Source organism: Aerococcus sp. NPDC058936 (assembly GCF_042741995.1).
In the GTDB taxonomy this organism is placed as follows: domain Bacteria; phylum Bacillota; class Bacilli; order Lactobacillales; family Aerococcaceae; genus Aerococcus.
Genome location: NZ_JBHYKZ010000003.1, coordinates 147,115 through 204,785, shown reverse-complemented (window position 1 = coordinate 204,785; position 57,671 = coordinate 147,115). Strand labels below are relative to the sequence as shown.

General features: G+C 39.3%; 50 protein-coding genes, 1 tRNA gene and 1 riboswitch (1 of these 52 running past the window's edge). Of the genes, 32 read left to right on the top strand and 19 right to left on the bottom strand.

Translation table 11 applies throughout. The annotated features are described in order from the left end of the window. Window positions 1-99 carry the beginning of an ATP-binding cassette domain-containing protein gene (locus tag ACFW0C_RS03840; protein WP_111856431.1) on the bottom strand. Its footprint begins 858 nt before the window's first position, so 99 of the gene's 957 nt are visible here — the first part of the coding sequence; it begins with the start codon at window positions 97-99; its stop codon lies off the left edge, out of view. Beyond that, entirely contained in the window at window positions 99-1,130 is a 1,032-nt protein-coding gene (locus ACFW0C_RS03835; protein ID WP_378105516.1) for an ABC transporter ATP-binding protein, read from the bottom strand. The genes ACFW0C_RS03840 and ACFW0C_RS03835 overlap by 1 nt, the downstream gene beginning before the upstream one ends. 3,193 nt (window positions 1,131-4,323) lie before the next feature. On the opposite strand from ACFW0C_RS03835, the gene ACFW0C_RS03830 reads away from it, so the two are divergent. The 12 genes from ACFW0C_RS03830 to thiW all read left to right on the top strand — a co-directional run bounded on the left by ACFW0C_RS03830 (window position 4,324) and on the right by thiW (window position 17,397). Further along, the gene (locus ACFW0C_RS03830; RefSeq protein ID WP_378105513.1) at window positions 4,324-6,351 is read left to right on the top strand and encodes a DHH family phosphoesterase; all 2,028 of its coding nucleotides are present in this window, start codon (window positions 4,324-4,326) and stop codon (window positions 6,349-6,351) included. A 2-nt stretch (window positions 6,352-6,353) separates the two neighbouring features. Then, on the top strand, window positions 6,354-6,806 hold the full coding sequence (gene rplI, locus ACFW0C_RS03825) for a 50S ribosomal protein L9 (protein WP_003142892.1): 453 nt from the start codon (window positions 6,354-6,356) through the stop codon (window positions 6,804-6,806). Between the two features lie 118 nt (window positions 6,807-6,924). Further along, window positions 6,925-8,316 (top strand): replicative DNA helicase, encoded by a 1,392-nt coding sequence (gene dnaB, locus ACFW0C_RS03820; protein WP_003142890.1) that lies wholly within the window; start codon window positions 6,925-6,927, stop codon window positions 8,314-8,316. 18 nt (window positions 8,317-8,334) lie between these two features. Beyond that, window positions 8,335-9,627 carry an adenylosuccinate synthase gene (locus ACFW0C_RS03815; RefSeq protein ID WP_378105509.1) on the top strand — a complete coding sequence of 431 codons (1,293 nt, stop codon included), beginning with the start codon at window positions 8,335-8,337 and terminating at the stop codon, window positions 9,625-9,627. A gap of 329 nt (window positions 9,628-9,956) precedes the next feature. Further along, window positions 9,957-10,169, top strand: coding sequence for a heavy-metal-associated domain-containing protein (locus ACFW0C_RS03810; RefSeq protein ID WP_378105507.1), 213 nt, complete (start codon window positions 9,957-9,959; stop codon window positions 10,167-10,169). A gap of 21 nt (window positions 10,170-10,190) precedes the next feature. Beyond that, a complete protein-coding gene (locus tag ACFW0C_RS03805; protein WP_378105591.1) occupies window positions 10,191-12,662 on the top strand; it encodes a heavy metal translocating P-type ATPase in 2,472 nt (823 codons plus the stop codon). 179 nt (window positions 12,663-12,841) lie between these two features. Beyond that, window positions 12,842-12,914: transfer RNA gene (locus tag ACFW0C_RS03800), tRNA-Lys, on the top strand. A 492-nt stretch (window positions 12,915-13,406) separates the two neighbouring features. Next, a riboswitch (TPP riboswitch) is annotated at window positions 13,407-13,495 on the top strand. A 126-nt stretch (window positions 13,496-13,621) separates the two neighbouring features. After that, entirely contained in the window at window positions 13,622-14,188 is a 567-nt protein-coding gene (locus tag ACFW0C_RS03795; RefSeq protein WP_378105504.1) for an ECF transporter S component, read from the top strand. After that, window positions 14,185-15,540 (top strand): ABC transporter ATP-binding protein, encoded by a 1,356-nt coding sequence (locus tag ACFW0C_RS03790; protein ID WP_378105502.1) that lies wholly within the window; start codon window positions 14,185-14,187, stop codon window positions 15,538-15,540. The genes ACFW0C_RS03795 and ACFW0C_RS03790 overlap by 4 nt, the downstream gene beginning before the upstream one ends. 6 nt (window positions 15,541-15,546) lie before the next feature. Further along, window positions 15,547-16,209 (top strand): energy-coupling factor transporter transmembrane component T family protein, encoded by a 663-nt coding sequence (locus ACFW0C_RS03785; protein WP_378105499.1) that lies wholly within the window; start codon window positions 15,547-15,549, stop codon window positions 16,207-16,209. Beyond that, the gene (gene tenA, locus ACFW0C_RS03780; protein ID WP_378105497.1) at window positions 16,209-16,904 is read left to right on the top strand and encodes a thiaminase II; all 696 of its coding nucleotides are present in this window, start codon (window positions 16,209-16,211) and stop codon (window positions 16,902-16,904) included. Before ACFW0C_RS03785 ends, tenA begins: the two co-directional genes overlap by 1 nt. Further along, window positions 16,894-17,397: an energy coupling factor transporter S component ThiW gene (gene thiW, locus ACFW0C_RS03775; RefSeq protein WP_378105590.1), complete on the top strand. Its 504-nt coding sequence runs from the start codon at window positions 16,894-16,896 to the stop codon at window positions 17,395-17,397. The genes tenA and thiW overlap by 11 nt, the downstream gene beginning before the upstream one ends. Before the next feature lie 117 nt (window positions 17,398-17,514). Here thiW and ACFW0C_RS03770 read toward each other — a convergent pair whose 3' ends face one another. Together ACFW0C_RS03770 and ACFW0C_RS03765 are read right to left on the bottom strand one after the other, a co-directional pair. Next, on the bottom strand, window positions 17,515-18,030 hold the full coding sequence (locus tag ACFW0C_RS03770) for a type 1 glutamine amidotransferase domain-containing protein (protein WP_026465560.1): 516 nt from the start codon (window positions 18,028-18,030) through the stop codon (window positions 17,515-17,517). Between the two features lie 123 nt (window positions 18,031-18,153). Then, window positions 18,154-18,816, bottom strand: a complete 663-nt coding sequence (locus ACFW0C_RS03765; RefSeq protein ID WP_378105493.1) for a deoxynucleoside kinase — start codon at window positions 18,814-18,816, stop codon at window positions 18,154-18,156. A 151-nt stretch (window positions 18,817-18,967) separates the two neighbouring features. Here ACFW0C_RS03765 and ACFW0C_RS03760 point away from each other — a divergent pair, with 151 nt between their 5' ends. From ACFW0C_RS03760 to ACFW0C_RS03730, 7 genes are all read left to right on the top strand, one after another. Beyond that, entirely contained in the window at window positions 18,968-19,744 is a 777-nt protein-coding gene (locus tag ACFW0C_RS03760) for a threonine/serine exporter ThrE family protein (protein WP_378105491.1), read from the top strand. After that, the gene (locus ACFW0C_RS03755; protein ID WP_378105489.1) at window positions 19,744-20,265 is read left to right on the top strand and encodes a threonine/serine exporter family protein; all 522 of its coding nucleotides are present in this window, start codon (window positions 19,744-19,746) and stop codon (window positions 20,263-20,265) included. Before ACFW0C_RS03760 ends, ACFW0C_RS03755 begins: the two co-directional genes overlap by 1 nt. Window positions 20,266-20,396: 131 nt before the next feature. Next, on the top strand, window positions 20,397-21,578 hold the full coding sequence (locus ACFW0C_RS03750) for an alpha/beta fold hydrolase (protein ID WP_378105487.1): 1,182 nt from the start codon (window positions 20,397-20,399) through the stop codon (window positions 21,576-21,578). Between the two features lie 90 nt (window positions 21,579-21,668). Next, window positions 21,669-22,493 (top strand): DUF2185 domain-containing protein, encoded by an 825-nt coding sequence (locus tag ACFW0C_RS03745; protein WP_378105484.1) that lies wholly within the window; start codon window positions 21,669-21,671, stop codon window positions 22,491-22,493. Between the two features lie 39 nt (window positions 22,494-22,532). After that, window positions 22,533-22,907, top strand: a complete 375-nt coding sequence (locus ACFW0C_RS03740) for a CidA/LrgA family protein (RefSeq protein ID WP_290491274.1) — start codon at window positions 22,533-22,535, stop codon at window positions 22,905-22,907. Further along, complete coding sequence (locus ACFW0C_RS03735) at window positions 22,900-23,592, top strand: LrgB family protein (RefSeq protein WP_378105481.1); 693 nt, start codon at window positions 22,900-22,902, stop codon at window positions 23,590-23,592. The genes ACFW0C_RS03740 and ACFW0C_RS03735 overlap by 8 nt, the downstream gene beginning before the upstream one ends. Before the next feature lie 264 nt (window positions 23,593-23,856). Continuing rightward, the gene (locus ACFW0C_RS03730; RefSeq protein WP_378105478.1) at window positions 23,857-24,876 is read left to right on the top strand and encodes a branched-chain amino acid aminotransferase; all 1,020 of its coding nucleotides are present in this window, start codon (window positions 23,857-23,859) and stop codon (window positions 24,874-24,876) included. A gap of 162 nt (window positions 24,877-25,038) precedes the next feature. Here ACFW0C_RS03730 and ACFW0C_RS03725 read toward each other — a convergent pair whose 3' ends face one another. The 7 genes from ACFW0C_RS03725 to ACFW0C_RS03695 form a co-directional block, all read right to left on the bottom strand. Then, window positions 25,039-25,542: a nucleoside 2-deoxyribosyltransferase gene (locus ACFW0C_RS03725; protein WP_003142845.1), complete on the bottom strand. Its 504-nt coding sequence runs from the start codon at window positions 25,540-25,542 to the stop codon at window positions 25,039-25,041. A gap of 69 nt (window positions 25,543-25,611) precedes the next feature. Next, on the bottom strand, window positions 25,612-26,277 hold the full coding sequence (locus ACFW0C_RS03720) for an HD domain-containing protein (protein ID WP_378105475.1): 666 nt from the start codon (window positions 26,275-26,277) through the stop codon (window positions 25,612-25,614). A gap of 28 nt (window positions 26,278-26,305) precedes the next feature. Beyond that, entirely contained in the window at window positions 26,306-26,980 is a 675-nt protein-coding gene (locus tag ACFW0C_RS03715) for a deoxynucleoside kinase (RefSeq protein ID WP_378105473.1), read from the bottom strand. Between the two features lie 119 nt (window positions 26,981-27,099). Next, a complete protein-coding gene (nrdG, locus tag ACFW0C_RS03710) occupies window positions 27,100-27,789 on the bottom strand; it encodes an anaerobic ribonucleoside-triphosphate reductase activating protein (RefSeq protein WP_378105588.1) in 690 nt (229 codons plus the stop codon). Between the two features lie 67 nt (window positions 27,790-27,856). Then, entirely contained in the window at window positions 27,857-30,121 is a 2,265-nt protein-coding gene (gene nrdD, locus ACFW0C_RS03705) for an anaerobic ribonucleoside-triphosphate reductase (RefSeq protein WP_378105471.1), read from the bottom strand. Between the two features lie 279 nt (window positions 30,122-30,400). Beyond that, complete coding sequence (locus ACFW0C_RS03700) at window positions 30,401-32,410, bottom strand: DUF438 domain-containing protein (RefSeq protein ID WP_378105469.1); 2,010 nt, start codon at window positions 32,408-32,410, stop codon at window positions 30,401-30,403. Beyond that, complete coding sequence (locus ACFW0C_RS03695; protein ID WP_378105467.1) at window positions 32,391-32,660, bottom strand: DUF1858 domain-containing protein; 270 nt, start codon at window positions 32,658-32,660, stop codon at window positions 32,391-32,393. The genes ACFW0C_RS03700 and ACFW0C_RS03695 overlap by 20 nt, the downstream gene beginning before the upstream one ends. Before the next feature lie 221 nt (window positions 32,661-32,881). On the opposite strand from ACFW0C_RS03695, the gene ACFW0C_RS03690 reads away from it, so the two are divergent. Together ACFW0C_RS03690 and ACFW0C_RS03685 are read left to right on the top strand one after the other, a co-directional pair. Further along, window positions 32,882-33,241, top strand: coding sequence for a metal-sulfur cluster assembly factor (locus tag ACFW0C_RS03690; protein ID WP_378105465.1), 360 nt, complete (start codon window positions 32,882-32,884; stop codon window positions 33,239-33,241). 250 nt (window positions 33,242-33,491) lie between these two features. Next, window positions 33,492-35,606, top strand: a complete 2,115-nt coding sequence (locus ACFW0C_RS03685; RefSeq protein ID WP_378105462.1) for a copper-translocating P-type ATPase — start codon at window positions 33,492-33,494, stop codon at window positions 35,604-35,606. 136 nt (window positions 35,607-35,742) lie between these two features. Here the strand turns inward: ACFW0C_RS03685 and dhaL are convergent, their stop codons facing one another. The 3 genes from dhaL to dhaM form a co-directional block, all read right to left on the bottom strand. Next, window positions 35,743-36,318, bottom strand: coding sequence for a dihydroxyacetone kinase subunit DhaL (dhaL, locus tag ACFW0C_RS03680; protein WP_378105459.1), 576 nt, complete (start codon window positions 36,316-36,318; stop codon window positions 35,743-35,745). Between the two features lie 27 nt (window positions 36,319-36,345). Further along, a complete protein-coding gene (dhaK, locus tag ACFW0C_RS03675) occupies window positions 36,346-37,335 on the bottom strand; it encodes a dihydroxyacetone kinase subunit DhaK (RefSeq protein ID WP_378105457.1) in 990 nt (329 codons plus the stop codon). Between the two features lie 75 nt (window positions 37,336-37,410). Then, window positions 37,411-37,797 carry a dihydroxyacetone kinase phosphoryl donor subunit DhaM gene (dhaM, locus tag ACFW0C_RS03670; protein ID WP_378105456.1) on the bottom strand — a complete coding sequence of 129 codons (387 nt, stop codon included), beginning with the start codon at window positions 37,795-37,797 and terminating at the stop codon, window positions 37,411-37,413. A 312-nt stretch (window positions 37,798-38,109) separates the two neighbouring features. Here dhaM and ACFW0C_RS03665 point away from each other — a divergent pair, with 312 nt between their 5' ends. Next, window positions 38,110-39,294 carry a MalY/PatB family protein gene (locus tag ACFW0C_RS03665; RefSeq protein WP_378105455.1) on the top strand — a complete coding sequence of 395 codons (1,185 nt, stop codon included), beginning with the start codon at window positions 38,110-38,112 and terminating at the stop codon, window positions 39,292-39,294. 103 nt (window positions 39,295-39,397) lie between these two features. On the opposite strand, the gene ACFW0C_RS03660 is transcribed toward ACFW0C_RS03665, so the two are convergent. Continuing rightward, window positions 39,398-40,291, bottom strand: coding sequence for a cation diffusion facilitator family transporter (locus ACFW0C_RS03660; RefSeq protein ID WP_378105452.1), 894 nt, complete (start codon window positions 40,289-40,291; stop codon window positions 39,398-39,400). Between the two features lie 235 nt (window positions 40,292-40,526). Here ACFW0C_RS03660 and ACFW0C_RS03655 point away from each other — a divergent pair, with 235 nt between their 5' ends. From ACFW0C_RS03655 to manA, 7 genes are all read left to right on the top strand, one after another. Then, window positions 40,527-40,901, top strand: coding sequence for a MerR family transcriptional regulator (locus ACFW0C_RS03655; protein ID WP_378105451.1), 375 nt, complete (start codon window positions 40,527-40,529; stop codon window positions 40,899-40,901). A gap of 232 nt (window positions 40,902-41,133) precedes the next feature. Beyond that, complete coding sequence (locus ACFW0C_RS03650; protein ID WP_378105448.1) at window positions 41,134-42,354, top strand: LL-diaminopimelate aminotransferase; 1,221 nt, start codon at window positions 41,134-41,136, stop codon at window positions 42,352-42,354. A gap of 621 nt (window positions 42,355-42,975) precedes the next feature. Beyond that, window positions 42,976-43,968 (top strand): mannose/fructose/sorbose PTS transporter subunit IIA, encoded by a 993-nt coding sequence (locus tag ACFW0C_RS03645; RefSeq protein WP_378105447.1) that lies wholly within the window; start codon window positions 42,976-42,978, stop codon window positions 43,966-43,968. 19 nt (window positions 43,969-43,987) lie between these two features. After that, window positions 43,988-44,797, top strand: coding sequence for a mannose/fructose/sorbose family PTS transporter subunit IIC (locus ACFW0C_RS03640; RefSeq protein WP_378105444.1), 810 nt, complete (start codon window positions 43,988-43,990; stop codon window positions 44,795-44,797). Window positions 44,798-44,809: 12 nt separating this feature from the next. Beyond that, entirely contained in the window at window positions 44,810-45,757 is a 948-nt protein-coding gene (locus tag ACFW0C_RS03635; RefSeq protein ID WP_378105442.1) for a PTS system mannose/fructose/sorbose family transporter subunit IID, read from the top strand. Window position 45,758: 1 nt separating this feature from the next. After that, on the top strand, window positions 45,759-46,142 hold the full coding sequence (locus tag ACFW0C_RS03630; RefSeq protein ID WP_378105441.1) for a DUF956 family protein: 384 nt from the start codon (window positions 45,759-45,761) through the stop codon (window positions 46,140-46,142). A 5-nt stretch (window positions 46,143-46,147) separates the two neighbouring features. Beyond that, window positions 46,148-47,098: a mannose-6-phosphate isomerase, class I gene (gene manA, locus ACFW0C_RS03625; RefSeq protein WP_378105439.1), complete on the top strand. Its 951-nt coding sequence runs from the start codon at window positions 46,148-46,150 to the stop codon at window positions 47,096-47,098. Between the two features lie 162 nt (window positions 47,099-47,260). Here manA and ACFW0C_RS03620 read toward each other — a convergent pair whose 3' ends face one another. Continuing rightward, window positions 47,261-48,052 carry a formate/nitrite transporter family protein gene (locus tag ACFW0C_RS03620; RefSeq protein WP_378105436.1) on the bottom strand — a complete coding sequence of 264 codons (792 nt, stop codon included), beginning with the start codon at window positions 48,050-48,052 and terminating at the stop codon, window positions 47,261-47,263. 286 nt (window positions 48,053-48,338) lie between these two features. On the opposite strand from ACFW0C_RS03620, the gene ACFW0C_RS03615 reads away from it, so the two are divergent. After that, a complete protein-coding gene (locus ACFW0C_RS03615) occupies window positions 48,339-48,830 on the top strand; it encodes a cupin domain-containing protein (RefSeq protein WP_378105435.1) in 492 nt (163 codons plus the stop codon). 1,801 nt (window positions 48,831-50,631) lie between these two features. On the opposite strand, the gene pgeF is transcribed toward ACFW0C_RS03615, so the two are convergent. Beyond that, window positions 50,632-51,396 (bottom strand): peptidoglycan editing factor PgeF, encoded by a 765-nt coding sequence (gene pgeF, locus ACFW0C_RS03610; protein WP_378105433.1) that lies wholly within the window; start codon window positions 51,394-51,396, stop codon window positions 50,632-50,634. A 124-nt stretch (window positions 51,397-51,520) separates the two neighbouring features. Here pgeF and ACFW0C_RS03605 point away from each other — a divergent pair, with 124 nt between their 5' ends. Beyond that, on the top strand, window positions 51,521-54,445 hold the full coding sequence (locus ACFW0C_RS03605) for an insulinase family protein (protein WP_378105432.1): 2,925 nt from the start codon (window positions 51,521-51,523) through the stop codon (window positions 54,443-54,445). A 271-nt stretch (window positions 54,446-54,716) separates the two neighbouring features. On the opposite strand, the gene ACFW0C_RS03600 is transcribed toward ACFW0C_RS03605, so the two are convergent. Together ACFW0C_RS03600 and ACFW0C_RS03595 are read right to left on the bottom strand one after the other, a co-directional pair. After that, window positions 54,717-54,908: a hypothetical protein gene (locus ACFW0C_RS03600; protein WP_059349321.1), complete on the bottom strand. Its 192-nt coding sequence runs from the start codon at window positions 54,906-54,908 to the stop codon at window positions 54,717-54,719. A 14-nt stretch (window positions 54,909-54,922) separates the two neighbouring features. Beyond that, window positions 54,923-55,594 carry a hypothetical protein gene (locus tag ACFW0C_RS03595; RefSeq protein WP_378105429.1) on the bottom strand — a complete coding sequence of 224 codons (672 nt, stop codon included), beginning with the start codon at window positions 55,592-55,594 and terminating at the stop codon, window positions 54,923-54,925. A 426-nt stretch (window positions 55,595-56,020) separates the two neighbouring features. Here ACFW0C_RS03595 and ACFW0C_RS03590 point away from each other — a divergent pair, with 426 nt between their 5' ends. Then, window positions 56,021-57,616 carry an alpha-amylase gene (locus ACFW0C_RS03590; RefSeq protein ID WP_378105587.1) on the top strand — a complete coding sequence of 532 codons (1,596 nt, stop codon included), beginning with the start codon at window positions 56,021-56,023 and terminating at the stop codon, window positions 57,614-57,616. The last annotated feature ends 55 nt before the right edge of the window (window positions 57,617-57,671 follow it).

The window sequence follows — 57,671 nt, the reverse complement described above, 5'->3', positions numbered from 1 at the left end:
AACACCATCCACGGCAAGTACATTGTCCTGTACCGTATTGAAGAATCCGCCGCGAATAGGATAATGTACTTTCAAATCTTTTACTTCAATAAATCCCATTACTCGACCCCTTCCTTCAAGTCCGCAACATCCTCTTCCTCAGGAAAATGGAAATGCTGCCAACAAGTACATTTCACGAAATGATTCGGGGCCAGCTCATGCATGGTCGGATTTTCTTCATGCTCACTATCATCAATCCATGGAATACGACTAGCAAAACGGCAACCACTTCTTGGTAGGTTTTGCAGTGAAGGCACAGTTCCTTGAATAACATGAAGTTCATCTTCCTCATTCTCAAGCTCGTGTGGCACTGAATTTAGTAGTGATCGCGTATAAGGATGTTTTGGATTATTAAATAGTTCAAATACATCAGCAATCTCAACTACCTCACCTGCATACATCACGGCGACCTTATCAGCCGTTTGTGCAACTACCCCTAAATCATGGGTAATTAATAGGATGCCAGATCCCGTCTCATCTTGAATATCATTCATTAGATCTAGAATTTGCGCCTGCACAGTCACATCTAAGGCAGTAGTCGGCTCATCCGCAATAATAATGGCTGGCTTGTTTGCTAAAGCAATTGCAATCACTACACGTTGGCGCATACCACCAGATAATTCATGCGGATATTGTTTCATCACACGTTTTGGATGAGGGATTTGAACCTGTGTTAATAGCTCCTCCACCCTTGCAAAGCGTTGAGATTTGGATAAATCAGAATGATACAATAATGTTTCTTCGATTTGATCTTGTACTGTCATTAAGGGGTTTAAAGAACCTAAAGGATCCTGGAAAATCATCCCAATATCATTTCCCCTAATTTTGTTAAACTGCGCTTCAGTATTTTCTAAAAGATTATTCCCTCTATAGAGAATTTCTCCCTGGATTTGCGTATTTGCTCGATTATGTAAGCCAACAATCGAGGTAGCTAAAGTACTTTTACCAGATCCTGACTCCCCTACAATGGCAAGGATTTCATTCTCATTCAAAGTCAAAGTAACATCATCGACAGCATTAAAGTACTCATCGCCAAAACGAAATCCCGTATGTAAATGATTAATTTCTAATAATACCTGGTTAGAGGACATGGTTTTAGCTCCTTTAAAAATGATAGTTCAATAAAATCTATCATTTAATTCTAATTGTTTTGATTTTTAGATGCTTTACATGAACTAGAATAAAATTTCAAGGAAAAATAGCTCTTTGTTCATAATTTCTTAACATTTATCTTAATTGTTTTTAATACTACTTCTTATTGTTTTAATAATAATAGGAAGAGAAGTGAGTTAAGCAGCTTGAAAATAAAATTCAAAATAGGAAACATGTGTTTGTGGAAAAGTCTGTGTCTAAGTCAAAAAAATGTTCGAATTCCATTGTTTTAGTAAGCAATTGTATTGTGGATAAAAACCAGAATATTGAGTGAATACCTGTTTGTAAATGACTTATTCACATGTGGAATATGTAGGTTCTAACCGATTTTTTACTGAAGTGGATGTTTCACATAAAACCTGTTGTTAAAAATAGCAGTATGTCGACGGGGATAAATTGATGATCTATAAGTATTTAAAAATGAGATAAGAAGCAAAAATAGCCTATATGATGTAAGGATATATTACATATACGATCGCTAATTGTTGTAGTACAGAGAAGGAATTCTAGGGGAAAAGATTGCATTTTTTAAAAACTGATATAGATTGCTAGTGGCTTTATGTGGAAAAATTAGGGTAAGAGAGGTAAAAAGTAGATTAAAGATAAGTGATCCAAAAGATGGTAATTAGTCGTATAAAAGTAAAGAGATATATTCAAAGCAGCAAAAGTAGAAAAGAATGATGGCGTATCTCTTTTCAAGTGAATATAGATGTGAAATTTCACAAGCAAATGGGCTACAAAAACAAGAAGAAAGCATTCAGATAGTATAAATATAGATATAACAAGCCAATAGGAGAAGTTAAGGAGAATTTGGATGGGTAATGTGTTAGTTACACTTGAAATAAGTGAGTAACGGAGAAAAGTAAAGATATAACTAAGAAAAGTAGAAGAGGTTAGTAAATTATCAGATGGTTAGTTTTGATGAGCTTTCACTTGGAATTGAATGAACAAGCACCCTCCTTACATACTTATCTTGTTCCTACCTTTACTTAATTGGTAATTTTCAGCAGCAGATAAGGACAAGGTAGGATCTATTTATTGAATTTTCCCATATATATTATGATTGACTAAGGTCTTTTTCAATAAAAAGATAATGTATGAGGTTTTCACTGTATTTTTTGACGAATATCCTATTAATAAGGCTTGTTTTAGACAGTTTTTAGAGTATCGGTTACTAAAATAACAATTTCATTTACCTGTTAAAAGTAAAACCGATGCTCTACTACAACAGTTTCTGTGATTAAAGAATGATTTATGTTTTTTATAGTTGCCGATACATTTAATTAGGCTTTTTTATAAAACTAGAGGAATGTTTCACATGAAACATTCCTCTTCAGTATTGACTATCCCTCTATGTGTGGTAAATGTAAATGTTAAATGTCTCAGGCTTATAGCCCTTAAACAAACAGATCAACCCTAGGTATTTCCTCCTAATTAATGTTTAAAAAGGAGAAAATAACAGACACCAACCCTACCGCACTGGGCCAACATTAGATAGATTTGAAATAATTATTATCTGCTCATGACCCTATAATTATTTTGTTGTTAAATTACCTTGATTAAGAGTCATTTACTCTATTTCTTTTACCTAAAAAAGAATATTTATAATAAACACTAGAAAATTGCCTGTTTTAGAATGTTTCACGTGAAACAATCCTCCATAATCGACTTTATTAGTATTATTCTGATGTAAATAGAAGGTTCTTTAAGATTAATAGGATTTATTATAAGTATGCAAAGGCAAAGGTAAAGGTAATGATATATTAATACTCGTGGTAAAAGATTAATAACGTATATTAAGTTTTCTGTGAGATAAATTCTTATCTTTTAGGTGCACGGCGGCTATTTTAAAAAATTTATAGTAGCAAACTAAAGAGTTTCAATAAATTCTAGGTTTAATAGATAATGTGATGTATTGATGTGTCGAGTAATATTAGCTATCCAATAGCTTGTAAGTTGGATTTCTAATAAATATAGATAAAACCAACCATATGGGTTTTGTTGATTTAAGATTATATAGCAGCTACTTCAGTAAACTTGAAGTCAATTTGACCTAGAAGATGTTTCACGTGAAACATCATTCATCGTTGGATTATTTCAATATCCATTCATAGTAAGAAAGGGAGACTTTATGATACCTTGCATTCATTTTATTGTACAATGTCTGTTAGTTAATCGTAGATAGATAATTTATTCTATTAGCGGGTTCCACATAAAAATATGTAATTAATGAGTAATAAACTATTAGGGACTAATTGATCTATCAGCAAAATTTCTAGGATCACATACAGATTTACAAAGTTGCATCCATCCTTATCCTTATATTGTCAATGAAAGTTGGTATAGCTAATAATGAACGTTGGTAATGATGAAAAAGAAAGATTGGACAGAGCAGATTCTAATTACAGCTAGCTATTGGATAATTACTTTCGTTCATCAAATTGATGTACGATGTACGGTGAATAAATGAAATGGCTTCTAGTGAGTGTGGATAGGGTGGTATGATAACCAATTCCCTTATAAACAAACTTGCTATGCGGATAAGTTGAAACTAAGATGGATTAATAGAATGACAACTGTTGTCATTAGAATCATTTGTTAGTGGAGTATGGGAAGATTTCAGTATTGGAGCGAATAAACATAATAAAATAGGCAATTTTGAGAACTCGCGATAATTAATATGAATGTTTCACATGAAATATCCATATGGGGAGTATTTCTTAAAGAAGTTTTTGACTTTTATATTATTAATAAGACATGAATGATATCGATTTAAAGCGATCTGTATATCTCTTCTACTTACTTAAAACGATAAAACATTTATATTTCGCTCCCAGAAACAACACCAAATAAACTGTAGGAGCTTGTCTATTTTTATAATACATATACAATAGAGTTTTAGATTACTTTTATAAGACATAGAATTTTTATAAAATATGAAGATATTACAATTTTAATTTAAAAATCAATAGTTCCATTATGGTTAGATACTATTTGATTGTTTCACGTGAAACAATTTAACAGAACGTATGTTTGTTAAAAAACTTAAAATATATAAAAATGATTGTTTTTTAAGATTGTGTTAAAATGGTATATGTTAAAGTGTCAAATTTTGACCTAAAGGAGATTATTATGAAAAGAGAGAATTGGCAGTCTAAAATTCCTTCTTTCTTATTGAAGTCGGCAATTATATGGCCACTTATTATTGCGCTATTATTATTGATTATCGTGATCGGTCTTAGTGCAACAGTTAGTTTACAAATGGGTTTTGTCATTGTTAGTTTGATTGTTGTTGTGATAGGTTTGCTTGGTTTTGCTTTGGTCCAAATGTTAACCGCCTTGAGTGAATATATCTTAGGATTAGGTAACCAGATTAAATCTGTGCAAAGTGAAATTCTATTGAAGATGCCTATTGGTATTATTGTCTTCGATGAAAATGACCCAACAATTGAATGGGTAAACCCCTTTTTACAAAAGTACTTCTACCAGAAGGAAATCATTGGATTAAATATAAATGATTTAGATGAAGAAATTTTCGAATTATACAAGGAATTTCAGGAAGATCCGTCATTGAAATCTAAACGATTCCAGTGGAAGAATGCGCATTTCGAGGTCACTTATTTAAGAGATGAGCATGCTATGTACTTTATTGATGCAACCAAGTATGGGGTAATTGCTGAGAATGCTGACCTGGCCCGTATTGTTATTGGTCATATTGTGATTGATAATTATGATGAAACGGTATCTTCAATGAATGATAGAAGAAAATCTACGATTGATAACTTGGTAACGAGTGACTTGTCTAAGTGGGCTAAAAACTATGATTCTTACATTAAACGTTTGGATGATGACCATTTCTTACTGGTATCAACTTATGGTCAGTTGTCTCGAATGGAAGAGAACAAGTTTGTGGTCGTTGATAATCTTCGTGAGAAAACATCAAAGGCGAATACGCCATTAACAATCTCTATGGGGATCTCATACCAAGAGAAGGATGATGTTATTGATGTGGATGATATTTCTGAACAAGCACAGTCAAACTTAGACCTTGCGCAAAGTCGTGGGGGTGACCAAGTCGTTGTCCGTACTAAAAATCAAAAAGCGCGTTATTATGGTGGTAAGACGAACCCGATGGAGAAACGTACACGTGTACGATCACGTCAAATCGCCAATACTATTTCAACAATGATTCAAAATACGTCTTCCGTATTCGTTATGGGGCATGATTACCCAGATATGGATGCTGTTGGTGCATGCTTGGGAATTCGTCGAATTACTCAAATGAATAATCAAATTTGTTATGTGATTATTGATGAAAGTCGTATTAATGATGATATTGAACGTTTATTGGTAGAACTTCGTAAGGATGAATCAATTGCGGAGTCAATCATCTCGCCTGAACAGGCAGAAGAGTTGATGGCAGAGGATTCATTATTGTTCTTGGTGGATGTGCATCGTCCGTCAATTACCATTGCACCAGACTTGATTACACCGAATAGACCTGTTATTATTATTGACCACCACCGTAAGGGTGAAGAAGTGCCGGATAATGTATTGTTAGAATATATTGAGCCTTATGCTTCTTCTGCGAGTGAGTTAATTACAGAGTTCTTCGAGTATCAAAATCAAGAAAGTGAACCAATCAAACGAATTGAAGCAACTGCTATGTTAGCGGGTATGATTGTGGATACACGAAATTTCTCTCTGCGTACAGGGTCAAGAACTTTTGATGCGGCTAGTTACTTAAAATCTGTAGGTGCTGATTCATTTATGATTCAAAACCTATTGAAAGAGGACTTAAAGGACTATATTAAACGTAATCAATTAATTGAAAATGTTGAATTGATTTCTGGTAATCTTGGTATTGCTAGTGGTGAAGATCAAGATGTTTATGACTCAGTTACGGCTGCTCAAGCAGCGGATACTTTATTATCTATGCGTAACGTGGATGCGTCTTTTGTGGTTTACTTAAGAGAAGACGGTCGTGTAGGTATTTCTGCACGTAGTCTTGGAACGATTAATGTTCAACGTATAATGGAAGAGTTAGGTGGCGGTGGTCATTTATCGAATGCTGCTACACAAATTTCAGATGTGACTGTTTCTGAAGCAGTAGACATGTTAAAATCTGTTATTATGGATAAAGATGAGGAGGATGAATAATCATGAAGGTTATTTTTCTACAAGATGTTAAAAATCAAGGTAAAAAGGGTCAAGTAAAAGAAGTCCCTAATGGCTATGCACAAAACTTTTTATTAAAAAAAGGTTTAGCTAAAGAAGCTACAGCAAGTGCTGTTTCTGCGCAACGTGGTAAAGAAAAAGCCAACGAGAAGCAAGCGCAAGAAGAATTACAAGAAGCAAAAGATTTGAAAGCGAAAATCGAAGACGAAAAAACAGTTGTAACGATTAAAGCTAAGGGTGGAGAAGATGGCCGTTTATTCGGTTCAGTCCCATCTAAACAAATTGCTACTGCTATGTTGAAACAATACGGTATTAAAGTAGATAAACGTAAAATGGACTTGGACGAACCAATCCGTTCATTTGGTTACACAAATGTACCTGTAAAATTGCATCATGAGGTTGAAGCTACTATTCGCGTACATATCGTCGAAGAATAGGGCTAGTCTACCTATATGTAGGAGGCTAGGATGGATTCCTGGCCTCCTATTTTATTCAATTTTTATATCAATGTGCTTACGTTTTTTAGTATAATAGTTAGGTGATGGAGGTGCTGATTTGGCGGAGAATTTAGATCATACAACACCGCCTCAAAGTATAGAGGCTGAGCAAGCTGTGCTCGGTGCTATCTTACTTGATTCCGATGTGTTCATTTCAGTGCTGGAGTACGTTTCTGCCGATGATTTTTATAGTCGTGCAAACCAACTTATTTTTGAAGCGATGGAAGAACTGAACCGGGATGATGAGGCAATTGATGCATTAACGGTTCAACAAAAATTAAATAACATGCATATGCTTGAAAATGTTGGCGGCTACGAGTACATTTTCCAATTGGCAAATGATACGCCGACTGCGGCGAATGCGGAATACTATGCACGCATAGTTGAAGAGAAATCTTTATTGAGAAAGTTGATTCAAGCTTCTAATAAGATTGCCCGCGAGAGTTTTGAGCAAGAAGAATCAGTATCTGTCATTTTAGATGAGGCTGAGAAGTCTATTTTAAATGTTGCAGAAAACCGAAATCGAAATGGGTTTATCCATATTCGAGATGTCGTGTTCGAGTCTATGCAAAATTTAGATGATTTATCTAAAAATGGTCAGGACGTAACAGGGATTCCAACTGGTTATCCTGATCTAGATGCTATGACAGCTGGGCTGCAACCAGAAGAGTTGATTATTCTGGCAGCACGTCCGGCCGTTGGTAAGACAGCCTTTGCTTTAAATATCGCACAGAATGTAGCGACTAAGCAAGATGGTGTTGTCGCAGTCTTTTCTTTGGAGATGGGGGCTGGATCCCTGGTAAATCGTATGATTTGTGCGGAAGGTAGTATAAATGCTGGTCATTTAAGGACTGGGCAGTTAACTGAAGATGAATGGTCAGATTTGATTGTTGCTTCAGGGGCGCTATCGGAAGCGGATATTTATATTGATGATACACCAGGTATTAGGGTAACCGAAATCCGTTCTAAGAGTAGGCGTTTACTTAAAGAACGGGGGCGTCTGGACTTAATTGTGATAGATTACCTTCAATTAATTGAGGGGTCTGGTAAACGAAATGAAAACAGACAACAAGAAGTATCTGATATTTCGCGACAATTGAAGAAAATCGCCAAAGAATTACACGTACCTGTAATCGCCTTATCTCAGTTATCACGTGGTGTGGAACAGCGACAGGATAAACGACCCGTCCTTTCTGACATTCGTGAGTCGGGATCGATTGAGCAGGATGCGGATATCGTCGCCTTCCTATATCGTGATGATTATTACGAACGTGGCGAGGGCGAAGATGATGATGGTGGTGGCGAACCGAGATTGGAAGATAATATCGTAGAGGTTATTATCGAGAAAAACCGGTCCGGTGCGCGTGGAACAGTGAAACTTATTTTTACAAAAGAATTTAACAAATTTTCATCAGTGAGCTTTAGAACTGATGATGAAATGTTTGCATAACAGAGAGGAAAATCATTTATGTCAGGGATTGTCGTAGTAGGTACACAGTGGGGAGACGAAGGTAAAGGTAAAATTACCGACTTTCTAGCCAAAGATGCATCTGTGATCGTACGTTACCAAGGTGGGGACAACGCAGGTCACACGATTCAATTTGACGGCACTAAGTACGCTTTACACTTAATTCCATCAGGTATCTTTTCATCTGAGAAGTTGTCTGTCATTGGAAACGGCGTTGTTGTAAACCCGAAAGCATTGATTAAAGAATTGAACTACCTAAAGGACCATGGCATTGATGTGAGCGGCTTACGTATTTCAGACCGTGCCCATGTGATTTTACCTTATCATATTGAGTTGGACCGTCTTCAAGAAGAAGCTAAGGGCGACGACAAGATTGGTACAACAATTAAAGGTATTGGCCCAGCATATACTGACAAAGCTAGCCGTAGCGGTATTCGTGTGTGTGACTTATTAGAAAAAGATACTTTCGCTGCTAAGCTAAAGGCGAATCTAGAATTTAATAACCAAATCATTACGAAAATCTACGGTGGCCAAGCCTTGAACTTTGAAGAAGTTTATGAAGAATACTACGCTTATGGCCAAGAAATCAAAGGCTATGTAGCGGACACATCAGTGATTATTAATGACTTCTTAGACCGTGGTGAAAATGTATTATTTGAAGGTGCTCAAGGTAACCTATTGGATATCGACCAAGGTACATACCCATATGTAACATCATCTAATCCAGTTTCTGGTGGTGCGACAGTTGGTACTGGTGTTGGACCAACACGCTTTAATAAAGTTGTGGGTGTAGCCAAAGCTTATACTTCTCGTGTTGGTGAAGGTGCCTTCCCAACTGAATTATTTGATGCAGTTGGTGATCAAATCAGAGAAGTTGGGCGCGAATTTGGTACAACTACTGGCCGTCCACGCCGTGTGGGTTGGTTCGACTCTGTTGTGATGCGTCACTCTAAACGTATCTCTGGATTAACTGATTTATCATTGAATTCAATTGATGTATTGTCAGGACTAGAAACAGTAAAAATTTGCGTAGCCTATGAGACATCAGACGGGACACGTATTGAACATTATCCAGCTAGTCTGCAACAATTAGCTGAATGTACACCAGTTTATGAAGAGCTACCTGGCTGGTCTGAAGATATTACTGCTTGTAAGACTTTAGAAGAATTACCAGCAAATGCACGTCAATATGTTAAACGTGTATCTGAGTTAGTCGGTGTAAATATTGCAACATTCTCTGTGGGTCCAGATCGGACGCAAACAAACATTTTAGAAGATATTTGGAATAGCTAATTAGATACAAGATTTATAAGATGTTCATAAGCGGGGCTTTGATAGTCCTGCTTTTTTCTTTTAAGTAATTATCAAAGTTTAGATGAAATTGAAAAGATTTGCACTTACGAAACTAGGATAGAAATCAAGCATTATTAGGAGTAGTTTTAGATGAATCAAATTGATGATAAAAAATTCACCATGTGAGCTATTTAACATTTATTTTTTTGGAAATTGAAAAAATGGCGACTTTATCGTTGACAAGTGTAATCAGTCAAGGTATATTAGGTTTATTAGATTACAAGTGTAAACATCATAAAAACACTTACATAAACAAGGAGCGATTTAACATGAATACGAAAACTTACTTAATTCCAGATATGTCGTGTGCCCACTGCAAGGCGCGTATTGAAAAGGAAGTAACTGGCTTAAAAGGTGTTGAAGTGGCGGATGTACCGGTTGAAAGTAAAGTTCTAACGGTCCGATTTGATGATCAAGTAGTAGATAGTGCGGCCATTGTGGCTGCTGTTGCGGAAGCAGGCTATACAGCCAACCCGCAATAATTTTCATCTAAAGGAGAATCTATAATGAAAGAGACTTATACAATTGAAGGCATGACTTGTGCATCCTGTGCGCAAGCGGTCGAGAAATCGGTCGCCAAGTTAACCGGCATGGATGCTGCGAATGTGAACTTGGCAACTGAAAAGTTAACGGTTACTTATGACAACCAAAAAGTTTCAGAGGCTGATATCACTCAGGCAGTTGAGAATGCAGGTTATAAGGTGGTGAAGAATTTATCGGCGACTAGCTTTGAAATTGAAGGGATGACCTGCGCATCTTGTGCCCAAGCGATTGAGAAATCGGTAAGTAAATTAGCTGCTGTTTCCTCGGTGAATGTGAATTTAGCCACTGAAAAAATGACAGTGACCTTTGATGAGGCGGCCTTAAATGTTTCTGATATTGTCCATACAGTTCAAGATACGGGCTACCAAGCCAAATTAGAAACCAGTGAACAGGAAGGGCCTAGTCAAGCTGAGCGTCAAAGTGCCCATATCCAAGCTTTATGGCGTCGCTTTTTGTGGTCTACCATATTTACTGTGCCTTTACTTTATATAGCAATGGGTCCCATGCTACCCTTTGGCGGTTTACCCTTACCTGAATTCTTGAATCCAATGACCAATGCCATGAATTTTGCGGTGATCCAGTTGTTGCTGACCTTACCAGTTGTCTATTTGGGACGCGACTTTTACAAAGTGGGTTTTAAAGCCCTCTTTAAAGGACATCCCAATATGGACTCCTTGATTGCTATTGGGACAGGGGCAGCGCTTGTTCAAGGGGTTGTGATGACAGGTCTATTGGTGTCTGGCCAGCTGCATGTAGGCCACGGTCATCCCGACTTATACTTTGAGTCAGCGGCGGTTATTTTGACATTAATTACTTTAGGGAAATATTTGGAGGTTGTGTCTAAAGGCAAGACGTCTGAAGCCATTAAAAAATTGATGGGCTTGGCACCGAAAACGGCCCGAGTAATGCGCGACGGTCAAGAGGTTGAAGTAGCGATTGACCAGGTGGTGACGGGCGATATTTTAGTCGTTCGCCCTGGCGAGAAAATTCCAGTTGATGGCGAGGTCGTTGAGGGCAGCTCAGCGGTTGACGAAGCCATGATTACTGGGGAAAGTATCCCAATTGAAAAAAGGGTAGGCGACCAGGTTGTTGGCGCGTCTATCAACAAAAATGGGTCATTCCAATTCAAGGCCACAAAGGTCGGCAAGGACACAACCCTTGCGCAAATTATCCAACTTGTTGAAGAAGCACAAGGGTCTAAAGCGCCAATAGCCAAGTTAGCGGACAAGATATCCGGTATTTTCGTCCCCATTGTGATGGGCTTAGCGGCGATTTCTGGACTTGCCTGGTATTTCCTAGGGCAGGAATCATGGGTATTTGCCTTGTCAATTACCATTTCCGTTCTAGTGATTGCTTGTCCGTGTGCCTTAGGTTTGGCGACGCCAACAGCGATTATGGTGGGGACTGGTAAGGGTGCTGAGAATGGCGTCCTGATTAAGAGTGGCGATGCCCTAGAGGAAACCCATAAAGTTCAAACCATTATTTTTGACAAAACAGGTACCATTACCGAAGGCAAACCGGTGGTGACAGATATTAAAGCTTTCAATGGCACGGATGCGGATGATATCTTGCAAGTTGCGGCGTCTGCAGAAGTGGGGTCAGAACACCCACTAGGTGAAGCGATTGTAGCTGAAGCTAAGGACCGCAAGTTGACATTAACGCCTAGCCAAGATTTCCAAGCGATTCCTGGACACGGCTTACAAGTTAGCTTGAATGACCAAATCGTTTTGCTAGGCAATAGTAAATTAATGGCTAATCATAATATAGATTTATCGGTTGCAAGAGCTGTGGCTGACCAATTGGCTGCTGAGGGTAAAACACCCATGTTTGTTGGGGTTGACGGCCAATTATTAGGAATTATCGCAGTAGCGGATACGGTCAAAGAAAACTCTGTAGCAGCTATCCAAAAATTACACCGAATGGGCATTGAAGTGGCCATGATCACGGGTGACAACAAGGGGACTGCTGAGGCGATTGCCAAACAAGTGGGCATTGACCGGGTTTTTAGTGAAGTCTTGCCGGAAGACAAGGCCAATGAAGTGAAGAAATTACAAGATGAAGGCTTACACGTGGCCATGGTTGGTGACGGGATCAATGATGCGCCAGCTCTTGCCCAAGCCAATATCGGAATTGCCATTGGTTCAGGGACTGATGTAGCCATTGAATCAGCAGATATTGTCTTGATGCGTAGCGACTTAATGGACGTGCCAACAGCGGTTGAATTGAGTCGGGCAACCATTACCAATATTAAGCAAAACCTATTTTGGGCTTTCGCCTATAATACGGTTGGGATCCCAGTTGCCATGGGTATCCTCTACCTGTTTGGTGGTCCATTACTAAGTCCTATGTTTGCTGGTGCAGCCATGAGTTTATCGTCTGTTTCAGTATTACTGAATGCGCTGAGATTGAAGGGCTTTAAAGCTAAAGCTTAAGTGACGATTATAATAGATAAATTATAACCACCCTATTTTTTGGGGCCAGGGGGATATCTTAGGATGAACCTTGGTCTTTTTATTATATAAAAAAACCAAATGCGATTTTTGAGTTCAAACCCTTGATTTTTCCCAAAAATGGGCGTAAACTTTCACTATTGCAGATAAAATTTACATTTGGATTGGTAGCTCAGTTGGTAGAGCAACTGACTCTTAATCAGTGGGTCCAGGGTTCGAGCCCCTGCCAGTCCATTAAAAAAAGGCACTAAATCAATGTTTTGATAATATTGATTTAGTGCCTTTTTGGATTGAATTTGAAAAGTAGCGAAAATACTTTATATAAAGTTTGAGAAATATTGAGTAATTTAAAATATAAACGCAGCTCTAACGACATCATATTTTTGACCATCTGTAATTGAATCTACACCAAATCATTCACCGGACTCGACCAATATACTCTAAGGGAATAGTCTTATTGAGTTCGCTCTGAAATACATCAATAATCTTAATCTCTTTCGCTCCTTCGTAATACTATATCTCAGTTCTATTTTATTTAAATTGATAGACGGATATATCCGCTACTTTTACTTCCTTGATATTTCTAATAAAGTAAGAAATCATAAAAAATGATGCAAGGTTATATGCATTATACTGCTATTTTCTGTTGTAATTGAAAAACATTATATAAATTGCCGCTTTCATTTTCTAAATCGATGTGTTAGTATCGGAGATACATTCATATAGTAGTGACATTTGGGGTGCCGAAAGCTGAGATTATACCCATTGAACCTGACACAGTTAATACTGGCGAAGGGAAATGTAAAAATGTTTATGATACGGAAACTATCTGACCAAGTGTGTCTGGATAGTTTATTAAAGTGTCTAAAACAAGAAGCGAATTCGCCTTTGCTCACCCCTTATGCCTCTATTTTTAAAATATAGGAAAAGGGGTTTTTTTGATGGAAAAATTTAAATGGGCCTTGCCCGACGTCATCTTTTTAGCATTTCTAGCTTTCTTATTTGGAGCCGTATTTATGGGCGCTGGTGTCCTGTATGCCGTTTTAGTGTCCCTATTAACACCGTTTGGTTTAACGCCTTTTGCCAATGAAATCTTATTTGGTATGTGGACGATTGCGGCGCCAGTGGCGGGTATGTTGATCCCGAAAGTGGGCAGTGCCTTGTTAGGTGAGGTCTTTGCCGCTCTTGCCGAGATGCTATATGGGTCATATTTTGGGGCTGGGGTGTTACTTTCTGGCTTAATTCAAGGACTGGGTACTGAAGCGGGCTTCTTTGTTACCAAATACGAACGCTATGATACGACTACTTTAGTTTATGGTGCTATTGGGACAACGGTATTTAGTTTTGCCTTTGAATTCTTCAAATTTGGCTATGCGACTTATGGCCTTGGTTTGGTCGTGGCTTTATTCTTAGTTCGTTTGATTTCAGTAACATTTTTCGGTGTCTTCCTAACTAAACAAATCGTTAGCCTGTTCAACAAGGTACAAGCCAAAGGAATTGCCCAATGAGCGCCTTAGTACAAATTAGTGACTTGGTTGTCCGGAAAAATGAGACCGTCATCCTAGACAGGATTTCTTGTGATTGGCAGCTAGGTGATTTTATCTTACTGACAGGTGATAGTGGTAGCGGGAAAAGCACCCTCATCCATACCCTAGCTGGCTTCAATGGTGCAAGCTTTCAAGGGAATGTTGTAGTCGATGGCCAGCGGGTGTCAGACTATACCATTCCAGAAAAAGCCCAGAAAATTGGGTTGATGTTTCAAAATCCGGATCAACAATTTACCATGCGCACCCTGGAAAGAGAATGTTTCTTCGCCTTAGAAAATTGCGGTCTACCCTATGACCAGGCCAAAGCGCGGTTAAATCAAGCGGTTGACGATTTGGGTATCAGACATTTATTACAGCAAGACTTGATGACCCTGTCAGGTGGGGAGAAGCAGCGGGCGGCCTTGGCCATCTTGATTGCAGTCAATCCACCAGTTTTCTTATTAGACGAACCCTTTGCATCAATTGACCCAGCATCTAGAGTTTTCTTGATTAACATGTTGGCGAAATTAAAACAGCAAGGCAAGTTGATTGTGGTGGTAGACCATGAGTTGACTGACTATAAGGGGCTCATCAACCGATTCTTTATCATGCGAGACGGGCAACTTTCTGAAGCAGATGTAGCCAACTTACCGGAAAAAGCGCCTATTCCATTGTTGACTACTCGTCAAGCTAGCAGCGAATCAGCTTTCACCTTGGAAAATATTGCGATCAAACAAGGCGAAAAAACCTTGCTTCACCAAGACAAATTCATTTTTCAAAAGGGGGTATCCACCCTAACTGGCGATAATGGGGCGGGGAAATCGACTTTATTAAAGGCCATGGCCCAGTTACACCCTTACAAGGGCAAAATGCGGTTTCAGGACCGGAGACTTTCAAGGTTTTGGGGCAAGAAAAACTTATACGAATCGCTCACCTTGGCTGTTCAAGATGCAGCCCAACAATTTGTGACGTTGGAAGTGGCGAGTGAGTTACGGTTTCCAAATGAAGATGCTGGTGAAATTCGTGACCGCCAGATGCAGGCTCTTGAAGACTTGCATATCAGCCACGTTTTAGACCGAAGTTTATATCATTTAAGCGAAGGGCAGAAGAAGATGGTGCAATTAATCGCCTTATTGAGTTTAGACCACCAGTTTCTAATGCTGGATGAGCCTTTTGCGGGTTTGGACCAGAAAGCCAGTGATTACTTTGCAGATTGGATTGAAGACAAGAAAAGAGATACGGATTTCTTGATTGTGTCTCATCGCCTGGGTCCGCTTGAAGGTGTAAGTGATCATCATATTCACTTGTCTAATCAAGTGCTAAAGGAGGTTTGATAGTTGATGGAAGAGAAGAAAACAGCGATTCCAGCTATTTTGGCCTTGGTATTCTTGTTCACGATTGAAATATCTTTTACCTATTCGGTTTGGCTGAATATTTATGTCTTATTGATGGTTGTAGCCTACTTAGCTATTAAAAAACGGTTTGGTGTACTGGTATTTTTATTAGCCCTACCTTTTATTCCTGCCATAACCACTTTTTGGTCGGTCTATATCCAAGGAAGTGGACTAGATGATGCTTGGGTATTATTCACTAGAACCTATGCCTTTGCGGCTTTAGGAATAGGGTTTATGATTGCGGTTGACTTACAAGATTGCTTACTAATTTTTGAACAGTATAAAGTGCCGGCTATTTTTATCTATGGCTTGTTGGTTGTGATACATGCTGTGCCTGAAATTCAAAGGGAAATCAAGAGTATGCATGATGCCAGTTTATTAAGGGGGAAGAAATTATATCCATGGTCACCTCTCTATTATGTGAAAGTGATCTTTCTAGCCCTCAATTGGCGGGATCGGTACGCAGAAGCCATGTATTCTAGGGGTTTCTCTGAAGACCAGCCTCGCCACCAGTACCGTCATTGGAAAATGTCTACACCAGCTATTGTTTTATGCATGAGTTTAATTATCGTCGGCAATATGATTATGAGATTGGAGAATATGATTTGATGGAAAAGACTTTTACAGAAATCGCCCGCAGTCAAACGAGACCCTTTTGGGAGGGGAGTTTCAACCATCCTTTTATTTTGCAGTTACAAGATGGGACGTTACCCATTGAAAACTTCCGTTACTATTTGATCCAAGATGCTTATTATTTGCGTCACTTTTCAGCTCTTTATGATAAAGTCGCAGAAATTACTGATGAGCCTGCGTTAAAGACGCAGATGCTTGAAAATGCCAGCCATTTAGCGGAAGGTGAATTAGCCATCCGTGCCAACTTTTTTGAAGAATTGGCGGTAACAAATGACGAATTAAAAGGGACCGGCGTTGCGCCAACTGCTTACCACTATGTATCACATATGTACCGGCAGTTAGTGGAAAATAATGATGCAGTTGCAGCGGCTAGTTTATTGCCATGTTCTTGGCTGTATTTTGAAATTGGTCAACGGTTAAGACAATTAAATGTGACTTCACCTGTCCCAATCTACCAAAGATGGATTGAGACATACGGTGGGGAAGAAGCAAGTGAGGCTATCGAAAAGGAATGCGCCCTACTGAACCGTCTGTACGCTGAGTCTAGTCAGGAAGACCAGGATAGTATGGTATCCGCATTTGTCGTAAGTGCTAGAATGGAATTTAATTTCTGGGAAATGGCTTTTAATCTTGAAACTTGGCCGGAGGGTATCCAACATGATGACAAATAATAAAGTACAGAAATTGACGATCTTAGCCATGATGATAGCTATGGATGTTGTCCTTTCACCACTATTTCGGGTGGAAGGGATTGCCCCAATGTCTAGTGTCATGAATGTGATTGCTGCTGTGTTGATGGGTCCCATTTATGGGACAGTGATGGCACTCGCATGTGGGATTATCCGGATGATCTTATTTGGGATTCCACCGCTAGCACTTACTGGTGCCGTATTTGGGGCCTTTCTGGCTGGTGTGGGTTATAAATGGATGAATACATATCTTGGTGCTATAATAGGCGAATTTATTGGAACAGGCCTGATTGGGTCCTTACTCTCTTACCCAATCATGGTCTGGTTTACAGGGTCTGCTCAAGATATGTATTGGTTTGTCTATACACCGCGGTTTATCATCGGGGCATTATCAGGGTCATTAATTGCTTACCTAGTCCTGGTCAGAATAGACAAAGTGCCTTATATTCAACGGGTCAAGAAAACATTTGGCTAATTAGTTGAAGGCACAAAAAACTACCTTTTGCGAGGTAGTTTTTTTCTATAAAAAGTGTTATCAAAAAAAGCGCTACACCTATTCAGATGTAACGCTTGCTTTTAGCTATTTTAGAATTTATTTCAATGCATCGACAATTGCTTGATCAAATGCAGGTAAGTCTTCAGGTGTCCGGCTTGAAATTAATTTACCAGCTTCATCGATCACAACTTCTTTGTCATAGAAATTTGCACCAGCATTTTTCACATCAATTGCCACTTGTTTCACTGCGGTAATGTCTTTACCTTTTAAGGTTTCAGCATTTACCAATAATTGAGGACCATGGCAGATGGTGAAAATCCATTTGTTGTTGCTGTCAAAATGACGTACAAAGTCTAACATGCTGTCATGTTTACGTAGTTGGTCAGGTGAATAGCCACCAGGAATTAATAAGGCATCGAAATCTTTCGCTTCTACTTCATCGATAGATTTTTCAATAGTTACTTCAGTTCCTTCAGCTTTACCACGAACAGTTTCACCGGCTTTCATACCGATTGTGACGACTTCATGTCCTGCTGCTTCTAAAGCTTTCTTTGGTTCAGTATATTCAGAGTCTTCAAATAAGTTAGCCAATACAGTTGCAATTCTTGCCATAATTTATAGCCTCCTTAAAGCTTTGATACTTATATACTAAAGGATATAAATATAGCGTGCAAACGATATGCATTGTATGATATTTAACTGATCAATATTAAATAACACCTTATATTATATTGATTAATTCTTTTGGAGTGTTGCCCACTTGTCTTGAATTTTTTTCGCAACGATTTCTTGGTCCTTATTTGTTAAAATGTCAAATTTGCTAACATCAATGGCCATTTTAGCTGAATGGTCATAGTTTGCGTACCATTCATCGTATAAGGTGTGTAGTTGCTTATAGTAGGCTAGTAAATCTGGACGCCCTTCTACTTGTTCGTATGGACGACCACGACGCTTGATTTTCTCAAGAACTAAATCGAAAGGTGCATGTAAGTAAACAAGTAATTTCGGTGATTGATTGGTTGATTCTGAAATTATGCGAACATCGTCCATCATATTGGCCAATAAGTCTTGGTACAATTGCCATTCTACATCTGATATATTGCCGTTAATATTATTTACCTGAGTGAATAAAGCATCTTCATAAATTGACCGATCTAATATTGCACGGTCAAATTTCATCCCGCGTTTAATACTTTTAACGCGTTGGTTTAAAAAGTAAATTTGCAGTGAAAAAGCATATTTCGTTGGTTGGCTGTAGTATGCATCCAAAATTGGATTTTCTGATACTTCTTCAAAAAGTGGTTCTGCTTGAAATATTTTTGCCATATGTTGGGTATAAGTAGTCTTACCAACACCGATCATGCCTGCCATGGTAATCATATTTAATTGCTCCTTCATCTAATTAGTCGGGGCAATTATAACATAAATTTAATCTGACTTGGGTTAGAAGACAGGTTGAAATAGAATACATTTAGATGGAAATCGGCATCTTTATTTGTTGATGACCTATGGTACAATAGCCGTGGATTATGAGAAGGGGTGGGTCAAAATGGTAGATTTAAATAAGAAAATTTTAGAAACGGCTCTGTTAGCTGGGCAAATAATGACAGAAAGTAATGCAGAGTCATACCGTGTTGAAGATACGATGAACCGTATTTTAACAACATCAAATGCCGCATATGCAGTGGCAATCTCTCTTTCAACAGGTCTTTATATGACTCTTGATGACCCATCTTTTGAAGGTTCTGGGTTTACTGGTATTAAGAGGATTACACGCCGTTCTAACAATTTAAATAAAATTACCCAAGTAAATCATATTTCACGTGAATTAACTTCAGGTAATATTTCAATTGACGAAGCTTATGAGCGGTTACAGGTTATTCGGTTCCAGAAGCCCCAATATTCAAAATTACAAGTATCAATCGGGGTAGTGGGTTTAGTTGCAGCCTTCTGTTTCCTTTTTGGGGGAGGTATTAACGAGTTGATCTTGTCTTCAATTAATGGTTTAATTTTAGCCTTATTATACCGTCTAGTGGATAAATACTATATTAGTGAAGGTTTTTCAAATATTATTCAAGCGCTTGTTGTAACAGTGGCTGCTTATTTAATGCAAGCCTATATATTATCGAATACAGATATCAATATTGTCATTATCTCTACATTGATGCCAATGGTTCCAGGAACGGCCATAACGAACTCCTTACGTGATATTTTTCATGAAGACTACATTGCGGGGGTTTCTAGAGCAACAGAAGCCTTCTTGAACGCCTTAATGATTGCCCTAGGCGCAGCACTGGGCCTTGCCTTGATTGGAGGTTTATATTAATGACGATAATGGATATTATTTTACAATTAATAGGTGCTTATGGGGTAGGTTTGTTTGCAATTTTAACGATTGAAGGGCCACGAAAAGTGCTATTTTGGACACCACTCATTAATATTGCTGGTTGGGGTAGTTATCTGATAAGTTTACATCTCGGTGGTTTTTCAGTAATAATGGCTACTTATTTTGGTTCCTTGGTTATTGCATTAATTTCCCAGATGTATGCGCGTATTTTTCGAGAACCGGTAACAGTTTTCTTTATTCCAGCCTTCTTCCTTTTTGTACCAGGAGGTGGCATGTACCGGACAGCATTAGCCTTTATTCAAGGGAATACGGCCCAAGGCTATACTGAACTAGGAAGTACACTGTTTACTGCCTTGGCTATTGCGCTTGCAGTTTATACATCTGATACCTTAATGCAAATTATTAATAAACAAAAATTCCCAAAATTTATCCGAAAAAACTATCGTGTGATACCTAAAGCAGCGAAGAAAACTGAAAAGAAAATCGAGAAAAAATCTTAAATAGATTAGCCTGACTTGCTCTACTAATAACTAGAAAAAGCTGATAATTGATTACCATTTCATTTTAAGGGCGTATGTGATTTGTCACTGCGTCTTTTTCTATATAATGATAGAAAAGAGGGGGAGATTCTATGAAAAATTGTCTTGTGTTGTTGGTAACCAGTGCTGTACTTACTGGTTGTGGGTTAAATTACCAGGATGATGGTACAGATTTGGATGCGCTGAATATGGATGAGGCAGTTACTAGCTTAGATGAAGAGCCCTCCCTTTTCGCGGAAGATGTTGAGGCCAATGGAGAAGATTCATTGCGTCAATTTAATGCAAAAATGGCTGATTTACCGGCAGTTGAACTGAGAGATTCAGGCATTCAAGAAAGTCATTTTCTGGGTTTGAATGGCATAGACCAGTATGTGTATGAGGTGGGTCAGGGTGAAGGATTACCGGTAGCTATTTTTCTCCATGGGGGACCAGGCTTTTCTTATACAAACCAAGCAGATACTTTAGTTGGGTTAGCTGATCAGGTGAATGTACTTTTTTGGGATCAGATTGGTGCGGGTCAAACTTATGAAGCAAATTCAAATGTAGAACCCAATATGGTCGATTTACAGGCTTCTTTAACAGATTTAGTTGCATATACCAAGGCTCGTTATGGGGTTGATCAAGTGGGCATTATTGGTCATTCATGGGGGTCGGCGTTAGGTGCCTCTTATGTGCTTGACCATCCGGATGATGTGTCTTTTTATGTGGGCATTGGGCAAGTAGTCACACCAGTTGAGGATGAGGCAGTGGCTTTAAGTCAGACGCGAGAATTGGCGACAAGTTTAGGGCGTCAAGATTTACTTGATCAATTAAGTGAGATACCAACTGATTATCCTAACACGGACAATTTTTTGACTTTAGCTTATGAGGCGGCGATTTTACGGTCAGTTCAGCGTGAATTAGGATTTGGAACAGCTGATTTTGTCCAATATTTACCTTTATTGTTAACCAATCAGGTAGATACACTATCGGCAGGTGACCAGGAAATGTTGGACCGTATGTTACTCAACCAGCGCTTGTACCGAGAGTTATTAGCGACAGACATATATGCAAGGGATCTTGAATTCAGTATGCCTTTTTACCTGATTTCTGGGGAAAATGATATCCAAGTACCAAGAAGTCAGTCAGAAAAAATGATTGAAAAGGTTCAAGCACCGACAAAAGAAATGATGATTATACCGGATGCGGGGCATACCCCGATGATCGATCAAGAAACTGACTTTATAAAATCGCTAACAACCATTATAAACCGCACATTTTCGGCAAATGGATGATTATTTTTTGCTAATTTGTATGCTAAAATGGATAAGGACAAATCTATTCAACAACAACATTTGATCTACAACAATATGCGGAGGATAAATATGACCAAGCAATTGATTCCAAACGGCGGTAATTGTTTAGCTTCGGTAGCGCTGCTTGAAGGGAAGCAACCATTATTATGGGCCTTCCGTGAAAAGAGCTTGATGCCAAGTGATAGTGGTTGGCGTTTTTTTGCTGTGACGGATACGCAAACTGAAATTATGGACGGAAAGAGCGTACTTCTTGTCGATATTAATAAAATTGCTGAACTGGAACCAACTGTAGCGGGTATTTATTGGTATCCAGAAGGAGCTGATTTTCAGTTAGCCAGTAAAGATGGCAGCAAATATTTCGTGTACAACGATACTTTCGAAAGAGTAGTACCGGCAACCAACTACAAAGACTTACCACGTTCGTCAAAAGCCTTCGTACAACATTTTAAAGAAGCCAAGGAAACATTAACCCCTAATGCCATGGCTGAAAACTTACAATTATCTGCTGAAAAAGTGGATATGCTAAAACTATTAGATTTAATGCATACAAGCGATGCAGAAAATCTATCGGATATAGATATCTTTCTTAATACGGGTTTATTATTTGGCTTCGTAAATATGCGAAATAAAGCCCTACACATGACCTTAACAGATGGGCAATTGGATGATATCGTGGGCACTATGATGGATTACTTTAATCTAAAGCGAGAGAAAGCTAGTGCCTACGTTTACCATTACGCTAACTTAAAGCATGATGGGACAGCGGTTGCTGAACAACAACTGACGATGTATGGTGGCAAAATGTATGAGTGGTTAAAAGTTGACGACTTTCATGCAATCAAAAATGAGTATGCTAACCTCGTGATGCATCATCGCAAAGCCAAAATGGTTTAGCGAATTTTACCGAATCTAAACAGAATGGAGCGTTAAAAAGTGAAGTATTTTAAGCAAGCCTTTATTATTATTGTGATTACTTTAATCTCTGAAGTATTATCACACATATTACCTTTACCCTTGTCAGCCTCGATTTACGGCATGGTTATATTATTTATCTGCTTAATGACTGGTGTGATTAAGCTGGAACAAGTTGAAAATGTAGGTGAATGGTTAATTGCTGTGATGCCTGCTATGTTCGTAGTACCAGGTGCTGGTTTTATTACCTCCTGGTCAAGTTTACAGCCGCATTTATTATCTTGGTCTATGATTATTTCGGTGACAACTATCCTTGTAATGGCCGTTGCTGGTCTTATAGCGCAATCACTACAAAAACGTCAGAATGCTAAGAATGGAGGAGAAAATAATGAATAGTTTATTTGATTTGTTCCCCTCATTTGGTTTATTTCTAACCTTAGGTGTATACATGATTGCCATGTGGATAAACAAGAAATTAAAAACACCTATTGCCAATCCATTGTTAATTGCAGTTATTTTAATTATTGCTATCTTAGTTGTTGGCAAGGTAAATGTTCCTGTTTACCAAGAGAGTGCCAGCTTTGTGTCTTATCTGTTAACACCAGCAACTATTGCTTTAGCTATTCCTGTATATAAACAACGGCACATTTTAAAAGAAAACTTCTGGACAATTATTATTACAGTTGTGGCAGCAATGGTTACAGCAGTTGTGAGTGTCTTGATTGTCGCTGTTATCTTTAATATGGATGAAGAAATTTTACGTTCGGTGCTATCTAAATCAGTAACAACTGCTATCGCTATTGATATTACTGAAATAATTGGTGGTATTACACCAATCATTGTTGGTTCAGTTGTTTTGACGGGTATCTTTGGTGTTGTGGTGAACGAATGGATCTTCAAACTTCTAAAAATTGATTCATATTTTGCGCGTGGTTTAGCTATGGGTACTTCAAGTCACGCCATGGGTACAGCAGAATCAATGAAAATTAATGAACTTCAAGGTGCGATGTCTAGTATCGCCATGGTAATATCTGGTATTGTGATTGCTATTTTAGTACCAATCGTTGCAAGTTTCCTATAAAAATTGGTAAGCGCTAGTTACTAAATATATTTCAAAAAGTGTTGTCTATTTTGGACAACACTTTTTATTTATCTATGAAAAGCAAAAATCATTAAAAATGAGATTTATTCTCATTTTTATTAGAAATAAACTACCCTTTTTCTCATAAATAGTGTTAAACTAATACTACATTAATGAATCGTGAGAGGCGTTTATTGCTTAGATGAATGATATCCAAACCAACACGAATTTCATATAAACATATGATTTGAAAGGATGAGTAGCATGACAGTAGAAATCAATTGGGAAGAATTAGGTTTTGAATATATAAACTTACCATACCGTTGGCGTGCCTATTGGAAAGATGGCGAATGGTATAAGAGTGGTTTGGAAACTGAAAATACGATCCAAATTGAAGAAGGGGCACCAATTTTACATTACGGACAAGGTGCTTTTGAAGGATTGAAGGCATTTAAAACAAAAGAAGGCGATATCCAAATCTTTCGTCCTGACCAAAATGCGAAACGTTTAAATGAGTCAGCAGCTCGCTTAGTGATGCCTGAAGTGCCAGAAGAAGACTTTATTCATGCGGTTAAAGAAGTGATTAAAGCAAATGCTGAATATGTGCCACCATATGGTACAGGCGCATCATTCTACCTACGACCAACATTAATTGGCGTAGGGGATAATATTGGTGTACATGCAGCTAAAGAATATATCTTCACAGTATTTGCCATGCCTGTTGGCCCTTACTTCAAAGGTGGTATGGTTCCAACAGCCTTTACGACATCTGAATTTGACCGTGCAGCACCTCATGGTACAGGAGCAGCAAAGGTTGGTGGAAACTATGCGGGTAGTTTACAGCCAGGAATTGAAGCCAAAAAACAAGGATACTCTGACGTTGTATATTTAGATCCGGCTACACATTCAAAAATTGAAGAAGTAGGTTCCGCAAACTTCTTTGGTATTGAAAAAGATACCAATAAATTTGTGACCCCTAAGTCACCTTCAATCCTACCGTCAATTACTAAATACTCATTACTTTGGTTAGCTGAACATCGTTTAGGCTTAGAAGTTGAAGAGGGCGATGTGTTTATTGATGATTTAGACCGCTTTAGCGAAGCAGGAGCATGTGGTACAGCGGCTGTTATTTCACCAGTATCATTTATTACCCATAACGACCATAAACATGTATTCTATTCAGAAACTGAAGTAGGCCCAATCACTAAAAAATTGTATGATCAATTAGTGGGTATCCAAAATGGTGACGTTGAAGCACCTGAAGGCTGGATTGTTAAAGTTTAAGATAAGGCTAGAACAATTAAAAGCGATTAGCTTAATAGATAAAAACGAATAGTTTGCTTGATTTTTGATGAAAATTTTAAAGGCATGAAAGGGCGGTTAAATTCCTTTCATGCCTTTTTTTGTATGCAAAAAGCACCAGGCTAACCTGATGCTTGTTATTTTTTAGATAACATCCATGTCTGGAAGTGGGTTTGTTGGGAAGTGATTGAAGTCATAAGTTGCTAATTCATTGATATCAGTCATGAAGTAAGTACCTCCACGCGCAATCATTAGGTTTAATTCTTTATTTTCTAAACCATTTTCACTTAATAAGACAACGATAGCAGGTTTGTGCATTGCACGCATAAAACCTAACTCAAAGGCTGTACCGTCATCGACGTTTTCAACGTCATATAAGAAAACACCAGCGTCTGCAGTATTCATTGCAGATAGGTCGTTTTGATAGGTCGCTACTTGCCATTCAAATGAACCAAAAATACCTTCTGGATCACGGTCAAAAGATGTGTCTTTGTATTGATGATCAAATGGGAAATGAACAACACCAACAGTTGGGTTCGCGTTTAAGGCTTTTGTCGCTTCCTCTACACGGCGAACTTGGTCAGGATTGAAAAAAGGTGTTGCTAGATATAGCTTAGTGCTTGCTGAAGTATCTTTACGTTTATCCAATGATATAACCTCTTTCTTAAATTCAAAATGACTTGCTAATTATATTCTACAATAAATAATACGAATTGTTTAAATATTTCCTTGCCACTCAGCCATAAATTGGTTAAGAAATTGTCGCATAAAAAGTGTCCGCTCATGCGCAATCTCTTTACCAGCTTCTGTATTCATAGAATGTTCTAGTTTAAGTAGCTTTTCATGAAAATGGTTTATTGCAGTTGAAGGATGGTTACGGTAATCATCCTTATTTTTCACATCCATCACAGGGATTTTTGGATTATAAATTTCATTATTAGCGTGACCGCCGTAAGCAAATGTGCGGGCAATCCCCATTGCACCAAGGGCATCAATTCGGTCTGCATCCTGAACGTATTGGCCTTCAACCGACAAATCATATTGGGTAGTTAAGTTTTTTGAGTAGGACATATGTTGAATAGTATAAAGAATATTTTCTCGACTAGCTGGTGAAAGATGTAACTCATCTAAAAGTTTTTCAACTTCCATTTGACTAAAAATAATATCTGAAACTAGCTTGTCATCAATTGTATCGTGTAAATATGCAGCGGCTTCAATGATAATCAAGGCCTCCGTATTACTTTCACCATAATCTGCTATATACAGGGCTTTAGCGAGTTTAGCAACTCGGTCTGCATGCCAGTAATCATGACCAGTGGGGTCAAAAGCCATGCGTTCTCTTGCAAATTCTTGAATTTTTTTAAGTCGTATTACCATTTCCATTTGCCCATCTCCTTAAACAAACAGTATTCTATTTAAATGTGTCGGCAGTCACAATATCATTTGTGATCATAAAGTCTTTAATATCTTGAATTAAGACATTTTGATGGTGGGGATACTTGACCAAGTCGTATTTTTCCATATCAATGAACATCACTTTAGATTGATTATAGTGATTTTTCACCCAATCATCATAACCAGACCATAAGCGGTGGTAATAGTTGGTGAGTTCCTCTCCTTGTTCAAAATCACGTCCACGATTTTCGATGCGAGTCATCACTGTTTCAAAAGAGCCATGCAGATACAACATTAAATCAGGATGCTTGCGCGGGATTTCAGCTAATTCTTCCATCATATTACGGGATAAGTTTTCATAAATTGAAAACTCTTCTTCACTAATACGGCCAATGTCTGTATTCACTCTGGCAAAGTACCAATCTTCAAAAATAGATCGGTCTAAAACGGACTTATCTTCTTTAGAAGCTTGTTTAATCGTTTTAAATCTTGAATTCAAAAAATCCAATTGTGTCAAAAATGGATACCGCTTCAATAGTTGCTCTTCTGGACTAGCTTTATAAAAATAAGGCAACATAATGTTATCTTCAACAGATTCGTAGAAGGGTTTAAAGTCCAATTCGTCTCTGATTAAATTTGTGATGGTAGTTTTCCCTAAGCCAATCATCCCACCAACGGTTATCATTGTCATTGTGTAACTCCTAACTTTTTAAAATGATAAATTTTTAAATGAAATGGTTTATCTAAAAATTCATTCTATACCTATCTCAGCATAAAAGGTCATTTGATATTTGTAAACCGATAAAATGATTACTTATATTGCAAGCCATCAGCATTTGTCCAAAGTACAAGCTCATTCTTTTGAAGACTCGCTGGGACATCAATAATTCGCTGGTTGCTACTTCCTCTAAACTGTAAAGTTAGATCCATTTGATCTTGTAGGAAACGACCATCAACCAACACATCGATTAAGTCTAAGAGGGCAAGTTTATCTTCTGATTCGACTAGCAACTCTTCAAAGGTATAACCTGACCAGCACCAAATATCTTTATTGTGCCCATAGCGGTCACGTAAAGCTTGGCATAGCGGTAGTAAGATATTAGTGTTTAGCATGGGTTCCCCACCTAATAAGGTCAAACCTTGGCAGTAACTAGCCCCAATATCTTCCAAAATTTGATTTTGTAGTGCTTCAGTATAATCAATTCCGTAGTTGAAATTCTGGACAACCCGGTTGTAGCAGCCAGGACAAGCGAAGAGACAACCACTGACGTAAATGGAACAACGAACACCTTCGCCGTCCACAAAGTTATAAGCTTTGTAGTCAGCGATTTTTCCTCTAGACCAATCTTTTGCTAACCATTCTTTTGGTTCTGGGTTATTGGGGGATTTGGGTGCGCGCTGGGCTCTTCTAGCTAACCTCTTCTGAATTAATTCGGCCCGTTTAATATCTTCTTCGCTAAGAAAGTCTTCAGGCCTCGCTTCTTGCTTGTCTTCCACCATAGACCGTTCGGTATATTTTTTAGGAATTAAGGATTTTTCCGTCTGTTTGGCATTTTCATCCTTATGGTTAGGTGTCAATCTGATCACCCCATACTGGTTCATTGTAGACAATGGCATCTTCTCCGTCCGCTTCAAATGAGATATTTACGCGACTTTGAGAGAGATGTTTTGTCCGAGATGAAATTTCTTTATGTCGTCCGTGTACCATTGGTCGTTGCTGTGGATTACCGAGGTAACCACAAGTCCGTTTAACGACATCGCAAGTTTTAGGGTTATTATTACCACATTGTGGACATTTAAAGCCGCGGTCAGTTGGTTCAAAATCACCATCAAAACCACATTCATAGCAATGATCAATTGGGGTGTTAGTCCCTAGATAGCCCACCCGGTCATAGGCGAAATTCCATACAGCTTCAAGTGCTTTAGGATTTTGTCTCATATTTGGGTACTCACAGTAGTGAATGAAACCACCACTGGCATATTGCGGATAGTCTTTTTCAAATTCAAGTTTTTCAAACGGCGTAGGGGACTTACGGACGTCATAGTGAAATGAGTTTGTATAGTATTCTTTATCCGTAATATCCGAGATTGGCCCAAATTTTTCAAGGTCTAATTCGCAAAAACGATCAGTCAGACTTTCAGCTGGTGTTGAATAGATACTAAAGTGGTAGCCGTAGGTATTTCCTAGATGATCAGCTTTTTGCTTCATCGTTTTCAAAACAGACAGGGTAAAGTGCTTTGCGTCAGGATGTGACTCCCAATTAGGGCCATAAAAAGCTGTACCAATCTCATATAAACCGATATATCCCATTGATACTGTAGACCGTTTCTGATTAAATAATAGGTCGACTGGGTCATCCTCATTTAACCTTTTACCAAAGGCACCGTGCATATATAAAATCGGTGCGTTTTCTGGCTTAGCTTCCTTTACCCGGTTGATACGGAATAAAAGCGCATCCGCCATAATATCTAACCGTTCATCTAATATGCTAAAAAATCGTTCTTGGTTGCCTTTAGCTTCAAGTGCAATCCGTGGTAAGTTTAAACTGACCACGCCAAGATTCATCCGGCCACTATTCACTTCTTGCCCATGCTTATCTTGCCAAGCTTGTAAGAAGGACCGACAACCCATGGGTGCTTTGAAAGAGCCTGTTAATTCAACAATTTTGTCATACATTAAGACATCCGGGTACATTCTTTGCGTCGCACAGGTCAGTGCTAATTGCTTGAGATCGTAATTAGGATCTTTAGGTTCAAGGTTTACCCCTCGTTTAAGGGTGAAGACCAACTTAGGAAAAATGGCCGTCCTTTTTTCCTTGCCTAGTCCTTCGATACGAATATCAAAAATGGCTTTTTGAATTTCTCGCTCATACCAAGAAGTCCCTAAACCAAAGCCAAAGGTTGTAAAGGGTGTCTGACCTTGAGAAGTATATAAAGTATTGATTTCGTATTCTAGACTTTGGATTGCATCGTGGATATCTTTCTTCGTACGAGACTTTGCGAAGGCCTCTTGTTTTTTGGTACCATCGATCCATTCTCTAGCAATAGCGAGATTCTTTTTGTAATTCATTTCTGCATAAGGCGCTAAGACTTCGTCTATGCGGTCAACAGTCGTACCACCGTATTGACTAGATGCAACATTGGCAATAATTTGAGCCGTTTGAGCTGCTGCTGTTTGAATGGATTTTGGTGATGCCACTTCGGCGTTACCAATCTTAAAGCCATTACTAAACATATTTTCTAGGTCAATCAATGAACAGTTTGTCATTGGTGCGTACGGATTATAGTCCAAGTCATGGATATGGATATCCCCTTTTAAGTGCGCATTAGCGACATGTTTGGGTAGCATTTTAAGGCCGATAGCTTTCGACACGATACCTGCTGTTAAGTCACGTTGGGTATTAAAGACCTTACTATCCTTATTGGCATTTTCGTTCACCACATCTTGTGCCTTATTGATTAGCCCTTGCATACGAGTCTGGATGTTAGTTGCATTGGCAAACCTTTCTTCAGTCGCTTGTCTGTTTGCTAGATAGGTCTTTGCTATATGGTTGAAATTTTGGTCTTGTAAAACCTGCACTAACTGGTGATGAATAGTGGTCACCTCTATGGCGTCATTAGGGTTTGCTTTTTGAATATCGGCTAAATTTGCTAATACTTGGTGCAATATTAGGTTGATATTAGCTGTTTCAGCTTGTTCACTTTGACTTGCTTTTATAATGGATTGTTGTAATTTGTCGACATCAAAAGCGACCGTTCGACCATCACGTTTGTGTACTTTTACTTGGTCAAAGCTATCTTGGTGTAATATTTCTTGAACTGATTGTGCCATGAATAGTGCCTCCTTACTATAACATGAAAAATAAGTTTAGACACAACATATAGTGTCTTCGTCAAAATATTTTATCATATATAGTGCCCCGTACAAGGGTAAACGAAAATAGTGCATGGGTCAAAAAGTAAAAATGAAGAAAAATAAACAATTAATGTATGATTTTAAAAAAGCGAAAAATAAAAACGGTCAAAAAACCACCATGACTGATTAAAGAATGGTGGTATTGACCGAATAGTTTATTTAAATGACCTGAGTTCAAACTAGTCATCTTTTGAATTAAAAAAAGTGCTTTTCTGTATTTGCTAAATTTCGGTAGTCTTGAATATCTAAGACAGCCTCTACTACCCCGCGGAATTGATCTTGATCATCAAAAGTGGCTAGGAATTCGGTATGTGCAAAAAAATTAGGGCTAGAAAAGCTCATTGGCTGAATAATCAGACGAGCATTTTTTAAATCATCTAAAAGTTGCGCAATCTTTGGCCATAAGCGTGGTGGATGACAAAACTCAATGTCACGACCGATTTCCAAAGGTGAGCGTTTGAAAATCATCTGATCATAAGGTACCACGTGGTTGAAATATCTAAAGCGGAAGTTTTCGTCTATATAGGTAATTTCAAAAGGCAGGGCGTTCATTAAACTGGTGAACTCAGCAAGGGATAGATAGCCATTTTCCAAGTCTAATGGTTGATCAATGGCCACTTGGTCTGGTCTAGTGAGCAGTTGATTGTGGTGACTATACCAATCAACCTGTACATATCCATCGGAAAATTGTATCGTTTCACTTTGTTTGCTAGTGAGATTTTCTTCGAGTCGTACTAAAGCTGTCAATTTTTTGTTTTTTAAATCTGCTTCATCCGGTCCTTTAACAGAACGGTCTGTGCCTGGGGCGATGTCAATAAACCGTTGGATATCCTGGACGTATTCGAGGATACCTAAGAATTGATGATGATCATCGAATAGTGGTTGATATGTCACATAAATCATTGCAGTGCCCTTAGCGCTTGTTTCTTGGAACCAGTAGGACACAGCCTTTTCTTGACCAGATTTTAGTTTATCAAAAACTGGGTGAATTGTCTTCCAAACACTGGCCGGAAAAAGCGTCTGTGCAGCCATCCCTATCTGACAATTTTCACGATATTGAAAGGGGAAACCCGTCTTATCTTGACAGGGCAGGGTGTAATTTGTGTATTGAATATGTCCTGCTGAATTGATAAAGGTAAGGGTGACTGGTATCCGGTCTAAGATAATCCGCATTTGGTTGATAGATAAGAATCCATCGCCAACAGGGAGTGGCATGTCAGGGTCAATGATCGCTTGCTGTCGGCTTTCTGTAGCTTGAAATTCGGGTTTTCCTTCCCAGCTGATGAGCATAGCGCCATCAGGAAAACGGATTCTTTGGCTTTCAATGATGGATTTACGTGGCTGGTCTACATTTTTGGTTAGTGGTGTAGTGGCTTCATGTTGGTCAACATCTTTTTCATCTGAACTTGTCCATGTGCCTGTAGGCCGGATAATCGCAAAGCCGTAAATATCACTTTGTTCACTAACTTTGGCCCAATCCTGACTAGACAAACTTTCGGCTAGAATATTCATAAGAATGGCTTCCTCTTTAAAAATCATCTCCTTAAATTCATATTCAAAATCTGCAAAAGCCAACTTTGCCGTCACTAATCTTTCTGTAAAATCTTTACTTCTTAATAAATCAACTTGCTTTAAATCTGCTTGAAATAGGTCACGAATCTCATCATCTTTGGCCCACATAACTTTAGGTGGCGCATTATAACCGTATTTTTCAAGCAGGGGAAAGAAAACCCGTTCTTTACGAGTATAGTGGTGTTCAAATTGACCTAAGAGTTGGTATTGCCGCTTCAGGCCGTCTGTAAAGTCTAAGCGACTAGGATCATCTTCGTTTAAGGTTTCTAAGACTTTAAAAATATTGTTGATTCGGTTAATACAGGCTCTAAAGGCCATGTTTTCAGCTTTAAATACCTGAACGGGATGATTTTCTCGTTCGATTTCTACAGCTGAATGACCTGTTACTTGGTCTTCAAACATGCGGGCATGTACGTTACACAATTTCAAGACATCTTCAAAGGTGATGTCATTATCGTCTTCGTAGATAATTTTTTGCTCCATCATGGCGATTTCAATGGCTGAAACACCGGAAAAATGCTGGTTAAATGCTTCTTGTAAACTGTTAGGGTCTACGCCATGGTGAAGTTGCGTCAACATGTCAGTAAGCACCTGTAATCGTTGTTCTTCTTGGTTAGTATGCTTCTTTTTCATTATTTTTCTTTACTCCAATTGGTTGATAGCCATTGTAAATTAGTTGTTGGCAGATAAATGCTACGGAGACGCCTGCAATTTTAGCACCGCGATTAAGGGTCACAAATGGACCGATAGATTGGCGTAAGATTGGGTCTTCCAAAGGGGTAAAACCAATTTCAACTAATACAGCTAATAGGTCGGGATGGTGGTCAATAAGCGTTTTGACAGGTTGGTTAAAGTCAACAGTGAAATCATCGGTAGGGTTCATATGTAATAACCTATCCTTTTCTACTTTTGAGTAGTGGGTTAAATAGCACTACTACTTGAGAAGAATAGTAAAGTTTCTTAGTTTTGAAAGCAATAAACCTAAGGATGTAGATTTATCTTAATACAATATTGTATACGAATTAAAATGAGATCATCATTTCTTTGACCCTTGAACTGGCACCTAGCTAAAGTGATAGTTAACGCAAAGGAAGGAGTGAAGAGATGTCCGTATCAGCAAGCACATATGGGATTGCTTTTAAAGGAGAAGCTGTGAACCACCAAAAGGTCATAATGGCGCAATTACTCGAGGTTATCGACCCAGAGTTAGGGATTGATTTTCCAAATTTAGGTTTAATTTATGAAGTAAATCTGAATCTCACAGGTGAGTGTACTGTAGTGATCACGCTTACGACACCAGCTTGTCCATTAGTATTTGTGATTGAAAAGGACTTTCAGGAAAAACTGAGTCAATTAGCTATCATAAAGGCAGTGACTGTGACGATTACATTCGATCCTGTTTGGTCAATCCAACGACTAAGTCCTTTTGCCTGTGTCTGCCTAGGTATGCCGATTCAAGGATAAAAAGCACAAGGACTGCATGAAATGCCTCTTTTTATGATTGGATAGATAAACTTCTCTGAATACACTCTATTACAGTAATAAAATTCGAAAAACATACTTAAATTGTTTTTAACAAGCTCAACCTGGAAAAAAGTATTCTTGATTGACGCATGATTATTTGCATTTTCAAAATAAGACAATTATACTTAAATTAGATTTAGTTTACAAATGTAGACAATTGTAATTATCATGCAGTAGGAGGTAGAAAATAATGAATAAAGAAAATAAGACAAGCCATCATCACGATATGCAACATGATCATGAACATATGCATCACGGAGAGCATGACCACGACCACCATGAACATATGCATCACGAAGAGCATAACCATGATGGTCACAGTGGTCATGGACATGGCGGACACGGCGCTCATATGATGGAAGACTTTAAGCAACGTTTTTGGGTAGTCCTAATATTATCCATACCCTTAGCGATTATTGCACCAATGTTGATGCACTTACTGGGCTATCATATCGACTTTCCAGGGCAAGGAATTTTAGAATTTATTCTTGCTACTATTGTGTTCTTTTATGGAGGAAAGCCTTTCTTAAGTCATGCTTGGCATGAATTGAAATCAGGGGTTCCGGGTATGATGATGCTGATCTCTCTAGCGATTGTCGCAGCTTATGTCTATTCGGTTTTAACTACCTTCTTCATTAGTGGCATGAATTACTATTTTGAACTTGCAAGCTTGATATTGATTATGTTGGCGGGACATTACATTGAGATGAAAGCGCAAATGTCAGCTGGTAATGCCGTTGAATCGCTAGCCAAACTCTTACCGTCAGATGCTGAAATTATCCATGAAGATGGGTCAACAAGTGAAGTAAAAGTCGACCAATTGAAGAAGGGCGACCGTATCTTCATCCGGCCAGGTGCTAAGATTCCTATCGACGCTAAAGTTTATGAAGGGCATTCTGAAGTAGATGAATCAATGTTGACTGGTGAATCTGTCCCCGTATTAAAAGAAGCGGATGCACAGATTGTTGGGGGTGCCATTAACGGAGACGGTATCCTAAAGGCTACTGTAACGAAAACGGGTACAGATACTTATTTAGCGCAAATTATTAACTTAGTTACTGACGCACAAGCACAAAAATCTAAGGCGCAATCAATTGCTGATGTTTGGGCTAAATACCTATTTTATATCGCTTTAGTTGTAGGGATTATCGCCTTTACTGCTTGGACTGCCATCGACGGCTACCTGATGGGTTTACAGTTTATGGTTGCTACCTTTGTTATCGCATGTCCCCATGCACTTGGGCTGGCAGTTCCCTTGGTAAATGCTGAATCTACGTCCCTAGCTGCTGAATCTGGTTTATTTATTCAAAACCGTATCGCTTTTGAAGATGCTCATAAGATTGATAAGATCGTTTTTGATAAAACAGGCACCCTTACTAAAGGTGAATTTGGGGTAGATGAGATTACTGTGATGGATGACAAGTTTAATGAAACTACTCTTTTACAAATTGTCTACGCGATTGAAAGTCAATCTGAGCATCCAATTGCTCGAGGTATAGTGAAAGAAGCTGAAAATAGAAATCTTGAAAAATTACAGGTTGCGGATTATCACAATCTGACCGGTAAAGGACTTGAAGGGACTGTAAATGGGAAGAATATTCAAATCCTAAGTCCAAAAGCTACTAGACAAGAAGGTTATACATTTGATGAAGAAGCTTTTAAGGCCTCTGCTTCTAAAGGGCGTACTGTTGTCTTTGTTATCTATGATCAAGTGTTAGTTGGTGCTATTGCAGTATCCGATATTGTCCGTGAAGAAGCGAAGCAAGTAGTCGCTCAACTGCAAGACAAAGGGATTCAAGTGTTGATGTTAACTGGTGATAATCAACAAGTTGCTGATTCTGTAGGTAAAGAACTCCATTTAGATGGTGTATTCGCGGAAGTCTTATCGGATGAAAAAGCTAGCAAAATTAAGTCGTTACAAGCAGATGGCGGACGTGTTGCCATGATTGGTGATGGGGTCAACGATGCGCCGGCCCTTGCTCAAGCTGATTTGGGGATTGCCATTGGTGCCGGGACAGATGTTGCGAGAGAAACAGGCGATATCATCTTGGTTGATTCAAATATCCATGATGTTTTAAATATTCTTAACCTATCAAAAGCAACTAAACAAAAGATCAATCAAAACCTCATGTGGGGTGCGGGTTATAACGTGGTGGCTATTCCACTAGCCGCTGGTGTTTTAGCTGGACTAGGTATTGTCCTTGGACCAGCTTTGTCAGCTGTTATTATGTCCTTGTCTACCGTTGTCTGTGCAGTGAACGCACGGATGTTACGCCGTGCTTATAAGAAGGTACAAAATAATTAAATTAAAATAATGATTTGTTTCAATAATGCTCTTGAGAAGCCTTATTTTGACGATGAAACTATTATTAAAAAGAAAATAAGCGATTTAAAAACCCCTTTTGACAAAACAATGTCAGAAGGGGTTTTTGTAATCACTATTAAGCATTTGCCTTGATTAAGGCTTCAAATAAGAACTTACTTGATTCAGCTCCAGGGTCAGGTTCACCAATAGACCGTTCCCCATAGTAGGAAGCACGACCTTTCGTCGCTTTAAGTTTAGTCGTTTTAGTGCTAGCTTCATCTAGTATTTCTTGATTTAAATTATTCGCTTTAAGGGCTTCTACTGCTGGATGCCACATATCAACCATTGTTTTTTCACCAGGTTCTGCTTTACCTCTTTGTTGAATTTTATCTAAACCAGCTGCAAAAATATCCGCGAGATCTTCTGAGTTTTTAGCCGTTGTTGCCATGGCTAGGAAGGCAGAACCATATAAAGGACCGGATGCACCACCAATCTTACTCATTAGGGTTTGCGCAACAGTCATAAACAGCGCGGATACATCTGCTGGTTGTTTGCTTTCCAAGGCTTCCTTAGTAGCAACTGCACCACGAGCCATGTTATTTCCGTGGTCTCCATCACCGATTTTTTGGTCTAAATCAGATAGATAAGCCTTTTCTTCTATTAAGCGGTCAAACCATTGGTCTAACCAAGTTATTGTTTCATTTACATCCATACATGACATCCTCTCTTAACTAAACTATTACCAAGCTGCAGTATTTACAGGCGCTTGTAGGGCAGGTACCCAGTCTGTGTCCTCAAGTTTCAGTAAGGTTAATGACGCCCCTTGCATTTCTAGTGAAGTCATTAGGTCTCCTACCTTCACAAAATCAACTTCTAGACCTTCATCTGCCAACTGTCCTTGAATATCATTCCAGAATAGGTAAAGCTCCATTAACGGTGTACCGCCCATCCCATTGACCAATACGGCAAAACGATCTCCAGTTGTCCAGTTGAATTCTTCTTTTAGCCTACCAATTAATTCCGCAGCCATTTCTTTTGCAGGCTTGATTTTCTCACGACGGTAACCAGGTTCCCCGTGGATTCCAATACCATATTCAAATTCATCATCTGCAATATCAAAACCAGGTTTACCTACTTCAGGGACGGTTGCGGCTGTTAAAGCAAGGCCGATAGATTTAAGATTGTCGTTAACCTTTTCCGCAATAGCTTTTAAGTCATTTAAAGATTTGCCTTGGTCTGCGTAGTAGCCGATGATTTTATGCATAAAGACTGTACCGGCAATCCCGCGCCGACCGGCAGTATAGGTAGAATCCTCCATAGCAATATCATCATCAACGATGATTGCGGCGGTTTCAATACCTTCAGCTTCCGCAAATTCCTGGGCGATTTCAAAGTTCATCACGTCACCAGTATAGTTTTTGATAACTAAGAAGACGCCAGCCCCATTATCAGCTGCTTTAATCCCTTCTAAAATTTGGTCTGGCGTCGGGGAGGTAAAGACTTCCCCAGAAACGGCTGCTGACAGCATCCCTTTACCGACGAATCCTGCATGACTTGGTTCGTGTCCAGATCCCCCACCAGAAACAATTCCAACGATATTTGGAGTTTCTGTTTTACGGTAGAGGACTTGAGTGTCTGGCACTTGAGCAAGAATATCCGCGTGTGCACTGGCTAAACCCTTGACCATTTGGCTGACAATATCACCGGGTTGGTTGATAATTTTTTTCATGAAAAAACCTCCTTAAGCATGGATAACATGGTTACAATCAACGACTTTAAATAAGATAAGCATGCGTTAAGACATTTAGCTTTGTTCTTTAATCGCTTCAAGAATTTGTTCAGGCGTTCGATTGATCGTTGACTGAACTGCCCCCACATAGGCCCCTTCAACTAGTGGCCCTTCGACAAGGTGTATCTGGGTTTTTACCTCGTCCTCCACGAAATCAAGCGCTGTTTCCGCAGATAAGACGGCTGATCCCATATCTGTGAAGATGAAAATTTCCTTGTCCGTATTAGCAAAAATGGCCTCCGTGATTTTGCTGACGGACGTACCGATTTCGCCATCTTCGGTCCCTCCTGCAGCAATGACTGAAAAGGCATTGTTGTCATCTGGTACCATGGTCTCTAACAATTCTTTTAGACCCTCTGTGATGGTTTGACTATGGGACACTAATATTAGTAAATTTGTCATAGATGAAAAGCCTCCATATGTAAGTTGTCTAAATTATTATGTACACGCTTACATTCTATCAAGAAAAAGTTAAGACAACAAGCAACAGCCATTGGGACTTAAATGGGCTGTCATTATTAGTGAGTAAGCCTTGGGATTATATTTTCCTATCATTGCCTTGAAGAGCTGGACTAGTGAGGGGCAGAATTAGCCAAGGCTTTGATAGGTTAAAACGATTGCTTTTAAGCGATTGTCCCTTGAATCAAAGTCCTATTAGGTATGATAGAATGAAAATATCAAGACAATTACTAACAAATTATAGGAGGCACGAGTATGGTAGATATATTAAAAGATTACAGTCCTGACCGTTCAAATACAAAAGCAATGAAATGGCATGATTTAGAGACAGTTTTTGGGGACAAAGACTTATTGCCGATTTGGATTGCGGACATGGATTTTGCGCCAGCCAAAGAAGTGACGGCAGCCATTCAATCTTTTGTGGATGACCAATACTTTGGCTATTATTCAGTGCCAGATTCTTATTACCAATCAATGATTGATTGGTCAAATGACCATTTCCAATATGAAACAAAAGCTGAATGGTACCGGTTTGCACCAGGTGTATGTACGGGTATTGCCTTTGCCTTACATGCGTATACCAATGAAGGGGACAACATTTTAATTCAAAATCCCGTTTACAATCCCTTCCGTACGGTTATTGAAGAAGCTAACCGGACTTTAGTGATGCAAGATTTATTGGGTAACGAACAAGAAGGGTACACAATTGATTTTGACGCTTTGGAGAGTGCCTTCAAAGATGACGATATTAAGGTCTTCTTATTCTGTTCACCGCAAAACCCAACTGGTCGCGTTTGGCATCGTGATGAATTGGCTAAAGTAGTGGCTTTATGTAAGCAATACGATGTTTTATTATTCTCTGATGAAATCCACCGTGATTTGATTATGCCAGGACATGAGCATATTGCTATTGGAAATATTGACGCAGATTTTGACAATTACGTCCTTTTTGCTTCGCCATCAAAAACCTTTAATTTAGCTGGTTTTAACCATTCATTTATAGTGGTGCCACGGGCTGATTTAAGAGAAAAATTGGATACATTCTTACATGCTATTCATGTGACTGGCGGGCAACCTGCTGGTTATATCGCTTCAGAAGCGGCTTATACCTACGGGGCGGAATGGGTTGAGAGCGTCAACCAAGTGATTTGGGACAATTACCAATTACTGAAAACAACAGTACAAACGGCCTTACCACAAGTTCAATTCTCAGACTTACAAGGGACTTACCTTGCTTGGCTTGATCTAGGAGCTTATGTGAAAAATGCTGACCTAAAAGAAGTGGTTCAAGACCGTGCCCGTTTAGGTGTCAACTATGGGACTACTTACTGGCCAACTAGACCAGAAGATACTCATATCCGGATTAATCTAGCGACTAAGCCAGAGATCATTGAAACAGCTGCAAATAATTTAGTTAAAGCTATCCAAGAGTGGCAATAGTCCGTCGTGACACTAGTCAGTCGTAGAGATAGTTAATATACACAAAAAGACCTGCTTCTCATATTGAGCGTGGCAGGTCTTTGTTGTAAGTATGTTTAATGGATTAGTTTTCATTGTAGGGTTCGACATGGACGTCGATGGCGGTGACATCTTCTGTTTGTTGTAAGGCAGATTCTACTTTTTCAGTGATATCATGACCCGCTTGAACAGATATTTCTGGGTCTACCAAGATGGTGATGTCGATATAGACATTGGCCCCGTAATTACGGCCGCGGATATCAGAAACTGCGCGCACGCCAGGCACCATGCGAACTATTTTCCGATAGTTATCTAAGTCTTCTTGGGGGAAACCGTCTGATAGGGAAAAGGCGGATTCTTTGAAGATGTCATACCCTGATTTGATAATGATTAAGCCAACGACAATAGCCATGGCACCATCTAGCCAAAGGATACCGGTACGACTGATGACGACCGATAAGGCAGTTGCGAAAGAGGTTAGGGCATCGGATAAATTGTCCTTTGCAGAAGCTTTGAGACTTGGACTATTGAGTTTCTTGCCAATACGGTTGTTGTACCAGTAAACACCGGACATAATGACCCCAGAAGACAAGCCGACAACCGCATTAATGGGTGTTGGCGCTGCGTATTCTTGGTTGATTAAGGCCGTAGTTGAATCAATGGTCACCGTAATCCCGATATAGAAAATCACGAAGGACATAATCAGTGTAGTAATGGTTTCAATTTTATAATGACCGTAACGGTGGTTTTGATCAGCTGGGCGGTGGGATAAGATCATGCCCACTAGCAGCGCGATTGACGCAATTGAATCGGTAAAGTTATTCAAACCATCCGCAAAGACCGCATCTGAGTTAAAGCTGTAGCCGACAAGGAGTTTGGCGGTCGAGATGATGACGTAAGTAACGATACTGAGATAAATGCCGCGACGGGCGATTTGTTGGTTAGTGTTGGTTGGTGTCATGTTAGGTTCATTTTCCATGTGAAAACCGCTCCTTTAAATTGAATTGATAATGGGTAGAACTAGCCAAACTGGAAAAAAGCAATTCTTACCATTATAGCGACTGGCCACACACTTTGCAAGTTATTTTACCTAGAAATGACACCTCTTTTTTACAAAAATTGTCTAAATTTCGATAAAATATGATTGACTAAATATGTCAAGTAATATAACATGAGATTAAAATACAATTAAAAAAGAATGAAGGTGAGTTGACATGAAGGAAAAAGAGCTACGACGTACGCTAGCTGTTTTCCCAATTGGGACAGTTGTACAGCTAACAGATTTGACACCGAGACAGGTGCGTTATTACGAAGAACAAAAGTTAATTAAACCAAAACGTTCAGCAACAAATCGCCGCATGTACTCTTTAAATGATGTCGATCGATTATTAGAAATCAAAGACTATTTAAATGAGGGTATGAGCATTCAAGCGATTTATAATACATATAATCGTCAACATACGCAGCCGAAAGTGGCAGATACCAAGCAGCTGACCGACGAAGATGTTCGCCGCATTCTATATAATGAAATTTTGAATCAAGGTGGTTTCAGAAATGCTGGAGCCGACCAGGACTATCCATTGCGTTAGGTAGGTGCGACAAAAGTCGTTCAGACTAGACGTTTCTAACGCATTTAGGAGAGTAAACGCTAAAGCGTGCACTTCCCACAAGTTGGCCAAAAATCGGGCTTGAGCCTCCAAAAAGGACTGCGTTTCAAATTAAGTTGTTGCTGACCTTGTCAGCACCTGCCTTAATTTTCCAACGTTCCTTTCTGAGCGTCGGCTCTCGCACCTAGCATATATCATATAGAGGAGATTTTTTATGAACCAAATTAATAAAGATTACCAACGATTACCAGGCTCTTATTTATTCGCAGAAGTAAAACGTCGCCAAGAAGCTTATGAAAAAGCACATCCAGACCAAAACGTGATCCGTTTAGGTGTTGGAGATGTTACTTTACCTTTAGCACCAGCAGTCATCGAAGCCTTACATAAAGCAGTTGATGAACAAGCGGATGCTTCTACCTTTAAAGGTTATGCGCCAGACCATGGTTACGACTTCTTACGTGAAGCCATCCAAAAAAATGACTTTGCAGCACGTGGTGCAGATGTGAAAGTGGATGAAATCGTTATTTCTGACGGTGCAAAATCAGATTCTTCAAATATTCAAGAAATCTTTGGTCCAGACATCAAAATCGCTGTTGGTGACCCTGTTTACCCAGTTTACATCGATTCAAACATCATGGCTGGTCGCGGTGGCGACTACAACGAAGAAACGGGTAAATGGTCGGACTTAGTTTACTTATCAGCTACTGCGGAAAATGACTTTAAACCTGCGCTACCTGAGGAGCCAGTTGACTTAGTATACCTTTGCTACCCTAACAACCCTACAGGGACAACTTTAAACACAGCTGACCTACAAAAATGGGTAGACTGGGCTAACGAAAATGATGCGATCTTAATCTTCGACTCAGCTTACGAGTCATTCATTACTGAAGAAGACGTGCCACATTCAATTTTTGAATTACCAGGTTCACGTACTTGCGCTATTGAAATCCGTTCATTCTCAAAACGTGCCGGCTTTACTGGTTTGCGTTTAGGGGCTACGATCATCCCTCAAGAGTTAGAAATCGATGGCGTATCCCTATTAGACTTATGGAAACGTCGTATTTCAACGAAATTCAACGGTGCACCTTACATTGTACAACGTGCTGGTGAAGCAAGTTATTCTGAAGAAGGTAAAGCGCAAATCGAAGAAATGTTAGCTTACTACCGCCGCAATGCCATCCTGATTAAAGAAGGTTTAGAAGAGGCTGGCTATGAAGTTTTCGGTGGTGTGAACGCACCTTACGTTTGGTTGAAAACACCAGCAGGCATGGACTCATGGGACTTCTTTGATTTTCTATTAGAAAAAGCCCAAATTGTTGGGACACCTGGTGTTGGTTTCGGTCCTTCAGGTGCCGGCTACTTCCGATTAACAGCCTTCAATACCTACGAAAAAACAGCAGAAGCTGTTGAACGTATCAAGGCTTTAAACAAATAGTTAAACAAGCGAAAAGGGTAGAACCTCGGTTCTGCTCTTTTATTTTGTACAAATTTAATCGAAATCATGCTGTTCTTTTCTCAAAGCTAGTGCGCAATCTGTTATCGCTAAAGAGTTTGACAGCACCAAATTAGAAGTTCAAGTGCCGATTGAAGACGTTTGGTCAGCGGAATAAGTCGTCGATATGTCAAGAAAGGTGTCATCTTTTCTGTCATCTCCTCCTGGCAAAATGACTATTCCAAACCAATCTTAGGTCAATTCAAATTACAAATGATTATAATGCGCAAGGTTGGCAGTCTAGACAAAATCCAATCTTGCGCTTTTTTGACTAAAATGAGAAAACTTTAACATTCCAGAATAAGAAAATTTTGCAATCTTTATCACTTATATAATATGTTAACTGAAAACTTGATTTATCAGCTTTTAGTCCGAATATAATGCGAAAAGAGTATATTTAATATTCTTAAAGACGAGTCATACATAAACTTTTGCAAATAATTGATGGTTTTTGATAAAATCCGCTAGTTTTCATAGCATTTTATGATTGTATTTGGCAGATTTTACTTATATACTTGAAAACGGATACAAGTGTCCAAATTTTATTTAGGGAGGTTTCATAGGATGATAGGAATTATTTTAGCGAGTCACGGTAAGTTCGCTGAAGGTATTAAACAATCTGCTGAGATGATTTTCGGAGAACAAGAAAATCTGCAAGCAGTGACCTTTATGCCTGAAGAAGGACCGGATGATTTACGTGCCCATCTTTTAGAAGCAGTTGAATCTTTCGATGATACGTTACAAATTCTATTTTTAGTTGATTTGTGGGGAGGTTCACCATTCAACCAGGCCAATGTTATTCACGAAGAAATGCCAGAACGTACGGCAATCGTGAGTGGTTTAAATCTACCAATGCTCTTAGAAGCTTTGGGTCAACGATTTGGTTCTGACCAAGTGGCGGATGTTGCCAAACACATTTTAACAAGAGAAGTGTCAGGTATTCGTGTAAAACCTGAAGCACTTGGCGAAGGCATTGACGCCCCAGCAGCTGCAGCTAGCGAAGGTAGTCAAGAAGAGGAACAAGTTGGTACCTTAACACCAGGTACTGTATTAGGTGATGGGAAGATTAAGTATGTCCTAGCACGTGTGGATACCCGTTTATTACACGGTCAAGTAGCCACTGGTTGGGTAAAATCAGTTAACCCTAACCGTATTATTGTTGTATCGGACAAGGTAGCCCAAGATGACATGCGTAAATCATTGATTCAACAAGCGGCGCCAACAGGTGTTCGTGCCAACACAATTCCAGTATCTAAATTAGCGGAAATTGATAAAGACCCACGTTTTGGTAAGACAAAGGCATTATTATTATTTGAAACGCCACAAGATGTGTTAGCAGCAATCGAAGCTGGCGTAGATATCAAGGAAGTAAACTTAGGTTCAATGGCACATTCTAAAGGGAAAACAATGATTTCAAGATCATTGTCAGTAGACGAGGAAGATGTAGCGACTTTACAAAAATTAAAAGACCATGGGGTTAAATTTGACGTACGTAAAGTCCCTGCAGACTCAGACGAAAACTTAGATAAACTGTTGAAAAATCATAACTTGATTTAAAAGGGAGGTCGACAGAAAAATGGATATTTCAATTTTTGCAGCTATAGCTATTTGTGTTATTGCATTATTCGCTGGTTTTGAAAGTGTGTTGGACTCATTCCAATTACACCAACCAATTCTTGTTTGTACATTAATTGGTCTTGCAACAGGAAACTTAACTGAAGGACTACTATTAGGTGGTCAATTACAATTAATCGCTTTAGGTTGGATGAACATCGGGGCAGCGCAAGCACCAGATGCGGCCTTAGCAGGTGTAATCGCTGGTATCTTAGTATTAACTAAAGGTGCTTCTGTATCTGAAGGTATTGCCATTGCGGTGCCTTTAGCAATTGCTGGTCAAGTATTAACAATCTTCGTTCGTACAATGACAGTAGGTTTGGCTCACTATGCTGATGGCCAAGCGGAAAAAGGCTCTATTCGTGGAGTTGAATCTGCCAATATGCTGGCTTTAGGCCTTCAAGGTTTACGTGTAATGATTCCAGCAATCGCTACATTAGCTTTACCAGCTTCAGCTGTACAAGGCGCTTTAGCAGCCATTCCAGACTGGATCACAGGTGGTTTAGCTGTTGGTGGTGGTATGATCGTTGCTGTAGGTTATGCAATGGTTATCAACATGATGGCAACCAAAACAACATGGCCATTCTTCTTTATCGGTTTTGCTTTAGCAGCCGTTACAGAATTGAACTTAGTGGCAATGGGTATTATCGGTGTTGCCTTAGCACTTATCTACATTGAATTGTCTCCACAATTTAATGGCGGGGGCGGTTCAGGATCTGGTGGTTCAGGTTCAGTTGATGCCCAGTTAGACGCCATTTTAGAAGACTATTAAGGAGGGGTAGACATGACTGAAGAAGTAACAAACCGTGTAACATTATCAAAAAGAGACCGGATGGTTGCAAACTGGCGATTAACTTTCGTTCAAGCTTCATGGAACTACGAGCGTATGCATAACGTTGGTTGGGCCTATGTACTAGCCCCAGCAATCAAAAAATTATATACAAGTAAAGAAGACCGTACAGCAGCTTTACAACGTCACTTGGAATTCATCAACTCTCACCCATACGTTGAGGCACCAATTTTAGGGGTAACCTTAGCTATGGAAGAGGAGAAAGCAAATGGTACAGTCATTGAAGACCAGGCCATCCAAGGGGTTAAGGTTGGTATGATGGGTCCTCTTGCTGGTGTGGGTGACCCCATCTTCTGGGGTACTTTACGTCCAGTAATCGGTGCCTTCGCTGCATCACTTGCTTTAAGCCAATCTATCTTAGGACCAATCTTATTCTTCGTACTTTGGAACTTAATCCGTGTAGCTTTCACTTGGTATACACAAGAATTAGGTTACCGTGCAGGTTCTGAAATTACAAAAGACTTGTCTGGTGGTATCATTCAAAAAATCACTGTTGGGGCATCTATTTTAGGGATGTTCGTTATGGGGGTATTGGTACCTCGTTGGACAACCATGAATTTCCCAAAAGTAATCTCTGAAGTAACAAACCAACAAGATGCTATTGTAAACTTTGATGGTTTAGTTGAAGCAGCTAACAACAGCAATGTAACAGCTGACAGCTTCCGTGATGTGATTAACCAAATTTCATCAGGTCAATTAGTAAATACAACAACGCAAACATCATTAGGTGATGTATTCAACCAATTATTACCTGGTATGATGCCGTTACTATTAACATTAGCATGTATGTACCTATTAAAACGTAAAGTGAGCGCAACTACCTTGATCTTCTCTATCTTTGTGATCGGTATCGTTCTTTATGTATTAGGTATCATGGGTTAAGATGGTAGCACAATTAAATACTGAAGTTACGTTCGTCTCCAAAGCGAATGCGATGATCAACCCTATCGACCCTAAGTCAGGCTTACTGATGGTGGGCGATAAGGGTGTCGAATTTCGCGAGGAGAACGGACCAGGCTTCATTCAAATTCCATGGGTTAACATTACACGCATCCGCGTGCAAATGTTCTTCAAAGGACGTTACGTCCGCGGCTTCTACTTTGAAACCGATGAAGGCCAACTCCTGGAATTTGTTGTCGATGAAGCTAAAGATAGTCTTCGGGCAATGCGCAAGTACCTACCCCGAGAAAAATTCGTCGCACAACAAAGTAACTTAGCCAACTTATTCAAAAACCCCTTTAAACGAGGGAACAAAGACAAGGAGTAGTGACGATGCAAGAACCCATATTCTTAAAAGCCTACCTAGAAGAAAAAATCTGGGGTGGACAAAAATTACGCAGTCAATTTAATCTAGACATCCCTTCAGACCAGACGGGAGAAGCGTGGGTCATTTCAGGACATGAACATGGGCAATCTATTGTGACGTCACCTGAATCCCTTGCCGGCTTAAGTTTATCTGACTTGTACCAAAAGCACCCAGAAATCTTCTTGGGAGAAGCGGCTGACCGTTTTCCATTATTAATCAAAATTATTGATGCCAAGGAAGACTTGTCCGTCCAAGTGCACCCGGATGATGCATATGGACTAGCCCATGAAAATGACCTTGGGAAGACGGAGTGTTGGTATATTATGAACGCGGATCCAGGTGCCTACCTGATTTACGGTCACAATGCCCAAAATAAAGAACAGTTCCTAGAAATGATCGAAGAGAACGAGTGGGACCAACTGTTACGTAAGGTGCCCGTTCATGCCGGTGATTTCTTCGCCGTGCCAGCAGGGACTATCCATGCTATCGGTGGTGGCGTATTAATCCTCGAAACCCAACAAAGTTCTAACACCACCTACCGGGTTTATGACTACGGACGTAAGGACGCGAACGGTAATGAGCGCGACCTACACATCCAACAGTCAGCGGATGTCACCACTTTCCCGCACCAGGATACCCTAGCGGATGGGCACATCACTGAATTACCAGGCGGGTCTATCCAGGAATTTTGGACCAATGAATACTTCTCCGTGGCAAAATGGACAGTCGAAGATAACTTGCACATCAAATTATCCGAAAAGTATCAATTGTGTACAGTCCTTGATGGTCAAGGACAAATCACTGTTGGCGACAAGAATTGGGACGTGAAAGCAGCAGATGCCTTCATCCTACCAAGTGGCCTAGGAGAAATCACACTCACTGGGCAGTTTAGTTTGATGGTAGCAGAAGAAGCATAAATGGCTAGCGGTTGTTCAACCTGTTGAACGAATAAGAATCATAAAAATAGACCAAGGGGACATCAAAACAGATGCAACCCCTTGGTCTATTATTTTTTTAGGATGTTCTATGTAAATCGCGCGACATTCTTTATACTTTTCTGGTTACCGCATCATCTGGACTTAGTCGAGATATCTTGTCTCTTCACTATTTAGGAAGCTATACCCTAGCCCCATGATAACACCGCCACCTACTAGATTGCCCATAAATGCGAAGATCCAATTGATCAACACGGCCATTATATCCAGGTCATTACCTGAGAAGAAAGCGAGACTCATTAGCGAGAAATTCGCAATAATATGTTCTAACCCACCATAAACAAAGAGGAAAATAACGGCGGTGATAAATAGTAGGCGGCCACTATCATCTTTCATTTTCATCTGCCCCATAATAGTGATATTGACGAAGATATTTGCGAGAATCCCGTCTATGAATAAGGTCCAAATGTCTTTATCAAATTTCGCATTAATCATGGTCATGATCGCAGAATCAGCATTAAAATAGTGTGCGATACTAGAATGGCCAATGATTATACCAACAATAGCAGCCCCTAATAAGTTCATGCAAGTGCAAATAAAGATAATGGTTAATGCTTTTGACCAAGATAATTTCCGGCGATGTGCACCTGCGAAAAGGTACATCATATTTGAAGTAGCCAACTCACCGTTCAAATAAATAATCATGGCTAAACCTAACGGAAATATCAAAGCGTAGCTTATTTTACCCAAAGACGGGTAGTCTACAGCAATGGCATCCCAAACCAAGACACCAATAGCGGTTGGCAGGGTTAAGAATATACCCGCGTAAATAGCCCGCAACAAATATCGGACTTTTGACTGGTCAAAAAGGGCGTCCTTCTTGGCAACTGCACCGTCGATTTTACTCATGAAACTCGAAATATTCATATCGCTCATAGCTTGTCTCCTTGCAATATTTTTTTAATATTATGGTCAAATTTCTCATGAGGATAGCCTAGCATAAACGTGAAGCGATTATTTTAAAAACAAGATGTTAACCAGTTATAAGTTATAAAAAGAGGAGTAGTTTGATAATATTTTCACAATATCGACAAATTATGTACGCGATTGTATTAATTGGATTCGTAACATTGTGGGCACAAATGACATAAAAAATAGTGCAAAATTCTGGAAGAATAGATACTATTGAAGAAGAAAAGCAAATATTCTGGAGGGGAAATATATGAAAGATAAATCAATTTGGATCGACCACTACAAGATGGCAGGGCATGAAGAAGGTGGTTTTTTCTATCAAGTATTGAAATCAGATCAAACCATCCAACTAGAAGACCAAAAACCACGTGCGCTATATACCAGCATCTACTTTCTCCTAACAAGCAACAATCCATCAAGATTCCACCGTTTAACAGCCGATGAAGTTTGGTACTACCATTACGGCAGCCCACTAACTGTCCACATGATTACAGCAGAGGGTGACTATCAACAAGTCACCTTAGGCACAGACATTGAACATGGGCAAGTCCTACAAGCAGTCGTACCAAAGGGGACTATTTTCGGCTCAACAGTTGAAGACTCAGATAGCTATTCATTAGTTTCCTGCATGGTTAGCCCAGGCTTTGAATACGATGACTTTGAATTATTCAAACGAGCAGATTTACTCAATCAATACCCAGATTATGCGGATATTATTCACCGACTAACCCTAGCAGACTAGGCATATCTCTAGCCTTAATATATTTGTAAAAAATCCATCACAGATTCACCACAAATTTGACTGTTATTTTCATCATATCTTCAAAAGTGTCGTCTAGTATATAAGTATACCCAACAAACAACCAAACTTTTTTCTTCATAAATCTTTCTCCTCCCAAAAACGAAAGATGACAAGTAGACCAGTCGTCCTCCCAACGGCTGGTTTTTTATTGTTGTTTGAAAAAATGGTTTAAACTTTTATAATTTTAAAGTCATAGAAACAACACAATTTTCGACGAAATCTTCACAATATCTTCAAAGCTATCGCCTATTATATAAGCATACCCAATAAAGAAACCAAACTTTTCTTCATAAATCTTTCTCCTCCCAAAATGAAAGATGACAAAAAACCAGCTGACTCCCAACAGCTGGTTTTTTAATGCCTAAATATAGTTTAAGCGTTCCTTAGTGCCCCTTCTTTTCGTAGTATATCCCCCAAATCAAGTTCAGTATAAATAAGACTAAAAATATACGGTTGTATTTGTAGGATTCTTGGAAGATAAAGGTGACCAAAGCAAATATGACGAGTAATAGAATGGTTATATTTCTAGGGATTAAGACTTTTTTCATATGAACACCTATCTGTTGTTGGCGAGTTATCTATTTTATAGAGAAACTTTATAAGTATTTAGCAGTTGTACTTAGATGGTTAATCCATTATTCAAAAATACGAACCGTGGACACTCTTTAAACTTTCCCATCTATCCGATCCAATAGGTACGAGATATTGTCTTTACTAATTTGGTCCTAGCAGAATTACTATATACTTTTGTAATTGTGTTTTGGCCAATTAGAACTTCTGTACCTCTAGGAGATGTTGCGATAATATTTTGCATATTGACTGTTGGATAAACATAAGCTTCGGGTGACTTCATCAAAGAAATTATATCATAAAGTCCAATGGCTGCTTTTATCTGCCAACCAGGGATTAAATTGAGCAGGTTTGTAATTCCATAAATTTGATGTTTGTATATTGTGCTCCATAGCTACCACCTCCTAACTGTTCTATAGAAAAATGATAATCAAACGATTACCGACTCGTATCTTCGTAAATTAGCATACCTAAATACTGATGAAAGTGCTGTCACATTCATGTTACATCGGGTGGGGAACGTTGATAAATAAGTGGTTTATAATGATGTTTCATGGAAATTTTATACTAATAAAATTCTTAGATTAGAAAAACAGCTTTAGCAATTCGTAACTTATTCATCACAAAATCAACACAATTTTGATTGATATTTTCATAATTTCTTCAAAGGTATCGCTTATTATATAAGCATACCCAATAAAGAAACCAAACTTTTCTTCATAAATCTTTCTCCTCCCAAAACGAAAGATTACAAAAAACCAGCTGACTCCCAACAGCTGGTTTTTTAATGACCATATTTGAAAATAGACATAGAAATATTTTTGGCAATACATACCATTTTATAGACCATAGTTGAATAAGCTTAAGCAAAGACTACATTTTATATTCAATAATCTTGAAAATCCTTATTTATTGATTATTATTTAATGAGAAATTCCAAGTCATGAGATCTGTAATATCAAAGCTAAGGCTGACGCTTTCCTAGCATGCCTTAGCAGTAAAAAGGAGGGATGGCCCACAACAATCTGTTTGGCGTGTACGCCTTACAGATTGTGTCGCCAGACAAGTCTTCAGACCGAGACTGAAGACGGTCCTACTGCTTTTTAAGGCAATGATAGGAAAAAGCAAAAGCCGAAGGCTTACTAATTTACTACATAATGTATAAATACTGCTACCTTTTTCTCGTGATAAAGTTGAAATGTCTACCAGGTGTTTTGTCTAAGCGGTATGAAAAACCATCAACCATTGCTAAAGTATCTTGGTCAGATACTGTAATATTGTTTTCCAAGACACCAACACGTTTTAATTGCTCTGCAACCGTTGCTTGATTATCCACTAAATACTTCCCGCGACCATCATCCCATTGGATAAAGTCATCCGCATAACCAAGGGCCTTAAATTGGTCCGCCACATCTTGGTCAACTTCAAAAGATTTCTGTGCAATCGAAGGACCAAGAATAACCTTGATGTTACCCATGTAAATATCTGGGTTTTCATTTTTGATTTGTGCAAAAGTGGCTGATACGATATCTTGAACAGTCCCTTTCCAGCCTGAATGGATGGCACCAATTAAACCAGTATCATAGTCATAAAAAATTACAGGCACACAATCTGCCGTAAAGACGCCAACAACCACATCGCTTTCGTAAGTGTACAAGGCGTCCACATCATCCACCGCATCTTCAGTCGACAGACTACCGCGTCCCTGGTCCCCAGCTTTGACATGGTAAGCTTTTTTGGAATGGGTCTGGTTAGCGAAAACGAACTGGTCGGCGTCAACCTGTAATGCCTCCGCTAAAGTTTGTCGATTAGCGATAATCAGCGATGCATCTTCCCCAGTATGTAGGGCTAAATTGCCGTTAAGGGCTTGCTTGGTGTCTTTTAAAGTCGTACCAGCAATTAAATTTTCTGGTGTGTCATAGAATTGGATCGTCATAAGGTTCATCCTTTCTGCTTTCAGTTACGCTTATTATAGCAAACAAGCGCTCTGACTAATAAAGTCCCGAAAAAACTGTTAAAATATAGGGAAATAAGAAAATGACCGATAAGGAGATAATTGTATGACAACCAGCTTGAAAAAAGGGGACCAATTGCATGGTTTCACCCTTGTAGACAGTCAATTTATTCAAGATGCTAACGCCCAAGTTCACATCTTTGCCCATGAACAATCTGGCGGCCAAGTGATTTGGGTTGAAAATGACGACCAAAACCGTTCGTTTGGGATTGGTTTTAAAACACCGCCAAAAGATTCGACTGGTGTAGCCCATATCGTGGAACACTCAGTCCTTTCTGGATCACGTAAGTACCCAGCTAAAGATCCATTTATGACCATGTTGAAAACGTCAATGAACACCTTCCTAAATGCCATGACCTTTTCAGATATGACCATTTACCCAGTGTCTTCTATGAATGAAGAAGACTTCCATAACCTAACGGATGTTTATTTAGACGCCGTTTTCTTCCCTAAAATGACCAGTGAAGAAAATATTTTCCGCCAAGAAGGTTGGCATAAAGAGTTATTCGACAAGGATGAGCCAATAGTTTATAACGGGGTCGTTTACAATGAAATGCGCGGGGCATATTCAGACGCAGAACGCATTATTATGCAAGATGTTACGGCAAATATGCACCCAGGCTCAACCTATGCCCACGAATCAGGTGGCTATCCTTATGATATTCCTGACTTGACCTTTGAAAACTTTAAACAATTCCACGCCGACCATTACCGTCCAGACAATGCTTTAGCCTATGTCTACGGTGACATCGATATCGACCGGACATTAGGTCAAATCAATGGCGATTTCTTCAGTGAATTCTTGAAAAATGACCAGCAAGTTCAATTTGACTTGCCTAAAACAGCCGAAGGTCACCATGAATATCAAGCATTTTATGATGCAGACGAACGCAAGACAGCTGAACACGATTCTTACCTTACCTACATGACCCATGTAGGTGCATCTACAGACTTGACTAATAATTACGTGGCTAATATTTTAAGCGACGCTTTAATTGAATCTGAAGCTGCACCAATTCGCCAAGCCCTTATCGAAGCCGGGCTAGCGGAAGAAGTTGAAGCCATTGGGTCAGATGGTTACTACCTAGATTTCGGTCTGGTCCTGAAACAATTCAATCCAGCCAATAAAGACAAAGCCCTTGCTGTAATCAAAGAAACTCTAACTGACCTTGTAGCCAACGGGATTAACCGTGACCTACTTGAAGGGGTCATCAATACCCGCGAATTCGCAGCCCGTCAAGCCGGCGGTACCATGAAGGGGATCACCTATGAAATCCAAATGACCATGGCATGGCGGTATGGCATGTCTCCAACCGAAGTTCTTCATTTTTCGAAATATTTCGACGATTTAAGATCGAAGTTAGCCACTGACTTCTATGAAGAATGGCTTCAAGACAACTTGCTAGCGGCAGATGCCAGCTTAGTCGGTATTTACCAACCGAAAGTTGGCTTATTCAAAGAACAGGACGACCAACTAGAAGCCAAGTTAGCTGCTGAAAAAGCTGCAATGACTGACCAAGATATTCAAGCATTAATTCAGGAAAACCAAGCCTTGCGGGTCTACCAAGATACACCGGATACCGAAGAAGCCCGTCAAGCCCTACCGAAATTAGATATTTCTGACGTACCGCGGACAACCCAAGCGATTGCCGAAGAAACATTAACCGGCCAACAAGGGGTGCCTGTCCTTTTCCATGAACAAGACGCATCAGGCATTCGCTATGTACAAATGGCTTACAAATTAGACCATATCGCAGCAGAAGACTTGCCATATGTGAATTATGTGACCATTTTATTAGGTTTATTGAACACGGAAAATTATGACTATAGCCAAATGGATATTGAAATGATGAAGGCAACGGCTGGGATTTCCATGCGACCGAAAGTCTTGACTATTGAGGGTTCTAAAGATGGTTATGCGCCAATTTTAGTGGCTTCCTTTGCGGCAATTGGTGACCATTCAGCGCGTGGATTTGAACTTCTACAAGATACTATGAAATTCACGGACTTCTCAGACAAGGCCCGCATCTTAAACGTCTTGCAACGGGTGAAGTTCAATATGAGTCAGTCATACGAAGGGGCTGGCCACCGTGTAGCCATTTCTAGACTGCGGTCATTCTACTCACAAGCAGCCAAGTATGAAGACGTCATTTCAGGCCTTTCATTCTATGACCACATGACCGATTTAATCGAAAACTTCTCAACCAAAGCAGATGACTTTATTGCTAAATTAATTGAAGTGAATGGCAAAATATGGGATCCTCGCATGCTGACAGTCAGTTTAACAGCAGATGCAGCGGATAAAACCACATTACTTGAACAAGTTGATCAGTTTATCGATCAAGCTGACCAAACTAATAGCGTTGAACCCGTATCTGTTGAGTTTGATTTAGTGGGCAACAACTACCACGAAGCCATTCAAACCAATGGGAACGTCCAATACGTATCCGTAGGTGGTCGTGTGCCAATTGAAGACTACAATGGTCGTTATGTTGTCTTCGCCAATATCTTATCTAAAGACTACTTACACGAAAATATTCGTGCTAAAGGTGGTGCCTATGGTGCAGGTATCAGTCTAACATCATCAGGTGATGTCACAACCTATTCATACCGGGACCCGAACGTAGATAAGACAGTAGATGTATATCATAAGCTACCGGAATTCTTGGCCAATCCAGGTCTAAGCCAAGAAGACCTTGACCAACTGATTATTGGTTCAATGACCGCCTTCCATTATCCATTAACACCAGCCAGTGTAAATAACTTGATGGTGACACGTCACTTTAGAGGCATGACCAAAGGTATGGTAGATGCACGATTAAGCCAGGCATTAGATACCAAAGTTGCAGATCTAGTTGCCTTTAAAGATCAAATCCAAATCGCACTAGACGCAGACAACCTAGTCGTCTTTGGTAACAAGCAAAAAATCGACGACTCAGCTCAAACCTTCAACAACAAACGTACGATTTAAGATAGTAGTTAAATAAGTTAATTTAAATTAGGAAGCCTTCGACTTCTAGCTTTCACTATCATTGCCTTAGATCGGTGGGACCACCACTAGCCATATTCAGGTTCGAACCTCCAGTTTACAGCCGAGTTTACACTTTAGTGCTTTACTCGGCTAAATGCGTAAGAAGAGAACTGCGTTTCAATGTATAAGGTGCTAATATTTTTTCAAAATAAAAAAGGCCGGGATTGATTTCCCGGCCTTTTGCTGTTTAAACGATATAATCTATTTTTCCTTATTGGAGCCCTAATGCTTCACCAAATGTGAGTGCAACAAAGGCCAAGAGTAATAAGACCCCGCCAACAACCTTCAAACGGGCTTGTTGGGCAGCAGTCATGCCTTCAGGGGTTTGCCCCTTCCAGACGATATAAACATTGACTAAAATACATAAAATGGCAAAGATGGTTCCGACTAAATAACGGCTCATATAGGCTCCTTTAACTATAATTGTGACAATTTCACTTCGACAGAAGTTGTCACAGCTTGATTGTTGATACGACTAGTCCCAGAAACGGTCCACTCAATTGATTTAATTTCATTCGTATAACGGTCAGTCACCAATTGAATTTGGTGGACAGCATCGTCGTTGTAAGACTCACTCACAATACCATTCAATAAATTGGTTAATTGTTCATTTTGCCCAGAGAAAGAAACCGTTTGGTCACTTAAAGAACCGGTCCATTCGCCAATTGTATCAAGCGTCGTTAATATACTGTGGATTTGACTAATGGATAGGACATTTAAACGGTCTAAGTGAGAGTCGTTGGTCAAACTTTGTTGCCATTCGCCCCCATTTTCCTTGTAAGTGGATTGGGCATTACTTGTTTTAACTTGTAAGATGGCATCATCACCGCCAGAAGCAAGATCTTTTTGAATAAGCGTTCCAGAAAAGTTGTCAGCATTATCATAAGAAAGGATCGACATGACCGTTTCAGTATTTGTGGGTTCAGATGTTACCTGTTCGATAGTTGTGGATTGCTTGTAAGAAGTTGTTTCAGACAAAGTTTCGTTAACAGCATTACCTAGTTTAGTAGAGGATTCGCGCGCTTCAACGTGATTACCAACTAGTAACATGATGCATGCTAATAAAACCCATTTTAATAGTTTTCGCATTTCAGGCACCCTTTATATTTATATTTTTAATATTTCGAAGATTGGGAATGTTGATGACGGTATACGCCAAAGGTGGTTTCACCTAATATCACTATTCTATAGAACTTTTGTGAAGATTTAAAGACCAATTGCTTAAAATATGACATTAATTTTCCTTGATTTCAACCACTTGGAAGGGGTCACAGATTTTGAAAAAATATTTGCAGTATTTTACTGATTTATAACGTATAAACTAGTAAAAGCTTAAAAAAAATGCTGATACGATAGCTTGGCAAAGCTAAAATTATCCCATTGAGCAATCTTTCTGTATAATAACTGTAATGTGATATTGAATCTAATCAATCCACAAAGCAAGAAAGTGAAATAGAGTCGTGAAAATATAGGCATAGACATTAAGATTAGGCGAAAGCGGGGGCTAATGATATGGTGATGAATGGCGTATTAATGCAATATTTTGAGTGGGACTTACCTGATGATGGTAGCTTATGGAAGAAGCTAGCGGAAGATGCAGAACACTTGGCATCAATCGGGATTTCTCATGTGTGGATGCCACCAGCAACTAAAGGTCAATCGAGTAGTGACGTTGGGTATGGGACGTACGACTTATTTGATATTGGAGAATTTGATCAAAAAGGGACGGTTCGTACCAAATACGGGACCCGCGCAGAATACCAAGCGGCCATCGATGCCTTACATGAACAGGATATTTGGGTGCTAGCGGATGCCGTTTTAAACCATAAGGGTGGGGCTGATGAAACGGAAGTATTTCAAGCCTACCCAATGAACCCAACAAATCGACAAGAAAAGCTTGGTGAAGCTCGAGATATTGAAGGTTGGACCAAATTTACTTTTCCGGGTCGAAACGGTGAATATTCAGATTTTATTTGGGACTTTAACTGCTTTTCTGGGATTGACTTTGATCAAAAAACAGGTGAAAGTGGTATTTTCATGATTAAAGGTGAGAATAAAGGTTGGGCCGATGATGAAGCAGTGGACGGAGAGAATGGTAACTTCGACTACTTAATGTTTGCAGATATCGATTATGGTAATCCTTATGTTCAAGAAGAAGTCTTAAATTGGGCGCGTTGGTATTTAGATTCTTTTAATTTAAATGGCTTTAGAATGGATGCCTTAAAACATATCGATTTTGCTTTTGTCGACCAGCTAATATCTGCATTGCGAGAAAGTAATCCAGATATTTATGTTGTAGGGGAATACTGGCAAAGTAATACCGGTGTACTTTTCGATTATTTAGCGGAAACGGATTATCAAATTGACCTATTTGATGTGGCCTTACATCAACGTTTTAAACAAGCAGCTGCATCTTGGGATCAATTTGATATGGGATCCCTGCTTGAAGGATCACTCTTAAAAGATCGACCGGATCTAGCTGTACCATTCGTTGATAATCATGATTCTCAGCCTGGACAAGCCCTCGAGTCGTGGGTAGATGAATGGTTTAAACCCATTGCTTATGGTCTGATTCTCTTACATCAATCAGGTTTACCAGCTATTTTCTACGGAGATTATTATGGTATTGAAAGTATTGACTACAAAGGTTTCCAAGAGACCTTAGATAAGCTTTTAGCCTTAAGACGGGAAAATGCCTACGGTGATCAACATGATTATTTTGACCATAAAAATTGTATCGGTTATACCCGAACTGGCGATGATGAACATCCAGATGGCCTCGCTTTTATCGCAACCAATGGTGAACAGGCGAAGAAGCGTATGTATGTAGGAGAACTCCATGCAGGAGAAGAGTGGGTAGACGCGATGGGTGAAATTGAAGGATCGGTAACCATTGAAGATGATGGTACTGGTGTATTTAAAGTACATGCTGGGTCAATGTCTGTTTGGGTCAACAAGTCTGATGCAGAGCATATTCAAGGTGAAGCAGATGAAGATTTTGAAGATACTAGCTATTTTGAAGAAACCCCTACTGAAGAAATGGTTGAACCGGATCTAGAAGCAGCACAAGTGGCAGATGCGGAAGTAGCTGCTGCTGACCAGAGCGAGTAAGTAACACTGAATCCACATTGTCTAACGTTTAGAAATCTGCTAATCAATGGTACAC

Bases quoted from the DNA above. Each gene is read 5' to 3' on its own strand.
- ACFW0C_RS03835 (WP_378105516.1), bottom strand. From the start codon at position 1,130: ATGTCCTCTAACCAGGTATTATTAGAAATTAATCATTTACATACGGGA.
- ACFW0C_RS03830 (WP_378105513.1), top strand. From the start codon at position 4,324: ATGAAAAGAGAGAATTGGCAGTCTAAAATTCCTTCTTTCTTATTGAAG.
- rplI (WP_003142892.1), top strand. From the start codon at position 6,354: ATGAAGGTTATTTTTCTACAAGATGTTAAAAATCAAGGTAAAAAGGGT.
- ACFW0C_RS03815 (WP_378105509.1), top strand. From the start codon at position 8,335: ATGTCAGGGATTGTCGTAGTAGGTACACAGTGGGGAGACGAAGGTAAA.
- ACFW0C_RS03810 (WP_378105507.1), top strand. From the start codon at position 9,957: ATGAATACGAAAACTTACTTAATTCCAGATATGTCGTGTGCCCACTGC.
- ACFW0C_RS03795 (WP_378105504.1), top strand. From the start codon at position 13,622: ATGGAAAAATTTAAATGGGCCTTGCCCGACGTCATCTTTTTAGCATTT.
- ACFW0C_RS03790 (WP_378105502.1), top strand. From the start codon at position 14,185: ATGAGCGCCTTAGTACAAATTAGTGACTTGGTTGTCCGGAAAAATGAG.
- ACFW0C_RS03785 (WP_378105499.1), top strand. From the start codon at position 15,547: ATGGAAGAGAAGAAAACAGCGATTCCAGCTATTTTGGCCTTGGTATTC.
- tenA (WP_378105497.1), top strand. From the start codon at position 16,209: ATGGAAAAGACTTTTACAGAAATCGCCCGCAGTCAAACGAGACCCTTT.
- thiW (WP_378105590.1), top strand. From the start codon at position 16,894: ATGACAAATAATAAAGTACAGAAATTGACGATCTTAGCCATGATGATA.
- ACFW0C_RS03770 (WP_026465560.1), bottom strand. From the start codon at position 18,030: ATGGCAAGAATTGCAACTGTATTGGCTAACTTATTTGAAGACTCTGAA.
- ACFW0C_RS03765 (WP_378105493.1), bottom strand. From the start codon at position 18,816: ATGAAGGAGCAATTAAATATGATTACCATGGCAGGCATGATCGGTGTT.
- ACFW0C_RS03760 (WP_378105491.1), top strand. From the start codon at position 18,968: ATGGTAGATTTAAATAAGAAAATTTTAGAAACGGCTCTGTTAGCTGGG.
- ACFW0C_RS03755 (WP_378105489.1), top strand. From the start codon at position 19,744: ATGACGATAATGGATATTATTTTACAATTAATAGGTGCTTATGGGGTA.
- ACFW0C_RS03750 (WP_378105487.1), top strand. From the start codon at position 20,397: ATGAAAAATTGTCTTGTGTTGTTGGTAACCAGTGCTGTACTTACTGGT.
- ACFW0C_RS03745 (WP_378105484.1), top strand. From the start codon at position 21,669: ATGACCAAGCAATTGATTCCAAACGGCGGTAATTGTTTAGCTTCGGTA.
- ACFW0C_RS03735 (WP_378105481.1), top strand. From the start codon at position 22,900: ATGAATAGTTTATTTGATTTGTTCCCCTCATTTGGTTTATTTCTAACC.
- ACFW0C_RS03730 (WP_378105478.1), top strand. From the start codon at position 23,857: ATGACAGTAGAAATCAATTGGGAAGAATTAGGTTTTGAATATATAAAC.
- ACFW0C_RS03720 (WP_378105475.1), bottom strand. From the start codon at position 26,277: ATGGAAATGGTAATACGACTTAAAAAAATTCAAGAATTTGCAAGAGAA.
- ACFW0C_RS03715 (WP_378105473.1), bottom strand. From the start codon at position 26,980: ATGACAATGATAACCGTTGGTGGGATGATTGGCTTAGGGAAAACTACC.
- nrdG (WP_378105588.1), bottom strand. From the start codon at position 27,789: ATGGTGGAAGACAAGCAAGAAGCGAGGCCTGAAGACTTTCTTAGCGAA.
- nrdD (WP_378105471.1), bottom strand. From the start codon at position 30,121: ATGGCACAATCAGTTCAAGAAATATTACACCAAGATAGCTTTGACCAA.
- ACFW0C_RS03700 (WP_378105469.1), bottom strand. From the start codon at position 32,410: ATGAAAAAGAAGCATACTAACCAAGAAGAACAACGATTACAGGTGCTT.
- ACFW0C_RS03695 (WP_378105467.1), bottom strand. From the start codon at position 32,660: ATGAACCCTACCGATGATTTCACTGTTGACTTTAACCAACCTGTCAAA.
- ACFW0C_RS03690 (WP_378105465.1), top strand. From the start codon at position 32,882: ATGTCCGTATCAGCAAGCACATATGGGATTGCTTTTAAAGGAGAAGCT.
- ACFW0C_RS03685 (WP_378105462.1), top strand. From the start codon at position 33,492: ATGAATAAAGAAAATAAGACAAGCCATCATCACGATATGCAACATGAT.
- dhaL (WP_378105459.1), bottom strand. From the start codon at position 36,318: ATGGATGTAAATGAAACAATAACTTGGTTAGACCAATGGTTTGACCGC.
- dhaK (WP_378105457.1), bottom strand. From the start codon at position 37,335: ATGAAAAAAATTATCAACCAACCCGGTGATATTGTCAGCCAAATGGTC.
- dhaM (WP_378105456.1), bottom strand. From the start codon at position 37,797: ATGACAAATTTACTAATATTAGTGTCCCATAGTCAAACCATCACAGAG.
- ACFW0C_RS03665 (WP_378105455.1), top strand. From the start codon at position 38,110: ATGGTAGATATATTAAAAGATTACAGTCCTGACCGTTCAAATACAAAA.
- ACFW0C_RS03660 (WP_378105452.1), bottom strand. From the start codon at position 40,291: ATGGAAAATGAACCTAACATGACACCAACCAACACTAACCAACAAATC.
- ACFW0C_RS03655 (WP_378105451.1), top strand. From the start codon at position 40,527: ATGAAGGAAAAAGAGCTACGACGTACGCTAGCTGTTTTCCCAATTGGG.
- ACFW0C_RS03650 (WP_378105448.1), top strand. From the start codon at position 41,134: ATGAACCAAATTAATAAAGATTACCAACGATTACCAGGCTCTTATTTA.
- ACFW0C_RS03645 (WP_378105447.1), top strand. From the start codon at position 42,976: ATGATAGGAATTATTTTAGCGAGTCACGGTAAGTTCGCTGAAGGTATT.
- ACFW0C_RS03640 (WP_378105444.1), top strand. From the start codon at position 43,988: ATGGATATTTCAATTTTTGCAGCTATAGCTATTTGTGTTATTGCATTA.
- ACFW0C_RS03635 (WP_378105442.1), top strand. From the start codon at position 44,810: ATGACTGAAGAAGTAACAAACCGTGTAACATTATCAAAAAGAGACCGG.
- ACFW0C_RS03630 (WP_378105441.1), top strand. From the start codon at position 45,759: ATGGTAGCACAATTAAATACTGAAGTTACGTTCGTCTCCAAAGCGAAT.
- manA (WP_378105439.1), top strand. From the start codon at position 46,148: ATGCAAGAACCCATATTCTTAAAAGCCTACCTAGAAGAAAAAATCTGG.
- ACFW0C_RS03620 (WP_378105436.1), bottom strand. From the start codon at position 48,052: ATGAGCGATATGAATATTTCGAGTTTCATGAGTAAAATCGACGGTGCA.
- ACFW0C_RS03615 (WP_378105435.1), top strand. From the start codon at position 48,339: ATGAAAGATAAATCAATTTGGATCGACCACTACAAGATGGCAGGGCAT.
- pgeF (WP_378105433.1), bottom strand. From the start codon at position 51,396: ATGACGATCCAATTCTATGACACACCAGAAAATTTAATTGCTGGTACG.
- ACFW0C_RS03605 (WP_378105432.1), top strand. From the start codon at position 51,521: ATGACAACCAGCTTGAAAAAAGGGGACCAATTGCATGGTTTCACCCTT.
- ACFW0C_RS03600 (WP_059349321.1), bottom strand. From the start codon at position 54,908: ATGAGCCGTTATTTAGTCGGAACCATCTTTGCCATTTTATGTATTTTA.
- ACFW0C_RS03595 (WP_378105429.1), bottom strand. From the start codon at position 55,594: ATGCGAAAACTATTAAAATGGGTTTTATTAGCATGCATCATGTTACTA.